This is a genomic window from Pragia fontium DSM 5563 = ATCC 49100 (assembly GCF_900112475.1).
In the GTDB taxonomy this organism is placed as follows: domain Bacteria; phylum Pseudomonadota; class Gammaproteobacteria; order Enterobacterales; family Enterobacteriaceae; genus Pragia; species Pragia fontium.
In genome coordinates this window covers 331,420-389,090 of sequence record NZ_FOLW01000003.1, presented here as the reverse complement: position 1 = coordinate 389,090, position 57,671 = coordinate 331,420, and the positions used below count along the sequence as shown (strand labels likewise).

The window sequence follows — 57,671 nt, the reverse complement described above, 5'->3', positions numbered from 1 at the left end:
TTAAAAAATTTTAGATCGTAATAATTCTGGGGAAAGCGCCCAGAAAGGGTTAGCGCTCTTCATGTTATCGCGGGAGTGTTAGCAGTACATTGACGCTAAGCTAAAAAGTTATCCCAAAACGCAATTGCTTTTGGCTGTTCAGGAACCTGAAAGATCGTTGGCAATATAAAGCCAAATTCACGAGAGAAATAGTCAGCTAAATCATAGCCATAATAGATAATATCTGTCTGATACACCGATAATATCGGGTTCCCCTCTTCATAAGGTGTGGAGGGTATATAGCGATGGGAATAAACAGGAATGAGTTTAGGCCAGTGCTGATAATGCTGTTCAACTATCACTTTCTGCTGTGCAAAACTTTCCGGCCTTTCACCCCACTCGTCCAGCCAAAAACCATTAGCATCAATATCAAACAGCATCCCTTCTAATGGCCAGTTAAGACGTTTTTGGATCTCATCCTCTTTAGACTTAGAGTTTAACCCCTCACGCCAGTTAACAAATTTATTTGATATTGGTAAAGCCGTTTGCAGGAACAACCGAAGATCCGCTGGAAACAATATCTTAAAATCACACTGAATGGCGATCACTTCTTCATCGGATAACCCTTTAGCAAAGTGAACGCCTTTCGCCGCTAACAGCTTAACCAATACGCTTGCCTGTTCTCTGTTCATGCGTGTTTCGATAGCCCCCGATGCAATTGACCTTCTCTATCAACATGGAAATGTACGTTTTCAATTTTCAGTGAATCGGCATACTCTTCTGCCAACCACGTCATAGCAGATCGTATAATCCCGGCCACTTGCTTAGGCATCAAAGCATTAAGCTGAAAATGGCTTTGCCGCTCCGACTCAGGCATAGTGATGATCTCACCATAAAAAAACCATGGGTTATGATATTGATAATGAACAGTAATCCACGGCTTCACCTTATGCCCGGCAATCCATACTCGTAAAAATAGAAAATCTCCGTTGGCTGCATCCTGATCCCACAGTACCCGCCAGAAGAAAGAGATGTCGTCTACCTGAATTTTACGCAGCTTGTTTTTCATTTCTGTCCCTTGTTAATCACAATCAAAATATAACCGATATTTTCCAATCCTGTGTTTTATCATTCCCGTCAGCCCTATCAGCATATTGTCTCCCAGGTTTCTCCTGCCCTGCCTATCAACTGCTATAATGACTAACTAATCATTATATCTATAATGAATAAACTGCATCTTATGGTGCTCAATAAAGTAAGACAATCATGGTGATCTCTTAACCGCCAGTTTATTGTTTTTTCACCTTAACGGCTTAATCAATCAGGAAGGTATTGTTATGTACGATAACCTCACAAGTCTGGGCATTACTAATCCAAAACAGATTGATCGCTATAGTCTGCGTCAGGAAGCCAGTAACGACATACTGAAAATCTATTTTCGTAAGGAAAAAGGCGAGTTTTTTGCCAAAAGCGTTAAATTCAAATATCCACGCCAGCGTAAAACCATTTTAGCCAATCCAGGCGCTGAAAAGTCCTATAAAGAAGTTCATGAAATTAGCCCAAACCTTCGCTATGTTATCGAAGAGCTGGATCTGATTTGCCATGGTGAACGGATTGAAGTCGATCTGAAAAAGAAAATTCTTTCTGACCTGCGCCACCTTGAGCAGGTAGTCACTCATAAAATCTCAGAGATCGAAGCCGATCTGGAAAAACTGACCGCAAAGAATAAATAGTTCAATACCGGTGATGCCTTACCTATCCCCCTAATCCCATGGTCTGGGGGATAAATATCTCAACTTAATCATGCCATTATCGTCGACTTTCTATCGCTCACCTTTTACCGTATGAACTGTTAACTTTGTCACAAAGTTAACGTCCGGTATTTACATGCCCTTTAACATTCACAGCCAGAATGTTAGTCTGCCATGGTTGTAGCACGCCCTAGGATTGTTACTGCAAGTCACGCAGGCAAAACCTAAACCTCTGATGTTTTATCGCATTTGCGACCAAAACGCTCAGAGGTTTAGGTTTTTTTTTGTCCATAAAAAGCCGCTCGCCGCCGAAACATCGCGTACCGATCGGCTTCCAGCAGGTAACGACGTTCTTTGTCGACGACAAAGGTAAAGGATAGCCCAATGAAATACGAACAACTGGCCAAAGACATAATCAAAGGCGTTGGTGGAAAAAATAACGTAGCCAGTCTGGTCCACTGCGCAACCAGACTACGTTTTAAGCTTAATGACCATAAACGTGCTGACGCGGAATTCCTTAAACAGCACCCAGATATCATTATGGTGGTAGAAAGTGGCGGCCAGTTTCAGGTGGTCGTTGGCAATAACGTAGCCGATATTTTTAAAGCAATTAATCAGGTCGCTGGATTTACCGATGAATCCACCTCATCAGATAACTCAGAAAACGACAATAAAAAGGCCAACCTGCTTAATGCCTTTATTGATATTGTCTCCGGGATCTTTACCCCGGTACTTGGTGCCATGGCTGCCGCAGGTATTTTAAAAGGTTTGCTGGCACTGTTGGTTGCCCTGAAAATCATGTCGACAACTGAAGGCAGCTATAAAATTTTATATGCCGCCGGCGATGCATTGTTCTACTTTTTACCCATCGTATTAGGTTATACCGCCGGTAAAAAATTTGGCACCAACCCTTTCATCACCATGGTCATCGGTGGGGCACTGATCCATCCGACAATTTTACAGGCCCTCTCTGGCGCTCAACAGCCGGGAGCGGTTTCTCTCGACTTCTTCGGTATCCCTATCATGCTAATTAACTATAGCAATTCAGTGATACCGATTATTTTTGCCGCTTGGATATGCAGCATTCTGGAGCGCCAGTTCAACAAAATATTTCACAGCTCGTTTCGCAATCTGGTCACCCCATTTTTCTGTCTGGCAATTACCGTTCCGCTAACTTTTTTGCTTATTGGCCCGGTTGCCACTTGGGTGAGCCAGTTGCTTGCTGATGGCTATCTCACTATCTATACCCTTAATCCGATAATTGCTGGCGCGTTTATTGGTGCACTGTGGCAGGTCTTGGTGATATTTGGCCTGCATTGGGGTTTTATTCCACTGATGCTCAATAATCTGGCTACTCACCATAAAGACACTATGATGCCTTTGCTAATTCCGGCGGTATTTGGTCAAGTTGGTGCCAGCCTCGGTGTGATGCTACGCACCAAAGATATGAAAATGAAAACGCTGGCCGGTTCAGCGGTCACCGCAGGTATGTTTGGTATCACTGAACCCGCAGTCTATGGGGTCACCTTACCCAATAAGCGTCCCTTTATTTTTGGCTGTATCGGTGGTGCCATTGGCGGAGCCATCATTGGTTCGTTTAACACGGCAGTATATTCGTTTGGTCTGGTGAGCATATTCAGTTTTGCCCAAATTATTCCTGATACTGGTATTAACAACACGGTTTGGGGAGCGATTATTGGTACCTTAACTTCGGTGACTTTTGCCGCTGTCGCGACCTACTTCTTTGGCGTTAAAAATAACAAAGCGCAGGAAAATAGCGTCGAGACCACGGTGTCCGTATTGCCAGAGAAAACACCGGCATCCACTTCATCGCATAAAAACATGATAATTTTCAGCCCAATGAGCGGCAGTGTGATGCCATTGACCAGCGTTAACGATCCAACCTTTGCCAGCGAATTGATGGGAAAAGGCGTCGCCATTCTTCCTAACGTAGGACAAGTCATTTCCCCGGTTGACGGTACGGTAGAATCATTATTTAGAACCAAACATGCCATCGGGATTGTTTCAAACGAAGGAACGGAAATACTGATCCATGTGGGCATTGATACGGTCAAATTGGACGGAAAATTCTTTTATGCCCATGTGGATAGCGGTTCAACGGTTAAAAAAGGCGACCTGTTACTCACGTTTGATATGGACGAAATTCGTCAGGCCGGGTTCGATTTAACCACCCCGATTATTATTACCAACAGCGATGACTACATTGCCGTTATTGAATCACAGCAAACCAACATCAATGCGCAAGAGCCATTAATCACGCTCCTGAGCTAATGCAGACAGATTTCAATCAATATCGCGATAATACGATAAGGAGAACGAACATGAACCAAGCATTTCCCGATACGTTTTTATGGGGTGGCGCAACGGCAGCCAATCAGGTCGAAGGGGCTTATCTAACGGATAATAAGGGGCTATCCAGCTCCGACTTACAGCCTCAAGGGATCTTTGGCCCTACCGTTGAACGTAACAGCGATAATGAAAACGTCTACATTAAAGATATGGCCATCGACTTTTATCATCGTTATCCGGAAGATATCGCGCTGTTTGCTGAAATGGGCTTTAAATGTTTAAGAACCTCAATTGCCTGGACGCGTATCTTTCCCAACGGCGATGAACAACAGCCGAATGAAAGCGGTCTGGCATTTTACGATCGACTGTTTGATGAAATGAAAAAATATAACATCGAACCGCTGATTACCCTTTCTCATTATGAAATGCCCTATGGACTGATCAAAAACTACGGCGGCTGGGGAAATCGTCAGCTAATCGACTTTTTTGAAAACTACGCCAAAACCGTATTTACCCGTTATAAAGACAAGGTAAAACATTGGCTGACCTTCAATGAAATCAATATGTCATTACACGCGCCTTTCACCGGCGTTGGGCTTCCACCAGACAGCAGTAAAAGTGAAATCTATCAGGCCATTCATCATCAGCTAGTTGCCAGCGCCAAAGCAGTGAAAGCCTGTCGGGACATTATTCCTGATGCCAAAATCGGCAATATGCTGCTCGGTGGTATTGTCTACCCATTAACCTGCAAACCTGAGGACGTACTAAAAGCCCATCATGAAAATAACAGTTGGCTATTCTTTGGCGATGTTCAGGTCAGAGGGCGCTATCCAGGCTATATGCAACGCTATTTTCAGGAAAATAATATCAGCATCACTATTACCGATGAAGATAAGCAGTGGCTACAAAACACCGTCGATTTTATCTCCTTTAGCTACTACATGAGTGGATGCGCCACCACCGATGAAACGCTAAGCACCGCCAAAGGAAATATTCTCAGTATGGTTCCAAACCCTTATCTACCAAGCTCTGAATGGGGATGGCAGGTTGATCCGCAGGGTTTACGCTATTTACTCAACGTTCTATATGACCGCTATCAGAAACCATTATTTATTGTTGAAAACGGTCTCGGTGCCAAAGACTTGCCTGATACCGAAGGAAATATCAATGACGATTACCGGATTCAATACTTAAACGATCATTTAGTTCAGGTTGGGGAAGCAATTAAAGATGGCGTTGACGTCATGGGCTATACCAGTTGGGGGCCGATCGATTTAGTCAGCGCATCCAGTGCTGAAATGTCAAAACGCTACGGTTTTATTTACGTTGACCGTAATGATAACGGTGAGGGTAGTTTAGAAAGACGACGTAAGAAAAGCTTCCACTGGTATCAATCGGTGATTAGCAGTAATGGAAAAGCCTTGAAAAAGTGAGCCTAGCTATAAACAGACAAGCTGTTTAAAACAGCTACCCTGAATAAGGCTCGCCCTAACGGTTCAAGTTGGCCCTCGGCCAACTTGTCCAGCGTCACTAATATGACAACGATGCACAATCGGCAGACCTTCAGTACACAGTAATAGAAATACAGATTTGTGATCTGCCGCCAAGCCCGACATAAAACAGTTTGATGATATTGATTCAATACGTATCATAATGACCATCACAGGATTGTTACTGCGAAATGCAGGCAAAACCTGACAACCGTTTTATCTGCGGTGGTCAGGTTTTTTTATTTTCAGGGTTTTTATGAATATTGATAAAATATTAAACAATAATGTTGTGATCGTTTCTGATGAGAACGGCGATGAGCTCGTTGTCATGGGGCGTGGGCTGGGCTTTAAAAAGAAGGCCGGTGATGCATTAGATAAAACGCTGATAGAAAAGGTTTTCTCAGTTAAAAACCAAGAAATCACCTCTCATCTTGAGAAGCTACTGGCTGAAATCCCTGCGGAGATTATGACCACCAGCGAGAAAATTATCCGCTATGCTCAACAAAACCTGCCCACTGAATTGCATTCCAGTATTTATATCTCCCTGACCGATCACATCAATTTTGCGATTGAGCGCCACAAAAAAGGGTTGGATATCAAAAATGGTCTGCTGTGGGAAACCAAACACCTGTATCCTAAAGAGTTTGCTATTGGTCTGGAAGCATTAAATATCATAGAAAAACGGCTTAACGTAAAACTGCCCGAAGATGAAGCCGGCTTTATCACCCTGCATATCATTAATGCTCAGTTAAATGATGATATCTCTAATGTGATTAACATGACCAAAATAATGCAGGAAATCATGCAAATCGTTAAGTACCATTTTAATTTGGACTATAACGAGCAGGCACTCAGCTATCACCGATTTGTCACACATTTGAAATTTTTTGCTCAACGTATGATGAATAACAATTATGTCAGCAGTGAAGATGAATCATTGCATGATGTCATTAAGGATAAATATGTTAAGTCCTATATCTGCACGCAAAAAATTAGCCAACATTTGAAAAAACATTACCAGCATGAATTAACTAAGGAAGAGATGCTATTTCTGACTATCCATATTGAGAGAGTTCGGAGCGAAGCCAATAGTTAACATGGTAATTAGATTTCCCAGCTATATTTAATATTTTTCAGCCATAAGAAATATCGACCTAATTAATATGCAACCACCGTCACAAAAGCCATATAAAAATGTAACACCATATTGACTGAAATACGCCGTATGCTAGTCTGAACCTCGAATTTAGGATTGTTACTGTCTTCAGGCAAAACCTAAACCACTGATCGAATTTATTTATCTTTATGATGAATTGGTCAGTGGTTTAGGTTTTTTTTTGCTTGAAAAAAGGGTGGTTAATATGAAAACAACAAGTCCGAACTTCATTAATCATCCAAATAATTTTTGTAATACAGACATATTTTCCACTCATTGAAAGCAAATGAACAATTATTCTGATAAATGGAGAACATCATGAAACATCGCTTAATCTTCAGTGCACTGGCACTCTCCCTGAGTGCATCAGCCATGGCCGCTCAATCACCTCGCATACTTATCGTCAACGATGATGGCTGTGAATCCGAAGGAACCGTTTCTCTACAGCATAAACTGGCGGCCAAAGGCTACGACGTCTGGATTGTCGCCCCAAGTACCAACCAGAGCGGTATTGGTTCCGCTATTACTTTCAAGCCAAACAAAATATTTGATGTTAAGAAGCTCGGTGATAAACACTACTGTTTCCCAGGAACGCCGGCTGATGCTCTGGACTTCGGGGTACTTGGCGTACTCAAAGATACCCCACCGGATCTGGTTATCTCCGGTGTTAACGATGGCCCCAATACCGGCGTTGCCCAGCTTAACTCGGGGACAGTGGGTGCCGCCGTTCGTGCGGTACGCTATGGCTACCCTGCTCTGGCAGTAAGCATTGGCTATATTCTGAACGATGAAGAAATGAAAAACGGCTGGCCAAGCACCCATAAATATTGGCCAGACTCGGTAGATTATGTGGTTGATATGGTCGATACCCTAAGTAAACAGTGGAAACCTGGCACACCAATTCTGCCAAAAGGTTCTGGCCTAAGCATTAACTATCCTGCTCAGCCTAAAGATAAAATCGCCGGCGTAAAATACATTCCGAACGAATATAATCCAATTCCTCAACACTACTACAAGCTCTTACCGGATGGTAAAGCTCAACAGATTATGAGTGCCGACGTCTTAAAACCAAGCTCGGCTGATACCGATACAGGTTGGTTAAATAAAGACTATATTACCTACACCATTTTTGATGGTGACTGGAACGCCTTTAAATTTCAACCCGACTATGAGCAGCTATTAAATACACCAAACCTACAACACCCGGGTAAAGGTAATAAATAAAAGGGCTCACGATGGATTAATAAGCCTCATATTACCAGGGGCTTTTTAAACTAAAGCTGAATGAGTCTGCCTATAAAATTTAATTATTCAAGTTATTACTCTTTATTAACAGGGAAGTTAATCTTTCGGGTATTTTTATTATTTTCTAAAGAATCAGGTTTATATTTTGGTGATAAAAATGAAAAAAATCATAGGACCATGCCTAATAGCCAGCTTAATATCATTAACGGCAAACGCGACTAGCAGTGATAAAAATAATACAGCTAGTCCTCTGGCGAATAATCCGTTCTTTCAGGATGCAAAATTAGATATATCAACACGAAACTATTGGAAATACTTAAAAGAAGATGAGTCCCAGCCTAAAGAAGTACATTCGGCTTGGGGACAAAATGTTATTTTAAAATTTGAATCAGGCTATTTTGCTGACTTTATTGGCTTTGATGCTACCTACACCAGTGTCATCAAACTCGCAGCCAGTGATTATTTTTCAACTCGATCACTCCTTTATAATGATGGCCCCGGATTTGATAAAAGTAACGCCGCCGGATTCAATAAAATGGGCGAACGTTATGTCAAAATAAAATATGTTTTGGACGATCTAAAATTCAATGCAAAAGGTGGCTGGCAAATTATAAAAAATACGGGGATCCTCACCGCCTCCAATCGTCTATCGCAAAATAGTTATCTGGGCTACAGCGGCCAAGTTAGCTATGAGAATTTGTCATTAGATGCGGTCTATGTGACCAGTTCGATCAACCGCGATGCTCCGGATAAAGTCCACTTCCTCACTAAAGACAACCGTGTTATTGATAACATTATTTCTACTGGCTTAAACTATAAAGATAAAGATTTATCAGCCGCTTATTTCTATGGTGAAGCAGATAACTATCTCAGACGTCATGGAATGGAACTCTCCTACCGTGCCAATCAACACCTCACCCTTGGCAGCCAGATTTATGGTACTTATGCCTTAGATGATTATAAATCTATGTCCGCCAGTAGAAAGGAATTTGATAATCACGCGTGGCACTATGCCTTCGATGCCAAGTGGCAGCAGCAGAAATGGGGCAATAAGCTAGGGATTGCCTATACTCGTGCAGAAAAAAATAACGCTATTGGTTATTACGCTCGCCACGTATCGAAGAACATGCGCGGACGCTTTAATGCGATGACCTCAGCAGGTTCCGACTACATGCGAGACGGTGAACTGGCCCTGTCAACGGCAACTGACTATCTGGTCACCCCCGATCTCAAGATGGGATTATTAATGAACTATGGACAGTTTGATTATAAAAGTAATACCGTCAGAACTGGAGAAGTGAACGTATTTGGCCACTGGATACCCAAAGATAATACCTTCAAAAACCTCTCTATTTTTGCCATGTTTGGCCCGGGCTGGTCATATAAACATAAAAACAGAACACCCACTTTATATAACGGAGACGTAGGCCGAGCCCACAACCTGGCTGGTGAAATCATTATCGATTATAAATTTAACCTATTCTAAACCAAATAAATTAAAGCAATAAATAAAGGAATGATGATATGAGATTATTACTAAAACCATTAACGATTTTTATACTGTTTATCTTATCGATATCCAACGTTTTTGCCACGGAAGTCACGATATATCTGACTCGCCATGGAAAGACCATGTTTAACACGGTACATCGCGCCCAAGGCTGGTCCGACACACCGCTAACTCAGGCCGGTATTGATGTCGCACAACAGCTAGGCCGTGGCTTAAAAGGGACACCGTTTATCGCGGTTTACTCAAGCGACTTAGGTAGAGCGAGACAAACCGCCAGAGTGATATTAAATGCGCAAGGTGACACAACCAATCCAGTTATCGAAATGCCCGGATTACGTGAAAGCTGTTTTGGAATCTATGAGGGCGACTTGGATCCTAACATGTGGAATCCGGCGGCCAAGCACCTTGGATACGCATCATCTGACGCGTTAATGGCCGAATTTTCTGCCGGTAAAGTGAATATTTCAAAAATGATCGATGCGATTGCCGCTGTCGATACCATCAATATGGCTGAGAATTACGTTACCGTCAGGGATCGTATGAAAACCTCATTAAAAACCATCGCTGAATCAGCACAAAAGCAAGGGGGTGGAGATGTGCTCATCGTTTCTCATGGTGTCGCCATTTCAGCACTGCTTAACGAAATGACCGATAAACCAATCAACACACCACCGGCCAATGCCAGCGTAAGCAAAATTCGTTATACCAGCGACGACAAATTTATTGTCGAAAGCATTAATGACATGAGCTACGTAGAGAAAGGAAAATGACCATAACGCTGTAATGGTAAAGGAAGCATCAAATAAAAGGTCGGATTTAATGCATAATGCCGAACAGTTAAAAAAAGGTGAGCAGTTTATCTTTAGCCCTTTATATTGAGCGCTGGAATTCATCCGACAACTGAGTGAGGAAACACGTCCAGCAGGGATGCTGGGCGAAGCGCAGGAAAGGGCTGAGGAATCCCCGCAAATTTTTTCTTTAGGGATTCAAAGGATTAAAGTAGGCGTTTTGTGAGCGATATGTTCCATCTTATTAGTAACTCAGTCAGAATATGATCACAAATGTCTCTTCCCTCTCCGTCATTCCGGTGAAAACCGGAATCCAGGTTTTAGCTTAATATCCACACTCGGCTTAAGAACGAGATCCCCGCTTTCGCAGGGATGACGGTATAAATAATAGTCAGAATTCAAGCTTATTTTTCTGGGGAGCCTTCAATGCAGAGGGCGTTCGCCCTAACGCCCTTTGCTCGGCCACGTCCACTAACGTTAATTTATTCTCTGTACTGATAATGGACGAAACTTTCACCGTTATTAAGTTTAACTGGCAAGTATTGCAAATTTAATTCGACCTTTTTATCCATCAATAAGCCGCCCCAACAGATTTTCAGCACCATCGAGACGATACCCTTACAGCTTCAGATAACCATTATTTAACCAACATTCCCCACTGGCGAACCCAGTCGGCAGCAAAGACTTCAGGTTCAGGCACTTCTGTCGCATCAATCATCAACACATCACCAAGGCGAGTTGCGCCTTGCTCCTGCAATAGCGCATCAAACTGTTTGCCCGCGCCGCAGAAGCTATCATAGCTACTATCTCCTAGCGCAATAACGCCATAGCGTAGCTTCGGCTGATGACCAACAGAATCTTTAATATCATAAAACAGCGATTCAATAGAGTCCGGGAAATCCCCCTGTCCGGTGGTTGAGGTGACAACCAATACCGTGTCCTGCAGATAAACCGTCCAGTCCTCCAACGTTCCTTCATCAAACACAGCAACGTCATGCCCTTGTTCCTGTAACAGGGTTTGCGCTTGTTCCGCAACAAGCTGGGCATTACCATAAACGGTACCCACAAAAATACCTATTTTTGCCATGCTTTTATTCTCTCTATTTTTTAACCAATTAACGCTTCAAGCTATCCTGAGTTATTGATGGATTAATTTCAACCCCATTATATTCAGGGCATTGCTCAGTCCATCCAAACGCGGTCATCAGATCTTGCCAACGCTGTTCCCACGGTGCCGAAATCAGCAACGGTTCACCCGTAACTGGATGAGTTAAGGATAGATGACTGGCATGTAGCATCAATCGCTGACAGCCAAAATGCTCGGCAATCGCACGGTTATGTCGTAAGTCACCGTGAGCGCTATCACCAATAATGGGATGAAAAATATGCTTCATATGGCGACGTAACTGATGTTTGCGCCCGGTTTGTGGCATCAGTTCGACCAAGCTATAGCGGGCTGTATCATAACGCCCTACCGCCATTGGCACCTCCACCTGCGAAAGCGCCCGATAGTGGCTAACAGCAGGCTGAGCCTCTTTATTCTCTTGAGCAAACTTATCCGCGATTTTATCCAGCTGTTCAACTAATGCATGGTCGATGGTACCGGAATCGGTCACGTAGCCACGAACCACTGCATGATAAACTTTCTGAATCTGATGCTGTTCAAACTGCTGTGACAGTTGCCTGGCTACATCGCTGGACAGCGCCATCAACAATACGCCGGAAGTAGGCCGATCCAACCGATGGACGGTAAATACATGCTGGCCAATTTGATCGCGAACCGTCTGCATGACGACCACTTTTTCATGGCGATCTAACCAACTGCGATGAACTAACCAGCCAGATGGCTTATTAACCGCCACCAGATGTTCATCCTGATACAAAATCATCATAAAAGCCTACTTTTATATATTTATCATACAGATAACCAACTTAGTTTATTATATTATAACCGTCAGCACTCACTGAAGCCCCATAAATTTTCATCGAGTCATCAGCCTTGGTGTATAGGGGATACCTGAAACGGCGGGGGATAAATTGGCGAGTATCAATCACCTTGTCACTCAAGCAACGATGTTTTATGAGTATCCAATATCTCAGAGCGCCTTATATACATCGCAACGCCCATTTAATATCAGTGATGAAAACTTATCGAGCATAGATCTATCAACAACAATAGACTAAGTTAATTATACCGGTAGACGATCTTATATTGCGATCGAGCTACCGGTCATACCCGTTATCAGAAGCTATAGCGATAACCAATGCCCACACCCAAGGCATTGCTGAACTTATCACCACTGCCCGTATTCACTTCCGTAAAGACAGAATTGTTTTTATTCATCTGCCAGTTCACACCAAGATTAGACTGAAAATGATAGCCATCTAAATCACTCTTCATCGTGGTACCACTGGACTTCACGTCCCCACCACTAACGTTTTGCTTTAATACTGTCAGAGCTAAATACGGCTGAACAAACGCATCAGAAGCGCTCGTAGTGATAGTTTTACCTATATTTAGTCCTAAACCATACTGAAACACATCAGAAGACTCTTTCTTCACCTTAATCTGACTGATTCCTCGCGTATTAAACTTAGCACTGCCACTGCGTAAATAAGCTAGTTTAATCGATGGTTCCACATAGAAGCTGTCCTGAAGGGCATAACGTTGACCAATATCCAATCCTAAACTCACGGCATTGCTGTTCATATCGTAAGACGTTTTAGTCCCTTGCTCAGTATAAGCATCATCATGAGTCTTAAGGCGATACCCTTGTGCCACCACATCCGCAAATAAACCGGAGCTATGGACATACATGCCGTAAATACCGGTCGTGTAGATATCTGAATCACCGTGACTATTATTAACACGATACTTATTCTTAGCAGTCCCTACACCGGTAAAGATGCCTGAAATCAGAGTATTGTTATCGCTAATATCCCAGGATTTATCTACTCCAATATAGGTCACGTTGGTGTTAATCTTGAACTTATGCCCCACTACATCAGAACTAACTTCGGTGTTTGTATAGAAGTTATTAATCCACAACGTAGCATCATGGTCGCCTTTAATGCCCATCAGACGTAAGCCGTCGATATGCTGCGCCACGTTACGAGATTGATTTAATAAATCGAGGGTCTGAGCGACAGAAGCGCTCTGTATTGTGCGAGCCAGGTCACTTACCTGATTAATCTTTTGCGGGTTTGGTGTGAAACTATCCTCAGGTATAAACTTATTAAAAGAGCCATCGGGGTTATAAGCATTACCGCTCTTCATGGTGTCGTCATCACCGCCACCGTGGGATACACCAGTACCATCACCATTAACTAACCAATAGCCGGTACCTGAATTATCCGCAGTTAAGTGATAGCGATACATACCCGCATCCCGATACTGACTACCCGTTAAAGCCACCTCCGTGCTGCTGCCTACGCCACCTTGAATAATCCGCAACGATTCGTTTGGTGCTGAGGGTCCCACACCGTAGTTAGTGACATCAACCAAATAACGCCCCGTCATAGCACCATTAACCGAGACTAAATCACCTTTACCCTGCCCTAAATCTGTCGACATTCGAATATTAGCGAGCCCCCCATCAGTTTGTGTCATATCACTAATCGATAAGAAGGTTTTAAATGGAGAAGAGGGGATTTTCCGAGCAAAGGTGACCATCGTCATATCAGGCCGTCCAAAGTCAAGGATACTATTATTGTCCATCTTGACCCTGGTAAAACTGGAGGAAGCATTTGCCATTTGGTAGATGGCGTTATTTTTTAACCACAAATTGACGTTGCGGCCATTACCATTCCAGATCCCCCCCTCATTGATGGACAGATTGATATTTCCTTTGCCATTTTTAATTACGTCACCGCGTAAAGTACCGCCATTGTTGATACCAAAATCAATTCGACCATTACCATTATTAGTCAGTCCACCGTCAACAATACCACCACCACCGATGCTACCGCTGATATTACCATCACCGTTGTTGATTATATTGCCTTGTAAACTGGAGCCGTGATCAACATTAATATTCAAGCCACCAGTACCATTGTTGATTGCCCCACCACCAATGACCGTGCCGTAGTCAACATTAATCATTGTATTACCGGCAAAATGGTCAACAATGATGCCATCGGTAACTTGCGAAGCATCTACATTTTTGAGATTCAATTCAAAAAATAAATTCACCGCATTTGGATCTGAATCTATGTAGTGCATGTAGAGCAGTTGCGATGATGAAATAACGGTATTGACTATGTTAATGATATCCTTACCATAAATATTCTCTGAATTTGGTGCTGGTGGTGTTGCAGAGCTATGACTGTACCTTATAGCAAGGCCAGTATTGATTTCTCCGCCTCTCATATTAATGGTAGCGCCGAAAGGCCCACTTCCTCCGCCCGCGATATTTGCGATTTGAAGGCCTGCTATTTGATCAGAGTTCGGAGCACTAATGACAACATTATCTAAGTTCATAACAGTACCTTCTCCCCGAACGCCAGCAACAGCAACCGTATTTGGAGCACCCGTTAATTCAGATGTTAAGTGCGTTAGCGTTGCATCTTTTAGACTCGTGTTGGCACCACTGACAGCATAAAAAACGCCTCCCTGTAGGCCATTATTTCCAATTATTGTTGCCCCTTCACCTATCGTGAAAACACCTTTACCTATAGCACCAACTCCACCACCCGTGATATACGCATTTTTACCGATGGTGACATGATAAGAATCACTATCAATGTTGGCCGTATAAATATCAATTGCAGGAGCATTAAGGGCTGTACTATTGATTATTAAGCCATCTCCAATATTCGCTATTATATTGCTATTACTACTAGCAGACAGCTTAAGTCCTTTACCATCGAGTGTGGCACGTTCACCCAGAGTCAGGGAACCGTTAGAAACAGCAAGGAGATGCAATATTTGGTTGAGATGATTATTTGCCTGAAAATCACTACCTATCGTTAAATGACTATCAGTAAGAGAAGTCCGAAAATTATCAAAAATAACGTTATTGCCTAAAGTAATTTTACTTCCGCCCGTTGCTACAACACCATGTATTCCAGATAAACCCGTATATTTAAGATGTAGGCTTGATAGTGCACGCCCATCAATAGTTCCCGCACTTGCCGCTGAAAGAAATTCATCAGACGAACTGCTGCTGTGGGTATTGGAAGTGACATATTGAGTTGTTCCGATGGCATTCACCCATGGTGCTGCTACCGACGTACCACTCAAAGTTGCTAAAGCTGTAATTAACAAAAATTTTATTGGATTGGTCAGCTCTAAAGCTGGCTCGATCCTGTCAGTAGCTATTGAGAACGATTTCATTACCGTATTAGACTTCTTCTTCCCTTTTGCTAATTCAGACGCAACTACACATAGCCCCGTAGAATGGCTGTAAATCGATGTGAATATCTTATTCATTATTTTTTCATTCCCTTTAGCGACAAATAACTTATGCAAATAAATAACAGTAATTGTGCGTACTAACGTTATTGAACTGAAATCAATTCTTTTCATATAAGAAAGAACCGCCACAATAGATGGGGTATATAGACCTACATCGCAGGCAAAATAAAATCGAATTAAAAAATCATCAAATTGTTAATAACGATCGATAACAAAATACTGATAACCAAAAGCTATCAACTTAATAAAACTGATCGTCAATACCTATAAATTAAGTTACTTAAAGCTAATATAATCAATATAATATGTAATCAACAACAAACAGCACTAGCGTTATTAAGCATAAGCAAATCACGTAACGAGCACTCAAAAAAACAAATAAAAAAACATTTTAATGAATTATCCACCCCCTCATAAATATAATCACGCCATTAATTAATGACATTTAAATAATGTCAGTGTAAATAGTTATTGGTAATTGCAGAATAAAATAAATATTTAATTTAATATTAAAATTAATTAACAATAAAGATGTCTACTCATTATTAAGAATATTGTTGATTTTATGATTCATAATAATATTACAAGTAGTGTTTCTGCTGCCCGTAATTAATAGGATAAAAATAAGCACGATAATAGGTCATGTTTTATCAGATAAAAACACCTTACAACTATCGCATCATGTCAGACCTGATAATAAATGACCGCCTCTACATTATTCTCTTCTTCTCGAAGGGCTGAATTCTTTATTCAACAGAGCATCAATGCTCTTAAGGGTATCAATCAGTTCCTGATGATCTTCCGGACGCGGATTAAACGCTTCCTCAAAATAGGGTGCGATCGCAATACGTGCGGGTAACGGTTGATGCGCCTCAATCACCGCTCTCATACGAGGAACAAACACCCACTGTAACCACTCTTCCGGCGACATGGTGTCAATACTAAATGGTTCCTGGCTGTCGAAGGCGCTAAGTTCAGGGGGAGTCAAACTCCATAAATCCTGTTGATGCATCAATTGCTCTACTTTCGTCAGCAATATCCATACCTGATTCTCTAAGTTCATGCTCTCTCGTTTAATTAGGCGCACAAGCCATGCAGTAGCTATCGGGAAAAGTCGCCCATCATACCATTTTGATTAATTGGCGTAAAAACAGGAAAAATGTCCCACGGCGAAAAACCGTAGAGAATGGGTATATCAATACATTGGCGAATCACAGGATTCGCCACAAAGAAAAAGGCCCACTGCATATACAGTGGGCCCAGTCCGTTTTATAGCAATCCAGCTACTCTTGTTGCTTCCCTGCTCAATCCCTGAAAACTTTATCCATGTTGGTTATCCTAACCACACTATCCTTAGCAGCGTCCTACTTTCTTCCTGACGAGTCATCCTGCATCATCCTGATGCCTGTCCCTGTTAGTCTTCCTGACCCCCTACACTCCGGTAGGTATTCGTTCTCCATCCTGGAGGTGTCCGCTAGTTTTATCCTTAAACTGTCCTACCATCTTCCTGATGGTTTCAATCCTTGTTGTCTTCCTGACGCCCTACCATCCTGATAGGTAAAATCTTCATCCTGAAGTTGTCCGTTAGTTCAATCCTAAACTATTCCCGTCATCTTCCTGATGAACATCCTAAGCTCTTCCTAAGCTAATCCTTTTGCTTTATCCTTGCCCGTACCTTCCTGATACGTCGCTCTTCCTGAGCTCCCTTTCGTTGGACATAGAATCGCTTAATTTCGCGTGTCTCACAATACACAATAGAGACTTACATCCTATTAGTCCCCTTTTTATCTGACCTAAAAGACAGTAACAAAATGATATATAATGAATTTATTAAATACCGGATGAAAAAACTAAACGAGATGTCTCACAGTGCTTGTAGGATATGTCTCACAAGGTTATTGTCATTCTGCGTAACCTTCTCGAATAAATAGAATGACCAACTGCCGATAAAAGCTATAAATGTACTTGAGGAACCAATTTTTGCAGGAATAGATCCAGCGATGCCGACAACGTTTCACGTTTACTGGTACCAAAATGTTCCAGCACGACTTCCCCTGTTAGATTACACAGAGACACCATCTCCATTTCTGAGTCTGTCGTGGCAATAAACAGGGTTGGAGATAGCTTTAGTCTGCGTTGAGTCACCAGATGACCGATCAGATTTTCCTGTAGCCGGACAAAATCCTCTTCGCTCCATACCTGTATCAGCGATAAATCAAGTTCACCAAAACGTGCAGCCATATCTCCGGCATACTGTGTAGTAAAATAGTGAACCCCCTCTTCTCTCAATGAGAGATTCACCCCACGCTCAACGTTTGCTAAAGAAGCAGAGGCACTAAACGGCTGAGGGAGCCAAAGAACCGACTCTTCCAAAGTCCTGACGATGCAGGGTGAAGCGACGCCATACAGCTGTTCACTGGCGGGTTCATGTCCGGTTTGTTGCTGCCAACCTTCAACAAAAGCAGAGGTAAATTGAGTTAGGGCGGAGATTACTGGATATGTCATATTTCTCTCAAAGATTGCGTTACACTATAGCCAATTTTCAACAATTATATCGTGATACCACATCGGGGTAATAGCATGACTTCCCATTATGACAATCATCAGGCGCTATCAAACCTAACTCTGGGCAAAGAAACTGCCTATGTTGATCGGTATGACGCCTCTCTGTTGCAGCCGGTTCCACGCAGTTTAAACCGCGATCCACTGGGTCTTAAAGCGGATAATCTTCCGTTTCATGGTGCCGATATCTGGACGCTGTATGAACTTTCATGGCTGAATTCACGTGGATTGCCGCAGGTAGCCATTGGTGAAGTCGCTATTCCGGCCAGCAGCAGCAACCTGATTGAATCGAAAAGTTTCAAGCTGTACCTGAACAGTTTCAACCAAACATGTTTTGCAGACTGGCAAACCGTACAACAGACCCTTGCCCGTGATTTATCACAGTGTGCTCAAGGAGACGTGAGCGTAAAACTCTTTCACTTAAGCCAGCCCGAGATCGGAACCATCACTGATTTTGCCGGTGAATGCATCGACGATCAGCCCATCACTATTGATAGTTACCATTTCGACGACAAGCTGTTGGAACAGGCGATTACTGAACAAAATACAGCGCCTGTAGAAGAAATATTGGTGAGTCATCTGTTAAAGTCTAACTGTCTGATCACTCATCAACCGGACTGGGGCTCAGTGCAAATCCACTATCGTGGGCCGAAAATTGATCGCGAAGCCCTGCTGCGTTATATCGTCTCTTTCCGCCACCATAATGAATTTCACGAACAGTGTGTGGAACGCATTTTCAGCGATATTCAACGCTACTGTCACCCTACCGCCTTAACCGTGTATGCGCGCTATACCCGACGGGGAGGGTTGGATATCAATCCGTACCGCACCAATACGACATTCGTACCCACAACTCAACGTCTGTCCAGACAATAGACGGTCTGAGTCTCTGACATGATTTGGGCTAAAAACTAGCGATACCTCGCATTATTGAGGGTAAGTTTAAGAAAATACATAATTTTACTGTGAATGGTTTCCATCATCTTAGTAAAGTAGTACAACTTGAGTAGAAACCATCGCTACAATGAGTCATAGCCAAGATAAACAGTCATAGCATCAATAATGTTGTTTCAACCAACAAGACATGTTGCTAAATAACCTAAATATTAGGGAGTTAGTTTGATTACACATATTAGCCCACCACTTGGTTCAATGGACCTGTTATCACAACTTGAGGTGGATACCCTTAAAAGTACAGCCAGCAGTAATCTCTATCACTTATTTCGTAACTGTTCACTGGCTGCATTAAATGCAGGTAGCCAAACCGATAACAGCAAAGAGCTGCTTGAACGCTATAAATCTTTTGATATTAATATATTACGTCGCGAACGCGGCATAAAATTGGAATTAATCAATCCGCCGGAAGATGCTTTCGTAGACGGCCGATTAATCCACTCAATTCAGGCCAACTTATTTGCCGTACTGAGAGATATTCTGTTCGTTAATGGGCAGCTCACACAAGCATTTAGAGATCATCGAATGGATCCCGATGACTCGGTTCATCTGACTAATCTGGTGTTCTCTATTTTACGCAATGCCCGCGCCCTACATGTGGGCGAAGCACCAAACATGGTCGTTTGCTGGGGTGGTCACTCGATTAACGAAACCGAGTATCTCTATGCCCGTAAAGTCGGCAATCAACTCGGATTACGTAAACTCAATATTTGTACTGGCTGTGGTCCCGGTGCCATGGAGGCTCCAATGAAAGGAGCCGCCGTGGGGCATGCCCAACAGGCTTACAAAGAGAGCCGCTTTATTGGTTTGACCGAACCCTCAATCATTGCCGCAGAACCACCAAATCCGCTGGTCAATGAATTGATTATCATGCCTGACATTGAAAAACGTCTGGAAGCCTTTGTGCGCATCGCCCACGGTATTATCATTTTCCCAGGCGGGGTCGGTACCGCAGAAGAACTCCTCTACCTGCTGGGGATTCTGATGAATCCTGAAAACAAAGATCAGAAATTACCGCTAATTCTGACCGGTCCAAAAGAGAGTGCTGACTATTTCCATGTACTGGATACCTTTATTCTTAGCACATTAGGCGAACAGGCTCGCCAACACTACACCATCGTGATTGACGATCCTGAAGAGGTGGCTCGTCAAATGAAACACGGTATGTCTAAGGTAAAAGAGAGCCGTCAGGAAACCGGTGATGCCTATAGCTTTAACTGGTCAATGAAAATCGCAGCAGACTTACAGCATCCTTTTGAACCAACCCACGAAAATATGGCCAACCTGAATCTTCACCCAAATCAACCACCAGAAAAACTGGCGGCCGCATTACGTCGGGCATTCTCAGGCATCGTTGCCGGTAACGTTAAAGACGTCGGCATTCAGGCAATCGAACAGCATGGCCGCTATAAGATTCACGGCGACCCACAAATGATGAAACACATGGATAGCCTGTTACAAGGATTTGTGGCTCAGCATCGTATGAAACTGCCGGGTACCGCCTATACGCCTTGTTATGAGATCTGTTCTTGATGACATTGTGATAACCCTGCCGGAGTTCATCACTCCGGCAGCTTACGGATAAGACAACGCCTATGCCCATCCATCTATTGATCGTTGATGCTCTAAACCTGATACGCCGTATTCATGCGGTACAGGGCTCCCCTTGCGCAACGGCCTGCCTGCGTGCATTAGACCAGCTTATTCAGCACAGCCAGCCCACTCATATTGTTGCCGTTTTTGATGATGAAAATCGCAGCAGCAGTTGGCGTCATCAGCGCTACCCTGACTATAAAGCGGGTCGTTCGCCAATGCCGGAGTCGCTGGAACTCGAACTCCCTCAGTTAAAAGTGGCGTTTGAACAAGCCGGGGTAACCAGTTGGCAATCCATTGGAGATGAAGCGGATGATTTAACGGCAACGTTAGCACATCGAGTCAGCCAACTTGGCTATCAAGTCACTATCGTCTCAACGGATAAAGGCTATTGTCAGTTATTAGCACCAACTTTGCGCATCCGCGATTATTTTCAAAAACGCTGGTTGGATGTTCCTTTTATTGAACAGGAATTTGGCGTAAAACCGGCACAGCTCACCGACTTCTGGGGATTAGCAGGTATTAGCAGCAGTAAACTGCCGGGTATTAGCGGTATTGGCCCAAAAGCGGCAACCAGCTTGTTAACGCAATACGGCTCACTGGATGAAATTTACCGCCAGATAGAAAACGTCCCGGTAAAATGGCGTAGCAAATTGATTGAACAGCGGGAGATGGCTTATCTATGTCGTGATATTGCTACTCTGAAGCAGGATGTACAATTAGCAGGTAATCTGCAACAACTGCGTTATTCCCATACCGAACAAGATACCAACCATTGATATGATGTTGGCACTATTGCCATAGGCTCAAAAATTAACTGATAACGGACAGCCCTATGAATAAAGAAAGCCGTCCGTTTTTCATTTCTACCAGTCCATACCTATAGCTTATCTGTCGCGTTCATCCCGACGGCCTGGAACTGCACTCCAAATACGGCGAACGTGTACCGTCACTTCTTCTCTATCGTGATAAAGCTGCTTAGCATTAATCTGAGCATTAATGCCGTTCTCTTTCAGCTTATCGTCAATCGCTTTTAGATTCTGACAAACCTCTTCGTAACGCTTTTTCATCGGCAGTTTCAGGTTGAAAATCGCTTCCCGACACCAACCCTTTATCAGCCAGTCCGCCATCAGATTAGCCACGCGCCATGGTTTTTCTACCATATCGCAGACGACCCAATAGTTGGTTGAATTTTTCGGCTCATAACGAAAACCATCTTCACGATGGTGCGTTACCTGCCCGGTATCCATCAGACTTTGCGCCATTGGCCCATTATCAACGGCATCCACCATCATACTGCGCTGAACTAACTGATAGGTCCATCCTCCCGGACAAGCGCCAAGATCGACGGCGCGCATGCCACTGGCTAAACGCTCCTCCCACTCATCGGCAGGAATAAACACGTGAAATGCTTCTTCCAGCTTGAGGGTCGAACGGCTGGGTGCGTCAGACGGAAACTTCAGGCGCGGTATTCCCATAAAGAAAGGGGAATTATTGCTACTGTATGAATAGCCCACATAGCAACACCCACTGGCAATAAAGAAAACGTGGATCACTGGACGGCGAAGGTTCTCTTTAGCCAGCAACACGCCTCGTTCGCGCATCGCTTGACGAAGCGGAACCGTCAGTTTACGACAGAATTTAAGTAACTCTTTGCCTTCATTGGTATCCGGCACTTCAACCCGTAAATCACCGGCATTTTCCACCGCACCTTGAATCATACCGACAATCGGAGAAACCCGATCTTCAACAGGTAAATCCTTTAGTAAATCACCCACAACCAACATCTGGCGGGCAAAAATCAGTGAATTGAAAGAAAGCTCTTTTACCAAACGATCGGCATCCTCGTGCTGATAACATTCAAACAGCACATAGCCGCTGTTATCTTTCACTCGTGGAAAACCGTAGACTTCCAACTTGGCGGCCTTCTCTGCAATTTCTGCCGCGCACTCTTTCTCAAAGCCCGGGCGACAATACAACGCTACTTTATTCACTCTTAAACCTTTTTATTCCGCTGCAATGCACCAACTAACAGCAGAGCCCAGCCAATTAAAAAACAAAATCCGCCCAGCGGGGTAATATACGGCCATATTGTCATTGAGGTCAGCGCCAGCCAATACAGACTACCGCTAAATAACAGCATACCCACTGCTAAAAAAGCCGCGCTACGGCGAAACCATGGATTATCCATAAACTGAACGGCAATACCCAACGCCAGAAGCGCCAACGTATGTAAGCCCTGATAATCCAGCCCGGTACGCAGCCACGCCATCTGTTTCATATCCAGAATATTACTCAAACCATGGGCGCCAAATGCCCCAAGGGCAACAAAAATAAAACCGCTTATTGCAGCAAACGCCAGAATCCAACGACTTTTCATTGTTATTCACGCCTTTTTTGTCAGTCTTTCTACAATCTGCCGCAATTCTACCGGTAAATTGCCGTTTATATCACTAATGTTTTTACTTCCACCGAGATCTATTCATCATAGCGTAAATAAACGCTTTCCTGCTCGCTGGTCGCCAACGCTAAAATCCACTCACGAAATGACGCGATTTTCCCCAGTTCTGCCTGACTTTCATGGCAAACTAAATAGAAGGCATTCTTACTGGCAAGGGCGTGGTTAAACGGACAAACCAGACGTCCGGACTCAATCTCCGCCAGCGCCAACACGTTATTCACCAGCGCAACCCCCTGACCATGAACCGCCGCCTGAACCACCATCGCCGTATGACTAAATATCGGCCCTTGCTGGACGTTAATCTGCTGCACACCCAGTTGGCGAATATAGGCCTGCCAATCACGCCTTGATGCATCGTGCAACAGTGTATGATGGCCCAGCGCTGCCGGTGAGGTGAGTGGATGAGCCCCCATCATTAGGGAGGGGGAACATACCGGAATCATATACTCCGCATACAACGGCTCAACCCGAAGTCCCGACCAGTTCCCTCTGCCATAAAAAATGGCCACATCCACATCATCGGAAATCTTCCACTCATCGCGGTCAATGGCCTGAATACGCACATCGATACCCGGATGACGAGCATGAAATCCAGACAGCCTAGGCACCAACCACTGAATAGCGAAACTGGTTGGTAAACTAACGGTTAACGCGCCCTTGGCGCTACGAGCCTGTAGCTTGCGGGTCGCTTCATTCAGGGAAGCAAAAATTTCCTTGATGTCTAAATAGTAACTTTGTCCCTCTTCCGTCAATAAAAGAGAGCGATTACGCCGTCGAAAAAGTTTAAGGCCGAGAAAATCTTCTAATGATTTAATTTGATGGCTAACTGCGGCCTGCGTCACAAATAATTCTTCAGAAGCCTTAGTAAAGCTAAGGTGGCGAGCGGCGGAATCAAACACCCGCAGAGCATTCAGTGGAGGTAATCGTTTCATAAGATTGATAATACTTCCTGACGTCTGGACGACATAGCGAATCGGTGGGGCATTATCGCTATCTATGCATTAGTTTTTCTAATGCGATACATTATAAATTGTCCGTTGTACATAAGCCAGCAAATACCTATAGTGAGCGCACTTCCTAAGCCGGAACGAAAAATGTGTTTTTGAATAAAGGGCGCATTTTGGCTTTGTGGTTGTGATGTTGTGTTTGCTAATTTGCCTGGCGTTTGTTGGGTGTCATCATTAAGCCTTTGGATTAATGATTATTTATTTTTCTGAACATTTACCCTGTCTGTCCATAGTGATTACAGTAGCACCGCAAATTGCGGTGCTTTTTTTTATCATTATTTTGGGGAAGTTTCTGGTGAGATGAGTACGGCTAGTACGGTTGTTTAACGTAGTCTTTTACTTCGCTTTGTGGAATCTGCTGTTCCCCATTAAAACGGGTTTCATAGGTCACAATCCCGGTGTTCGCATCAGCAGAAGGTTCACCGACCGTGATAATCCTTGCCCCATTTTGCATCGTCATTTCATAATGACTTGAACAACCGGCCAAACCTAGCGTCAATAACAGTGCGGCGGATGCCAGAACAAAACGTTTCATAAATTCTTCCTTACGGTTAAACAGGTTACAACTCTCAATAAAATGATAATAATCTTTCATTGCCTTGGTTAACTATCTTCTGAAACGCCGCCAACTGCAAATAAAATTAAGTAGCAATTAATGCTGTGCTTTGGCTTTGCGACTAGTACAATTCCGGTCATATGCAGCGAGCACAACCGACTACTGATATCCGTGATAAAATATTGCTTATGAAATCCTTTAATCCCGATCTATTTCGTCAACAGTTTCCCGCGCTAAAACAGACGGGCTGCTATCTTGATAGTGCGGCAACCGCCCTAAAACCGTTGGCCGTGATCAAGGCGACTGAACAGTATTACGCCCACAACGGCGCAACCGTTCACCGCAGCGCACATAGCGCAGCTCAACAGGCAACCGAACTGTTTGAAAATGCTCGCCAGTTGGTTGCTGAGCTATTGAACGCTGACAGCCATCGGCAAATTGTCTGGACCAAAGGCACCACTGAGGCAATTAATCTGGTGGCGCAGAGCTATGCTCGTCCGCGCCTACAGGCCGACGATGAAATTATCGTGGCAGAATCGGAACATCACTCAAACCTGATCCCTTGGCTGATTGTTGCCCAACAAACCGGCGCTCGTGTGGTTAAATTACCGATCAACAAGTTCTTTATGCCGGATCTTAACCAGCTCCCTGCACTATTAACTAAAAAAACGCGAATTCTGGCCATTGGCCATATGTCGAACGTCACCGGCGGTTGCCCGGATCTCCAGTTGGCTATCAAATTAGCGCATAGCAATGGCACGGTGGTGGTGGTCGACGGTGCTCAAGGTGCCGTCCACTCTCCCCCGGATGTACAACAGCTGGATATCGACTTCTACGCGTTCTCCGCCCATAAATTATATGGCCCTACCGGCATTGGTGCACTATATGGCAAAGCCGCCCTACTGGCAGAAATGACGCCATGGCAAGGCGGCGGGAAAATGCTAACGCAGGCCAGCTTCAGCGGATTTCAGCCACAATCAGTACCAGAATGCTTTGAGGCTGGCACACCAAATATTGCTGGCGTTATTGGGCTTGGCGCGGCCCTGTCGTGGTTAAAAACTCAAGACATGGTTGAAGCCGAACGTTACGCCTGTGCTCTGGCTCAAGCCGCTTACGATCAGTTATCCTCTATTCGCGGCTTTATCAGCTATCGTGCACCGGGTAGCAGCCTGTTAGCCTTTAATATCGATGGATATCACCATAGTGATATCGCTGCTCTGCTATCAGAACAGGGGGTCGCTATCCGTTCTGGTCAACATTGTACGCAGCCGCTGCTGGATGCCATGGGCGTCAGCGGTACGCTACGCGCCTCTTTTGCGCCTTATAACCAGTTGGCCGATGTCGATCGACTGTATGAATCTTTAACCTACGCCTTGTCATTGCTGGAGTGATTATGCTTGCCCCCCATCCTTTCGGTACAGAGATCACTGTGCAGCAATTGCTGGCACTGTTTAGTGATAAATCTCAATGGGAAGATCGCTACCGTCAGCTCATTCAACTGGCTAAACAGCTGCCACCACTGCCTGAAGAACTGAAACAGCAGCAGTTGGAACTAAAAGGTTGTGAAAACCGGGTCTGGCTTGGTCATCAGCTTAATGAGGATGGCACTCTACATTTTTACGGCGACAGTGAAGGAAGAATCGTTAAAGGTATTCTGGCTATTCTGCTAACGCAGATTGAAGGGAAAACGCCACAGCAGGTAATAGAAATCGAACTGATGGCGTTATTTGACCAGCTAGGTATTCACCAGCAGTTAAGCACATCCCGCTCCCAGGGATTGGATTCATTAGTCAGCGCTATTCGCCAGACTGCTGAATCCTGCCTCTAATCAGGCGGCTCTTGCCGCCCGAGCCAGCATTTTCTTCAAGGCATGGGAAACGGCAATAAAACCAAACGAAGCCGTCACCATGGTAATTGCACCAAACCCAGAGGCGCAGTCCATTCTTTTTGGGCCATCGGCGCTGCTTTTGGCGGCGCACACGCTCCCATCGGCCTGAGGATAAACCAACTGCTCAGTAGAAAAAACACAGTCAATACCCAACTTACCTTTGCCGTTTTTAACCACGCCAAAATCATTTTTCAGACGCTCGCGCAGTTTGGCCGCCAGCGGATCCTGAATAGTTTTCGCTAAATCGGTGACTTGAATCTGGGTTGGATCGATTTGCCCACCGGCACCGCCCGTTGTGACCACTGGAATTTTAAAACGGCGGCAGTAGGACAACAGCGCCGCTTTCGGACGTACGCTGTCAATGGCATCAATCACATAGTCAAATTTATCACTAATATAATCCGCTATATTTTCTGGAGTAATAAAGTCATCAATGCAGGTGACTTCACATTCCGGATTAATTTGCGCAATACGTTGAGCCATCACCTCACATTTTGGCTGACCGACAGTCTGACGCAACGCATGGATCTGTCGATTGGTATTGGTCACACAGACATCGTCCATATCAATCAAAGTGATTCGACCAATACCGCTTCTGGCTAAGGCTTCCGCCGCCCATGACCCCACGCCACCAATACCGATAACGCAAACGTGCGCCTGAGCAAATACGCTCAGCGCCTGCTGACCATAAAGACGGGCCACGCCGCTGAAACGCTGTGAATAGGCCTCGGAATAGGCGGCAGTCATAAGGAACCTCGGTGATGTAAAAAATTAAAGCAATATATCGGCTCAGTATCCGGTTAATCACCAATCAAACTGCATGATTAACCATTAGATACCAAACCATTCAAACGTATTATTTAGCGGCTACTGGCGCGTCCGGCGGTGTACTTAGCACCCACACCCGACCATAGTGATTATAAAAACCTGCCGCATGTCCAGCGTCATCGCCGATTCCCTGATAAATATCAAAGTGATGACCTTTAATCGCACCGCCAACGTCCAGTGAAATCATCAGACGCATTTCATATTTACCAGTAAATTTACCCTGATTATCCAGTAACGGCACTTCTGCTAAAATAGTGGTGCCCGCAGGGATCAAGGTTTTATCTGATGCTACTGACGCCTTAGCAATGAGTGGAACCGCACTCGCGCCTTTGACCGGTGCAGAATGCTTAGGTTTAAAAAACACAAATGATGGGTTTTGTTCCAGCAACTCTCTGACTTCATCTTCGCTATGCTGTTCCGTCCAGCGTTTAATTGCCTGCATCGACATCTCTTCACGCGGCACTTCATTCCGATCGATCAGCACTTTACCGACGCTGTTATAGGCACGGCCATTTTTACCCGCATAGGCAAAAAACACCAGCGGAGTACCATCGCCAAAATCGACGTAAGCACTACCCTGGACTTCCATCATAAAGTTATCCACCAACGAATTACTGTAGGCCAACTCCAGATTCAGGCCATCCAACCCACCGGCATAAATTCCAGCACGGTCAGGTAGACGACGCATCTTTTTAGTTTTCTTTGGCATCGCATACAGCGGGTATTTAAATTCGCCCTGCTTGGTATGTCTGGCATGAATCACTGGGGTGTAATAACCGGTAAATTGCACGTTACCGTAATTATCAACGCCTTCCATCTGATAAGTGTCAATATTGAACTCAGCTAACTGAGATCCGCTGGCACCGGCGACCATCCATTGGAAGATTGCCTGATAAGTTTCACGATGCTTATTATACAGCGAGGGGGAAACCTGACTGATTTCATAAACCTGCTGAGCAAAATCTTTACCGTTTACCGGTTTATTTTTTGCATTAGGATTATTAACCAGTTCAAACGGATGGGTTAATTTGCCGTCTATATACTGTTGCCCACGATCGGTTGGTCGAGATTCGCACCCTGCAAGCAACGCAATGATGACACCACCGAGTAAAAATTTAGCCCAACGTCCTTTCATTTCATCACTCACTTTTTTAACCGCTGTTTTATCGCTGCCAAACAATAGCAAAGCCTCCAGTATAAAGAAAAGGCCGGATAAAAAAAGTTACGTTTTAAAACGGCGAAAAGTTACACAACAGTGAACAATAAACGTAGTTTTTTGTTACTTCAAAGAAAAAACACTTGCAACCTGTGCCACAGAGAGTATTATGCGCCTCCTACAGTCGCGGGGTGGAGCAGCCCGGTAGCTCGTCGGGCTCATAACCCGAAGGTCGTCAGTTCAAATCTGGCCCCCGCAACCAATTAATACCCCTTGCTACGGTATTAAGGCAGAAAACACCCTGTCATTCAAATAGCTATAAGTTTTTCGGACGCGGGGTGGAGCAGCCCGGTAGCTCGTCGGGCTCATAACCCGAAGGTCGTCAGTTCAAATCTGGCCCCCGCAACCAAAAAACTTCCTTTCTTGCACTAATACCCGTTTCCTGATAATCATAATTCCTAAGTATTGTTTCGTTTAGCAACTGACTGACAACCTGTTCAATCAGCCTATGCTAAAAAATCGACACTGCTAAACCCATACCGAAAAACAATACTGACCACTGCCGTCAGGGAAAATATCCCTGCTATGCTTAATTACAACGCATTGAAATTAAGATTATTCAGGTAACTCTATGAAAATGACACCTTTTCCCTTTAGCCTCACCGACTGGCAAGATGTAGAAAAAACCGAACATAGCGGTGAAACCGGCATGGCCTACTGGCAAACTCGATTTTTTGGCGACCCGCAAAATCCTATCCGGGTGCGGATGGTTGAATATACTGCGGGTTATCTTGCCGATCACTGGTGTAAAAAGGGCCATGTCTTATTTTGTATCGAGGGCGAGTTGGAAACCACGCTGGAAGATGGCCGTATATTTGTCCTCAAACCCGGTATGAGCTATCAGGTTGGTGATAATGCAGAAGAGCACCAATCCTATACTGAGACAGGCGCACGTCTGTTTATTGTTGATTAGCGTTTAATCCTGTCAATCCTGATAAAGGCTGATTCAGCAATCTATGGTTGAATCAGCTTTTGCCTATCTGGCCTAAACACTACCGCTGAATAAAAAATCAATATCGTTTCTCAGTTAATGATATCTCCAGCAGTGTCCCTCATGGTAATACTCACTACTCATTCCCCTTTAAACTGCCCATATCGATGCTCAGACATACCGCGATTAAACAACATGTCAGCTTATTTGCTTTATAATGCGGAACCAGTCTCAGGAGATCACTATGAAATTTATTTTAGCATCGCTGCAATGGATGCTTTATATACTGATGGGCAGCGTTGTTATCCCAGTATCCATTGCCAGTACATTTGGCTTAACGCCCGATGCCATCATTGAATTTGTCTCACGCACGCTATTTATTTTAGGTGTCGCGGGTATATTACAAGCGCTATTTGGGCATAAATTGCCGATCATAGAAGGGCCAGCAGGGATTTGGTGGGGCGTTTTCGCCCTTTATGCCGGTATTGGTTCCGTCTTGTTTGGCTCACATAATGAAACCCTGCGCGTTATGGAATTCAGCTTTATTTTAAGCGGCTGTATTTTTATACTGCTTTCTCTTTTAGGCGTAGTGAATAAAATCGCCAAACTATTTACCCCGACGGTGATGGGCGTTTACCTGATTCTTTTGGTAGTCCAGCTCTCCGGTACCTTCTTAAAAGGCATGATGGGTATTAGTAAAGAGTCCACCGCCATTAATCCAACGATAACCTTACTCTCTATCGCCACCGTTGCTATTGCCTATATCTGTATCAAAATCAAACAAATTAGCACTTACGCGACGCTGGTTTCCATCATTAGCGGCTGGATTCTGTTTTACCTGTTTGGTTATGCCAACCCGATTACACCGGTAACCAGCGCCATTAAGCTACCGGCGATCTTCCCCTTTGGCACTCCTCGCCTTGAGCATGGCATGATAGTTAACGTATTCCTGCTGACAATTCTGTTACTCACTAACTTAATGGCCAGTGTTAAAGTCGTGCAAACGGTTTTCCAGAAGTTTGAACTGCCGGTTGAAGACCGCTTAAATAAAACCAGCATTGTTTCCGGTATTATTCACCTGCTTTCAGGCACCTTCGGTGCTATTGGCCCAGTGCCGATTTCCGGTTCCGCTGCTTTTATCGCGCAAACGCGTTTTACTCAGTTGCTGCCTTTTATCTGCGGAAACTTACTCATAATATTAATCAGCCTATCCCCTATCGTTACTTCATTCTTCGCGGCCTTACCACCCGCGGTAGGCTATGCTGCGCTTATCCCGTCCTTTGGCTTAGGTATCATTATGATTGCACTGACGCAGTTTGATAGCGTAGAAGATAAAGGCATACGTAACCATAGTGTCGCGGCTGGATGGTTTGTGGGTATTAGCGCCATGTTTTTACCCGCCACCGCCTTTGCTGGTTTATCACCTTTAGTCACTTCACTACTGAGTAATGGGCTGATTTTAGGTACCCTAGTGGCCGTCACGCTGGAAAGGTTAATGTTGTATCGTCAAAAACAACAGTTAAGCAGCCAAGGCAGAAAAAGTCGCTGATATACCGTAAATTGATCGTTAAACGCCATCCCAGCCGACTTGTCAGAACAAGTAAACTGGGATGTTTTCTAGATAGAACAGGGAAACCCGCTTCATTTAAATGATTTGCGCCTAATAACGTTAAACGCGCCAATAATGGCTACGGGGTGACACTCGTTAGCTAAAACTTGATGGTCGAGAAATACGCTTTGATCCCGGCAAAAACGGATTCAGCTATTTGCTGCTGGAACCTTGCCGTTCTCAACTTACGCTCTTCTTCCAGATTAGAAATAAAGGCGGTTTCAATCAAAATAGAGGGGATATCTGGCGCTTTTAACACTGCGAATCCCGCTTGCTCAACCTTATTCTTATGTAATTTATTCACCCGCCCCATACGACCGAGCACTTCTTTACCAAATTTAAGGCTGCTGCTAATCGTCGCGGTTTGTACTAAATCAAAAATTGTATGGTCAAGATAGCGATCGCCGCTCTTACTGACGCCGCCAATTTTATCCGCTTCGTTCTGGGTTTGGGCTAAAAACTGTGCTGCGCTACTGGTCGCCTTTTTAGTCGACAGCGCAAAAATAGATGAACCATGAGCTGATCGATTGCTGAACGCATCCGCATGAATAGAAATAAACAGATCGGCGCGCTGTTTGCGCGCCTTAGCAACTCGTACCTTTAACGGAATAAATACGTCTTCATTACGCGTCATATAGGCTTTCATACCGGGTTCTTTCTGGATTAAGGTGCGCAACCGACGAGCAATTTGCAGCACAATATCTTTTTCCCGAGTTCCCCTTTTACCAATCGCCCCAGGATCTTCCCCACCATGACCAGGATCCAACATAATCACCAGTGGACGATCGCGGCCAACTTTGCCGGTTTGGGGTACATCTGCCCGCTGATCCTGCTCCAGCGCGCCCTGATTATACTCTTTTAACAACGCCAACAGCGGATCGTCTGGCTCAGAAGAACCGCCGTTAGCCGGATACAGATCGACCACCAGACGGTTTTTGAATTCCGCAATCGGTTTCAGAGTGAATAGGTTCGGATTAATATTCTGCTTAAGCTCTAACACTAAACGCACAGTATTCTTATCAAACTGCCCGATGCGCGCCAGCTTCAAATAAGGGTCACTGTTTTGCACCTGACCAGCAATGCTCTTTAACACACTGTTTAAATGAACATTTTCAATATCGATAACAATTCGATTGGGATTAGTTAAAGCAAACTGTTTATATTTCAAAGGGGCACTGGATTCCAGCGTTACCCGAGTATAGGTCGAAGAGGGCCACACACGCACCGCAATAACACTTGTTAATGACGCCGCCATGCCAACACCACTCACGCTCAATAACCAGGTTGCAGCAGCACCCTGTAATAAACGACGGCGTAAGTAATTAGGTTTAGAGCTAGACATGATTCTCCGACATAAAACGAACTACAAAATATAAACAAAATAAAGCTGGCGTAAAACTCTACCGAAGAGAGACCGTTCTGTCACGCTTAACCTGTATATTATCTGCTTTTTTGCCTAGATCTGAGGCGAAAAAATCAGAAAACTGACATTTCCCCCCCAAATTAGCGACAAACGCTCAAAACAATCCAGAGCATTATGATCATCAACCAATAAAAAACCGAGTTTGTTTAAATATTCTGCTTGCCAGATGACACTAAATAGAATAAAAATACAAAAAATACGAATTTTTATGCAACGAGGTTTTATCATGAAGGAACGTACTACTGAGCTGGTGGAAGGCATCCGCCATTCAGTTCCTTATATTAATGCTCATCGGGGCAAAACGTTTGTCATCATGCTGGGTGGTGAAGCCATCGAGCATGAAAACTTTGGTAATATCATCAGTGATATCGGCCTGCTGCACAGTCTGGGCATTCAGCTCGTGGTGGTTTATGGTGCCAGACCACAAATTGATGCCAATCTGGCATTGCATAACAAGCCGCCGATCTACCATAAACATACTCGCGTTACCGATGCGGAATCGCTGGAGTTGGTAAAACAAGCCGCCGGTCTGCTTCAGTTGGATATTACCGCTCGCCTGTCCATGAGCCTGAATAATACGCCACTGCAAGGGGCGCATATTAATGTGGTCAGCGGCAACTTTGTGATTTCGCAACCGCTGGGTATCGATGACGGCATTGATTACTGTCATAGCGGTCGCATTCGGCGCATCGATGAAGACGCCATCCATCATCAGTTAAACAGCGGTGCCATTGTTTTGTTGGGGCCCGTTGCGGTTTCGGTCACTGGTGAAAGCTTTAATTTAACCTCAGAAGAACTCGCCACACAGTTAGCGATTAAACTTAAGGCTGAGAAAATTATCGGTTTCTGTTCCTCTCAGGGAGTCGAAGACGAAAAGGGCAAGATCCTGCCTGAGCTATTCCCTAACGACGCGCAAAAATACCTAGAGTATTATGAGGCCAGTGGCGACTATAACTCCGGTACCGTGCGCTTTCTGCGCGGTGCGGTCAAAGCTTGCCGCAGCGGTGTTCGCCGTTGTCATCTCATTAGCTATCAAGACAGTGGCGCATTACTACAGGAGCTGTTCTCCCGCGATGGTATTGGCACCCAGATAGTCATGGAAAGTGCCGAGCAGGTTCGCCGAGCCACCATTCATGACATTGGCGGTATTCTGGAGCTCATTCGCCCGCTGGAACAACAAGGAATTTTAGTGCGCCGTTCCCGTGAACAATTGGAAATGGAAATTGATAAATTCACTATTATCGAACGCGATAATATGACCATTGCCTGCGCAGCCCTCTACCCCTTTACCGAAGAGAGAATTGGTGAAATGGCCTGCGTCGCCGTCCATCCGGAGTATCGCAGTTCACTGCGCGGTGAAATTCTGCTGGAGAAAATCAGTACTCAAGCCCGTCTGATGGGACTAGAGAAACTGTTTGTATTAACCACCCACAGTATTCATTGGTTTCAGGAACGCGGCTTTATGCCCGCGGATATTGATGATCTGCCGCTGAAAAAGCAGGCAATGTATAACTATCAGCGCCGTTCAAAAATTCTGGTCTCACAAGTTTAATCAGAATACGCCGCACACACTGAAGCCGTAGCCAACATTAGTTGGCTACGGCTTCAGAACAAATCCAGCAAACGCTTATTTTTCTATTATGAGTTGGCTAAAGCCGCCTCTCCGGTTGTGCTATTTTTAGCATCTTTCGCCGGATCCTTAATTAAGGTCCAGAGAACAATCGCACCAATAATATCAAACAGACTCAACGCGATGAAAAACGGGCCGTAACCAATAACCGTCACTAATGCCCCCATAAATAGGTTAAAGGTCAATTGCCCTAACCATGCAGCAGAACCAGCCAGTCCGGCGACGGTCGCCACTTCATTCTTCTTGAATAAGTCAGCCGACATCGTAATTACTACGGTAGACAGCGTTTGGTGGGCAAACCCGCCCAGGCTCATTAACGCGATCGCGATATACGGATTCGACACCATGCTGACAAAACCAATGGAAATCATCAAAACCGCACCGATGGTAAAGCTAGCTCGGCGAGCATTGATGGTGGTCATCTTCAGTTTTTCCATGAAGAACTTGGCAAGAAAACCGCCGGCAACGCAACCAAAGTCGGCCGCCAGAAACGGTAACCAGGCAAACATTGCGATCTCTTTCAATGGTAAATGCATCACGTTGATCAGATATAATGGCATCCAGAAACTTAATGTTCCCCAAGCCGGATCCGCCAGAAAACGAGCGATCGCTAATCCCCAAAAGTTACGCTGTTTGATAATCTCTTTTACCGAAGGCTTTTTATTATCATCCTGTAGATAACTTTCCTGCCCATCTTCAATATAGCGCAGCTCTTTTTGGGTAATCCACGGATGTTTATTCGGCGAGTTATAAATAAGGAACCAGGTAATAGCGAACAAGATACCGATACCGCCGGTGATGATAAACGCCATCTCGGTGCCAAGCCCTTGGTCTGCAAACGTCAGCATCGCCCACACAACCAGAGGTGGTGCTAACATTGCACCAATCGAGGTACCGATATTAAATAAACCGCCGGCAATACCGCGTTCTTTAGTTGGGAACCACTCAGCACTGGCTTTGATACCGGCCGGAATCGCAGAGGCCTCAGTCAGCCCCATTAAACCACGCAGAAACGCCAGACTGACCCAGCCACCGGCCAAAGCATGGGCCATATTAATCAGCGACCATAGCAGTGCAAAAATGAAGAAACCTATTTTTAGACCAATAACATCCAGCAAATAACCGACAATCGGTTGAGCAACGGTATAACAAAGTTGGAATGCACTCACGACCCAAGAATATTGTTGTTCATTAAAGTTTAATTCTTGCATCATTGCCGGAGCGGCAACGCTCAATGAGCTACGTGAAAGATAGTTTACAATTGTGCCCATACAAACCAGGCCAATAATCCACCATCTTAATCTTGTCATTTTCATGAAAAAGCCTCTGTTCATCACTATACCTATCGCTTAAGCCTAATTGCTTAGAACAAGAAGTATCGGAAACATCATCAAATAGGTTGACCAAAAAAAATAAATGGCCTTCCAATGGTTATCTGCGCTCAATGGTCTTGGTGATGTAATTCATTAATAAATGCCCCATTGCGCCAAGTTGACATGGTGAATGAGTAAAATCAGGAAAAAATTGATCGCGATCACGCAAATCAATTAGGTAAACCAAAGGCATGATCAATCTGTGATCTGGTTAACCAATTTACAAGTATGGTTGACAGTTCATAAGGATTGGTTGGGTTAAAATGCACAATGAAAGCGAATACTGTGTCGCTTTATCAAGTAAACGGGTTATAACCGCGATCAGCCAGACCAAATAGCTTGGTCTTCGGCACTAAATTAGAATAATCAGCCAATTTCCTGTCTTAGTCTGAAGAGGACATTTTATGCCCGTGGCTGTTTTCAGATATAGTTGGCTGACCAGTTATGTTATAATTTGGCATAATAGTTATGTTTTTCGGTTTTATACCAGTCAATCGATGAGAACTGACACACCATCATGAAACAACAATCTTCTCAACAACGGCCCTATCAAGAAGTTGGACTGATGCTACGTCGCATGATTGCTCAGAAGCAGTATGCGATTGGTAAACGTCTTCCTCCTGAGCGTGAAATAGCTGAAATGCTGAACGTCTCCCGTACAGTTGTACGTGAGGCATTGATCATGCTGGAAATTGAAAAGTTAGTTGAGGTGAGGCGCGGTTCAGGTATTTTTGTCATTAATACTCCTCAGGATTCCGCCAGCGACGCATCAGCAACCAATCAATGTAATGATGCTGGCCCCTTTGAGCTGCTTCAGGCTCGTCAACTGCTGGAAAGTAACATTGCCGAGTTCGCTGCTCTTCAGGTCACGCGAGAAGATATTGTAAAAATGCGCCAGGCGCTACAAGTTGAAGAGCAAGAACTGGTATCCGATGATAAAGAAAGCGGTGATATGCTATTCCACCTTGCCATCGCTGAAGCGACCCACAATAGTATGTTGGTCGAGCTATTTAAACAGTCCTGGCAGTGGCGTGAAAATAATCCGATGTGGATCCAGCTGCATAGCCGTCTGGAAAATACTCACTATCGTAAAGACTGGCTCTCTGACCATAAACAAATTCTGGCCACGCTGATTAAAAGAGATGCTAAAGCTGCCAAACTGGCCATGTGGCAACATCTGGAAAATGTGAAGCTCCGTTTACTGGAGTTTTCTGATGTCGATGATATTAATTTTGATGGCTATCTATTTGAATCATGGCCACTGAGTGAAGCCGACGCCTGACACCCGGCTTTTCCCACTCATACTAATTAACAACAGCGCCTCAATCACTATAAGGCGCTGTTGTTTTCTCACCGAACATCACTTCTTATAAACATCATTCGCCCCCTTTAACCGCATTCCGTCTGGGTAAATCCGCCCAATATGGCAAACACACCAAGATAAAACTCTGCGATCACCAACCCAATCAATGATAACAATAATCATTTACATTGAAGAGGTGAATTAACTCAAGTAAACTTCGCTAATAAAATCAATCACCCACTCTACTCATCAAAAGGCGATGCCATGAAACATATCTTATCTATTCTGGCCGTAACAACACTGGCAACGGCATTAGCGGGCTGCGATCAGAAAACCTCTGACACGGCAACCGCCGTACCTGAAACCACCCAAGTGACGGCCGCTCCGGCTGCTAAAACGTCACCCAAAACCGTATCAGTCCACCATACTCAAGGCACCACCGAGGTCAATCAAAACCCAACTAACCCGGTTATCTTCGACTTTGGCACGTTGGATACGATGCATGCGCTGGGTATCACCACCGTAGCCGGGTTACCTAAGAAAAATATCCCCAGTTATTTATCCCAATATAACAACGATAAGGTCGCCAATGCCGGCAATATGAAGCAGCCGGACATGCAGGCCATCCGTGATTTAAAGCCAGAATTAATCGTTATTACCGGTCGTCAGGGAAAATCCTATGATGAACTTGCCACCATTGCGCCAACCATTAACCTCAGTATTAACAATGGTGTTTATCTGGATTCCTTTAAGAAAAATGTCCTGACCATCGGCCAGATTTTCGATAAAACAGCCGAGGCCGACAACGGATTAGCCGTATTAGATAAAAAAATTACTGAACTGAGAAAACAAGCGGAAGCATCCGGGCAAAAAGCCATGGTACTAGTGCATTACAATGGAAAATTCTCCGCCTCGACGTCTAACGGCTACGCTTCTATCATTCACCAAGTGCTCGGCGTTAAAAAAGCCGATGAAAACTTAGCCGATGGCCGTCAGGCCGGTACGCCTGACTATATTGCTGAAAAGAATCCTGACATTATCTTTATTGTCGACCGGAACGAAGCCATTGGTGAAGGAAAAGTCGATCGTAGCCTGATGGAAGATGACAAAATCAAACAAACCAATGCCTTCCGCAAGGGAAAAATTGTCTATCTGCAACCAGATTTATGGTATCTGTCCGGCGGCGGTCTGGAAAGCCTGAGCTTACAGATTGATGAAGTGAATGCGGCTATTCAGTAAGCCGACTCCTCCTCCGTCACCCCGGTAAAAACCGGGGTGACGAAATTGATAACTTATAGTTCAACACCATCAGTCTCAACTAACCGAGCCGCTAATCCACTGTGGCGCTCCGTTGGCGTCAGAATAGCTGACAGCAGGATATTTTCATTAGCAAATAGCGTAAGCTTTTGGCGCGCACGAGTAATGGCGGTATACACTAGCTCTCGACTCAGCAAAGGTGAAAACGTATCCGGTAATACCAGCACCGTATGCTCAAACTCCGAGCCCTGAGATTTATGCACCGTCATCACATAAGCCGTTTCACAAGCGGGTAAACGACTGGGCTGTACTGCCTTAATCGAACCATCCGGCAGCTGAAAACAGACGCGCATTTCCCCTTCATCGTTACGCAGAGCGATACCGATATCACCGTTGTATAGCCCCAAGGCGCTATCATTTCGGCTAACCATCACAGGCCGTCCCGGATACCATAACCCGCCGCTTTCCGTCGATTTCTCAATTAACCGCTTACTTAACAGCATCTGTTCGATGCGCGTATTGAGTCCATCAATACCAAAAGGTCCGCTGCGCAACGCACACAGCAAACGAAAACGGTTAAACGATGCCAGAATTTGCTGTGGATCGCCGCCCTTTACCTGAGCTAAATAATCGCGATAACCTTCAACACAGGTTTCCAACAGTTGTAAATAATCATCCACGCTGCTCACCGGCAACCAAGCTAAATCCGCATAGTTCTGAGCAAAGCATTGCATTGCACCCTGCCCATCCCCTCGGTTAACCGCAAATGCCAATTGACCAATACCAGAGTGTTGATGGAACCGATAACTTTTCTTCAACAGGCACAAATTGTCCCTTATCGCCACGGCCTGAGGGAATGTGCTGGCTGCAATATCATATCCAGTCAACCGCGACAGTTCTTCCGCCCTCTGCTGGCTGTAGCCCTGTTCAGCAAAGCGACAAATATCCCCTAAAACCGCCCCGGCTTCTACCGATGCCAGTTGATCGCGATCGCCCAATAAAATAAACCGGGCCTGTTCAGGTAAAGCAGCTATCAGACGTGCCATCATCGGTAAATCCACCATCGACGCTTCATCAACAATTAGCACATCAAGATGTAACGGATTATCTTTATGATGTCGCAGGTGACGGCTATTCGGTTGCACCCCAAGTAAACGGTGTAACGTTGACGCTTCAACCGGCATCTGTTGGCGCTGGCTAGGCGTTAACGGCAAACTCTGAATCGCCTGCCCTAAAGATTCCGTTAAACGCGCTGCCGCTTTACCGGTGGGTGCCGCTAATGCAATACGCAGTCTGGATTCACCGGCAAGCTGAAGTAATACCGCCAATAAACGCGCTACCGTGGTAGTTTTACCGGTTCCTGGTCCACCAGAAATCACCGATAATTGCCGGGTAGCCGCAACCGCCGCCGCCACTTTTTGCCAGTCGGTCTCTGTGGGATCAAATGGAAAGAGCTGGTCCAACGCCTGCTTTAGCCCTTCTGGATAACTCACCGCAGCGTCATTACTCTGCCGCAGAAAGAAAGCGGCAATTTGCCCTTCATCACGCCACATACGCTGTAAATATAGGCGTTCCCCCTGTAATACCAGCGGGGTTGGCTGATAGCCATCGCTAACGGCGGATGAACGTTCAAGGGTGGAGATAAGATCGGTCAATCGCGGATTACCCGCCTTAAGCCAAATCTCCGCCGCCAGCTCCCCGTGGCGTCCATCAAATAAACTTCGCTCATCAAGGGTGCTCAACGACAAACAAACGTGCCCTGCCCCGGCTTGTGCGCTGAGTTTAGCCACTAACAGCGCCAGACAAGGATCATCCGTCGCTAACAAACGAGCAAGCTGAATATCCAGCGGACGAAAAACGGCAAGCTCAACCGCTTTCTGTAACAGGCTAAACATCAGGCTCTCCTTCTCCGGCAAACAGGCGATCGAGTCCATCAACCAGTTCCCACTCCGGACGACAGTGAAAAACACCCTGTCCGGGCTTATTCGGTTCAACACCGCGTAAAAACAGATAAAACACCCCGCCAAAATGGCGTTGGTAATCATAATTCGCAATGCGATGACGTAAGTAGCGGTGCAGCGCCAGCGAATACAGTTGATACTGTAGATCGTAACGATGTTCACACATCGCATTAGCCATAGCCTGCTGAGTATAAAACTCGCCGCTCTCTCCCAACCAATTGGATTTGTAATCCAGCAAGTAATAGCGCCCTTGCCAGCAAAAAACCAGGTCGATAAATCCTTTCAACATGCCCCGAACCTGACGGAAGTTCAATGCAGGGCAGTTGGCTGACAGCGGGTCATACCGTTTCACTAACGTATCCAAACTCTCAGCCTGCAACATAGGGCCAATGGGTAAGTAAAACTGTAACTCGGCTTGACGAGCATTGGCCTCAATAGCCTTCAGGCAGATCCCCTGTTCATCCAGCGGCGTACTGACAATGGTTTCCAGCCACTGCTGTAACACCGGCGTCCATCGTTCATCCAGCCCTTGCAACAATACTTGCTCGCTCAGCTTTAGCTCATCAATCGGCTGAGAAAAATCGGTTTCTTCTAATAAATCATGCAGGAAAGTACCCGGAGCCGCACCTTTAGGAAAAGAGTGAGGCGTCATGGTATCTAGCTGAGCGTTACCCTTCTCACCCGCTGCATCAGTATCAAAGCGCGGTAATAGCTCATAATGATGGGAGGAACCTTGCTGCTGCAAGCCTGAATAGCTGGTAACGCGCCAGCTATTCTGTCGCTGCCCACTAAAGGTACGAGCCGCCAATGTCTCTGGCAGCATAATACTATCCTGCCACTGGGCGGTATCATCTATCTCGGCGGGGTAAACCTTAATGCCGTGGTTTTGCACCAGTTCACGTAACGACTCTGATAATAAAGTGGCATCGCCAGCCTGACCTTTTTGCAGCAGATAGCCGATAGCACTATGATGCAAATCAGAATTGCCCAAGCGTCGATTACCGGAATAAATTGGCGTTACGCCAATACTGCAATGATAAACCGAGCGCGTCAGTGCCACATACAGTAGACGTAAATCTTCCGCTAACCGCTCTTCTTCAGCCAGCGTCTGCGACTCTTCACTCTCACTCAGATCCAAGACCGCAGAGAATGTCTCTCGGTCGTGATACAACCCCTGACTTTGCTTGCGAAAACCGCAGATAAACGGTAGCCAGACCAGCGGATACTCCAATCCTTTCGATTTATGTATGGTGACAACCTTGACCAGATTACGATCGCTTTCCAAACGCAGTTGCTGGCTATCCGCCCGATCGTTAGGTTGAGTAATCTGCTGCGCCAACCAACGAACCAGTGAGTGCTCGCTTTCCAGCTTTAATGACGCTTCCTGCAACAGCTCACCAATGTGCATAATATCGGTTAACCGGCGCTCACCACCCAAGGTGACCAACAGATTTTCTGCCAGCTTACGCTTAGACATCAGCTCACGCAGCATCGGCAGTACGCCGCGTTTTAACCACAGCTGGCGGTAAGCACTAAACTCCTCCACCAGCACATCCCACTGGCGCTCATCCTGATTAATGGCATCAATCTGCCGAGCATCCATCCCCAGTAAGCTACTGGCTAACGCACTGCGTAACGCTCGCTCTTTTTCCGGCGTTAGCACCGCCTGTAGCAACCACAAAATCTCTCTGGCTTCTGGCGTGGTGAAAACGCTTTCGCGATTGGATAAATAAACCGACGGTATCGCCAACGCACTCAGTGCATCACGAACTATCGCCGCTTCTTTCCCGGTACGCACCAGAATAGCAATATCAGCGGCAGTTACCGGGCGACGTTCCTTAGCACTCACTAACCAGCCGCGCTGCTGCTGACCGGCCGTTAGCCAATCGCGGATTTGCGCCGCACAACGACGCGCCATAACCTGCTGATATTCGCTTTGCCCCGAGCCTTCTCCCGACTGCAACCAAAGCGACATTGCCGGTTGATTTACGCCGTCAAACTCAAAACTCAAGGAACGATTTTTCTCCGCCGGTTTTACCGTCAGAAAAGGAATTTGTTCAAAAATAAATGGCGCGGATAGGCGCTGAAACAGACAATTAACCGTATCCACCATCTGAGCAGAAGAACGCCAGTTGGTCTCCATCGTGTAGTGACTGCTCACCTGATTACGCGCCTGCATATAGGTAAAAATATCCGCACCGCGAAACGCATAGATGGCCTGTTTGGGGTCACCAATCAGTAATAAACCGGTATCCTGACGACCGCCGTATAACTTATGAAAAATACGGTACTGCTGTGGATCGGTATCCTGAAACTCATCAATCATTGCCACCGGATAGCGTTGGCGTATGGCATTAGCCAGCGCTTCTGCCTCCGGGCGCTGTAATGCCATATCCAACCGGCTGAGTAAGTCATCGAACCCCATTTCCGCCCGCTGACGTTTCTCTTGTTGAACCGACTGACGCACTTCGCTTAAGGCCTTCGCCAGAATCAGATCCCGTAAGGTGAGTGGCTCGGAATACAGCAGGTCTATCGCAGTAAATAACGGATGAACCGGGACTTCACCTTTCTTGGTCTTTTGCTCGAGAATCGACTGACGAAAGTTATTTAACTCTTTCGGCAGTTTATAATCCTGAATCTCTTCCTCTACCCACACGCCCACTTTCTGTAGCCAGTTAGGCAAGTTTTTGGAACTATAGCTGCGTTTATCCACCCCGGAGCCGCTAATTAGCGCTTCCAGATCCGCCGCATGCTCTCGCCAAAGCTGTTTCAACGCTTCAATGCGCTCAATAATTTGCTGATGGCGTTGCAGAATATCATCCTGCGAAGGGGGCTGGCGCAGTTTAGGCGCCTCACCGTGTAGGTAAGGCGTAATATCCGCCAACAAACGTTCCGGGCCAGTCCATTCTGCACTAATCACCTGAGCAACGGGCAAAGGTAATGGATAACAATGTCGCCGCCAGAAATCAGCCACCGCCTGACGCCGTAAGGGAAGCTCATCTTCAATCAGTGACTGCTCAAACAGTACGCCAGACTCAAAAGCATTATGGCTCAACATACGCTGACAAAAGCCATGAATGGTAAAAATAGCCGCTTCATCCATCTGGCGTTCTGCCGCCAATAACAGAGCCGTCGCCGTGGCTTTGTTGGGTAATTCAGCTAATAGTTGATTCAGCAATGGATCGTGGCTTTCATTGCGGATACAGGCAATACGCAGCTGATGGATGTTATCCCGAATACGATTACGCAATTCTTCCGTTGCCGCTTCAGTAAACGTCACCACCAAAATTTCTTCAACCGATAACGGCCTTGGGTAAGCAGCCTCTTGCCCTAATCCCAATAGCAAACGCAAATAGAGCGCCGCCAGAGTATAGGTTTTTCCCGTACCTGCCGACGCTTCAATCAAACGCTCCCCAAACAGCGGGAGCGATAGCGGATCTAAAGCCAAAGGCTGCTGAGACATTACTTCTGAACCTGTACCGGCAGAGTTTTCTGTAGCGATGAAGCGTCTTTATACACGGTCCAGCCTTCAGGTTTAGCATAGTCAGTTTTCAGTTCGCTCTGCCCCATAATTTGGGAAAGAACCGATAAACCTTTACGCTCCATCACCGCCTGTTTGAAGAATAACTGGATATCGCTGCGGGTCAGGGCTTTCACCTGTTCCAATACCTTCTTACGGGTATCAAACCGGTCGTTGCCACGATTAAAATCATTCGTGTAGTAGCCCGCTTCTTCATCCAGCGTTTGTGGTCGCTGTTCCAATTGATTGATCAGCGCCTGACGATACTGATTAAAATCCTCATCCTTCAGCTCAGATAGCTTCTTGTCCGCCATCTGATAGAAGTTCTGATAGCGTTTTTCCAAATAAGCCGGCGTCTGATTATTACTTTGCAGCAAGAAACCAACGCCCCACTGGCGACCCACGGTCATCGGGAAGGCAAAAACCGCATAACCCAGTTGTTCCTCGGTTCTCAGCTGATTATAGAACCATGGTTGAATAATTTGGCTCAGCAGATTACTGCGTGCCATACCCTGAACTTCATCATATCCGGTCGGAATATAGATGGCGCCTAAAGCAGAGTCCGTACTACTCCCCGGCTTCATCAGGTTTGCCTGCTGTGTTTTCTCAACCACAACATTCTGACCGTGCCACCAGCCTGGACCACGACAGCCCAGCTGTTTACTAATATTTAGCGCCAGCTCTTTTACCTGCTCTGGAGTCATATTGCCAATCGCAAACATCTCTGGCGAACTGTTTTCCAGCAGTTGATTACGGTATTGAATAATATCCTGAACGGAAATTCCCGCCATCAGTTGACGTCGTTCTGCCCGCTCACTGTAGGGAACCTGAGAGATAGCCCGCACTGGCTGTAGAGCCAGCTCAAAAGCTTTACCCTTTTCCGCCGCATCCATCTGCTGCTGATACCAAGATTTAGCCTGCTTAAGCTGGTCGTCCGTCACGGTAAAGCCACGGTATTGTTCTAAAAACGCTTGGGTTAACTGCGGTATCCGCTGGGTAAAACCGCTCACGGTAAACTGCAATCCGTTATTAGAAGAAGAGGAGAAACTCAGTCCGCCCACCGACGCTTGATAGCTGATTTGCGCTAAAGCCTGCCCCGCTAAATAATCGGTTAAGGCAAACATCACCTGATTACGCGCCGAGTCTTGAGCCTTAGCGTTACGCAAAGCCAGTATAATATTGGCCTTCGGTTCATCAGCAAAATACTGGCTAGGCACATACCAGGCGCGCACGTTGTGTTCATTCAACACCAGAGCAGGTACGACGTCCGAGGCTTTATTTTCGGCGATCTGTTTAAAATCATCAGGAATATACGGGTTCAGCTTTGGTAAACTCAGATCCAAACCTTTCTCTTCCGATACCCAATCCGCGATTTGTTTTTCACTAATACGATCGACCTGATAAGGCGCATCAACAAAATAGGCGGTTTTATTGTGGGGCTCATTCGGGCTGATAAACCAAATACGTGCGGCCTGCGGCGTCATTTGATCCAAACGGGCAGCAATCGCTTTGGGATCGTAGCGATCCGCCAGATAATCCGAATCCAGAATATTCTGTACCGGGATATTGAGCATGGTATCGGATAACCACTCGACATAATCCATATCCCGCGTCATGGATGGATAACGGAAATCCAGATTCAACACATGGGCAATTTCATCAAAATACTCTTGGCGAATGCCTTCATGACGAATCATTTTCAGGTAGTCAAAAATCGCAGCAATCACTTTATCGCGATTAGCCAATCCCTTATCGGTCAGCGAAACGCCAATGCTCAATACGCCACCATTGCGATCGATGACCGGGTTTACGCCAGCACCGATGCTATCGGCCAAACCTTGTTTACGCAGCCAATCTGACAGCGTATTTTCACTACGGTTACCAATCAGATAGCTGATATAGGTGTCGGTTTTACTGCGAAATTCGGCAATATTATTGTCAATGCGAAACTCAATACGCAGTTGTTTGGTTGGCTGAGCAGGGACATAGTGAATAATTAATCCTTTCTCTTTGTCCGTTGCCGCAGGAACAGTAATCGGTGGTACGCTGGCATGGTTATTACCAATACGACCAAACGTCTCCGCCGCCAGTTTAGCCAAATCGTTAATCGACTGATTACCATATAGCACGCCAACCATCAGGTTGGCCGAATAATAACGATGATAAAACGCCGTCAGTTCATCATGTAATTTACTGCCGGGCTTATCTTTTAGCGTTTCCAGATTACCGCCAGAAAAACGAGAGGTCGGGTGAGCCGGATTTAACGTTTCCGAACCCACTTGCCCCATACGCATACCATCACGAGAACGCGCCATTGTCAGTTCGGCATTGACTGCATTACGTTCACGATCGGCATAGACCGGATCCAACAGCGGTTGTGCAATGGCATCCGCCAAGCGATCAACCGCTGGAGCCAGCGCATCGTTCTCGACTTCAAGATAAAACGCGGTGCGATAAGACGCGGTACTGGCATTATGGCTACCGCCATGCTTTTTCAGAAATTCAGAAATGCTGTCCGGTTCGGGATAACGTTTTGATCCCATTAACACCATGTGTTCCAGATAGTGCGCCAAACCAAGCTGGCTATCCGGATCTTCAAGGGAGCCAACTGGCAATGCTAACGCCGCCAAAGATTTACTGGCCAGATTATCTGACACCAGCAATACGGTCATGCCGTTATCCAACTTAATCGCCTGATATTCGCGAGTATCTTTTTCACTTTTTTGAATTTTCTCAGGTAGCGGCTGCCATCCCTGACTGGCAAACGCTGTCGTCGTCCAACAAGACAGAATAAATATGGCGCCAATGGCATTGGCAAACAGCTTACGCATTGAATTTCCTTCTGGAATAACTGAATAACATCACTGATTAATAATAACGAATACACACCACGTTATAGCGGTTGCCTCACATGATGAGACACAACTTTTCTTAATCGACTGTCCATCTAACCCACTGTTGGACAGTCCTGCTGTCTGGGGTTCACTTTTTTAAGCAGATTTTTCCAACCGCCGCTGCATCAGAACCAATAAATAAGGTTCACTATCGGTAATAATTTGCTGATAACGCGAGTCGTCCATCAGCCGAAAGAGCCGCATAAGATAAGGGTCATCACCCTCTCCACGGAGCTGAGGACTCCCTTGCCATGCCTGAATTAGCTTTTGTCTGGCTTTCTGTTGGCTGGCTTCATCCCAACAAATTTGGGCTGTCGTCGCATCATAGCAACTTTCCAGCCAGGCCCATGCGCTTTTTGGTAATAGTAGCAATGGTGAGCTTAAACCGTGAATATATCCCTGTAGCCAAAATGAAAAATGTTTCTTGGCTTCATCAACAGGTAACCAGGCAAAACGCCATTCAGAACCGTCTCGCCCATACATTCGACTTTCACCCTGACCTCCGCTGATACAATAGATCAAATGATCCAACCATAAACTGATGCCATCAAGCACGGTTAATTTAGCCGGACGCCAGCGCAGCAGGCCATCTGGCTGAACCTGATGCAGCCAGCCGCTCACGTCGATATCATCAATCGATATTTCAACCTCAACGCTTTGAGAAGGCAGTTTATGTTGTTTCACTCGCTCAGCTAACTGAGTCATTTCCTCGGTTTGCCCTTGCCAAAACAGTTCGCCAAAAGCACCAAACGGTAGTTCACCCGCTGCGCGAGATCGGCTATAGAGCTCAAGCGGGTCCTGATCTTCAATCAAACGATTAAGCAACAGCATATTCAGTTGATAACGCTGCAGATTTTCCACCAGAAACGGTTCTTCATCTGGTAGTTCAGTTTCATCCATGGAGAAACTAACGTTTAAACGCTGCTGGAAAAACGCCCGCACCGGATGGCGATAAAAACGTCGAATGTCATCCAGTTCAATTCGGTTCAGCGTCAGCGGTTCCAACATGGCGCTAAACTCTCCATGGGCGATCCCTTGACGCCCTGCTGCCGGCAACCATTCGCTGGCATAACTCTGCTGTTCACTGCCGTTAACAAAATTCTGCTCACTGAAGGGTACCCGAGGGTGATAACACAATAATTGTTGATACACGGCGGCAGCGCTTTGCTCCAAATCACTGGATTCATCACCGGGTAACACGTGACTTTGTGCAATGTACTCCAGCAATTCCGTCACCAATACCGACGGATATCGCTGGCTATTGTCCTGAATCGACTGACCAATAAAGCTGATGTATAACTTCTGCTGTGCTGATAACAGGGCTTCCAGAAACAGGTAACGGTCATCATCCCGCCGGCTGCGATCGCCTTTTACTGGCTTAGCGGCCATCAAGTCAAAGCCGAGCGGCGGCAGTGTACGAGGATAAATACCGTCATTCATGCCCAGCAGGCACACCACTTTAAACGGAATTGAACGCATGGGCATCAGCGTACAAAAATTGATTGAACCCGCTAAAAAACGCTGACTGATTCGTTCACTATCCAGTCGGGCAGCCAGTTCATCTTTCAGCACCGTTAGCGGCACTTCATCAATATAATTGGCGTTAAGACCGAAGCCAATTTGCTTCTGCCACTGCTGCTCGATTAGCGCCAGCACCGGTTCAGTCTCCAAATCGGTGACAAAGAAGGCGTCGATTAACTCACGACAAAACGGTAACCACTCGGTCAGGGTGTGAGACTCCATCAGGCGTTGACGCCAAATGGAGAGTTGCATTAACAGCTCAGACAGTTGACCGGCCAATACCGCAATCAACCCGCTGGATTCATCATAAGGCAGTATTCCCTGATAATCACCGCTCTGGCTATCCATGGCATAGCCCAACAACATACGAGTCAGGCCAAACCGCCAGGTATGCTGGCCGGTAGGCGGTAGCCCAAGATCGCTGACCATATCATCATCTAATCCCCAGCGAACGCCGGCATCTTCAACCCACTGCCGCAAAATACGTAGTCCATCCTCATCGATCTGAAAACGCATGGCTAAAGCCGGCACTTCCAATAGCGTCAGGATATCCTCCGCGGTGAAGCGGCTTTCCGGTAAATCTAACAGGGATAAAAATGCGGTTAAAACCGGGTGAGCCTGACTGGCGCTACGGTCAGAAATAGCATAGGGCAAATAGCGCTCTGGCGGAGCATTACCAAATACCGCTTCAATATAGGGAGTATAGTTGTCGATATCTGCCACCATGACAATAATATCGCGCAGGGTTAAGGTAGGATCATCATCCAACATCGCCAATAGCCGATCGTAAAGCACTTCAACTTCACGCTGGGCGCTATGGCAAACATGAGTACTGATGGAACGATCCTGAGGATCCAGCGGCTGCTTATCCCGGCTGTCTAACGGTGAGTCAGGGCTGTTCACAATCAGCGCGCGATCATCAAGCTGTAGGATATCGTGTTGAATACGATGGAGCAGGCTATCTTGTTCCATATCAACAAAAGCATCCACTTCCTGCATTTTATCCAGCTGAGCCAGCAAATACAGGTTGTCCCGCCCCAGCTTTCCCCAACTAGCCAGCAGCGGGTTACTTAGCTGCTGATTACCCAACTCATCAAACAGCTTATCGGCACCCTCAGGCTGACGAAATAGCGCAACGTCATGGCCGTTTTCTACCTGACGACGTTTACGCGCCTGAAGCTTAGCCAGAAAAGCGTAATCCTGAATATCTCCCCAATAGTAACGACAAGGATTGGTAAACATCAGGTGAATATCAATATGCTGCCCTAACGCCTGTAGCGCCTGCAAATAGACTGGCGGTAGCGCCGATATGCCACAGATAAATACCCGGGAAGGAAGCTCAGCAGGCGAGAAATCAGGCCGATTCAATGCATCAATAAAACGCTGGTAAAGGTTTGCCCGGTGCCAGCCCAGCTGTTGTAGTTCTTCAGTATAATCAATCAGTGCACGCCAGAGCGGTGCTTGCCAAACCTGAGATTCATCCAACCCATCGACTAATTCATGCTGCTCCCAGCGTCGCAGCCATTCTGGTCGATACACCAAATACTGGTCAAACAGGTCAGCAATCCGTCCGGCCAGCTGATGGCGCTTGCGCATGTTCTCATCATCACTCAAATAGCCTGACAGCGCAGCGAACTCAGGTAACCCTAGCATAGGAGGCAGCAGCCACATTAGCTTCCAGGTCATGGCATCTTTGCTAAAGGCGCTTTCCTGTGGAATCCCCGGCAGCACTTTGGTAAACATCTGCCAGATAAACGAAGCCGGCAATGGAAACTCAATATTGGCTGCGATACCCAACTCAGAGGCGAGTTCAATCTGTAGCCATTGCGCCATGCCGTGGCTTTGCACCAAAATAATTTCTGCTTCAAAAGGATTGGCTAACGGTTTACCCGCAATCAACGCGGTGGTCAGCGTTTTCAGCAGATCAAGCTGATTGGAATGGTAAACCGTAAACATTCAGACTCCTGAGGTGAGATAATCGTCAACATTAGCTAACAGCGGTGCTAATAATATGACCGTAAGTAATTTTCAATCTTCTTACCAGTACTGTAAAGCAAATAGGCCACATCGGTTTGCATTATAGCGTCTGGCAGCTTAATGATAACTAAACCATAGCACGAACGATGACTTTTCCATGAATGACACCTGTTACATTAATCTGGTACATCTTCGCACTATGTTATTTGCAGCCCTTAACGACCAGATGAGATTCAAATAACTTCGATCGCTGTCGAATAATTTAATGTCCAATCACTGTTTATTTCTCTCGCTAAGAGGTATCAAACATGAGCCAACTATTTACCCCGATAAATCTGGGCCCAGTCACTTTACCCAACCGTATTATTATTGCCCCCATGTGCCAATACTCGGCCATTGATGGTCAGGCAACGGAATGGCATACCATTCATCTTGGGCAGTTAGCTTTTTCTGGAGCCGGACTGTTAATTGTTGAGGCAACAGCGGTCGAACCCGAGGGGCGCATTTCGCCAAACGATCTTGGCTTATGGGATGATAAAACCGAACAGGCGCTGGCAACCACAATTCAGGCAGTAAAAAAATATTCAACCATGCCCCTTGCCATTCAACTAGCCCATGCCGGTCGTAAAGCCTCCATGCCCGCGCCGTGGCAACCCGGCCCGGCGGTCACGCCAGAGCATGGCGGTTGGCAACCAGTAGCGCCATCGGCCATTCCATATGATAACAATTCCGCCCAGCCTCTGGAGCTAACCACAGAAAGAATTGAGTCGATTATTGCGTCATTTGCCCACTCGGCCAAACGGGCAGATAAATTGGGTTTTGATGTGATAGAAGTCCATGCCGCCCATGGCTATTTGCTGCACGAGTTTTTATCGCCAATCTCTAATCATCGCCAGGACATGTACGGTGGCTCACTGGACAACCGCATGCGCCTAACGCTGGCGGTTTTCTCTGCGATACGTAAAGTATTCCCTGCTCATAAATCCGTTGGCGTTCGCATCTCCGCCAGTGATTGGGTAGAAAATGGCTGGGACTTGGCGCAATCCCTTGAGCTTTGCCATCAATTGAAAAAGCTGGGATGCGATTACATTCACGTCTCCAGCGGCGGATTGTCCGCTCAACAACATATTCCTGTCAGCCCTAATTATCAGGTGCCTTTTGCTCGCCGTATTAAAGAAGAGGTTGGGATGCCAACCATTGCCGTAGGTTTGATCACTGAACCCGAACAGGCAGAAGCCATCGTAGCCACCGGAGAGGCTGATATGGTCGCTCTGGCGCGAGGTATTCTGTATAACCCACGCTGGCCATGGCATGCAGCGGCAGAACTGGGTGCCCAGGTTAGCGCGCCTAAACAGTACTGGCGTTCTCAGCCACACCGGATTAAAAACCTCTTTCTTCCGGATTAATGCCATCATCTACCATTAATGTCCAAAGGTAGGCCATATCGCTATGGTTTACCTTTAACGCAGCCCTAATCACAAAACCATCTATCCAGTACCGCCTCTATTTTGCCCGGAGCAGTCACCCGCACCGTCACTTTATTACAGCCGTTCACCATCGGGGTGATCTGGGTATTTAATTGCCAATGCCCCTTATCCAGTCGGGAATCATTTTCAATCTTAGCCGGATAAATATCCAAAGCCTGCGCCACCAACCGCCATGCAGACTGGCTATCAGCATAGTGGCTGAATTGTGCCGTCAGCACTTGCTGGTATTTTAATAACCCCAGAATAGTGATAGAAAACAGCACCATGGCAACCAGCACTTCAATTAGACTAAAGCCCGCCTGCGATGAGAATAAGGTCGGCCTTAAGGTTGGCATTCTACGGCCGTTTTCAGCGGACAAAAATCGATGCGCCCATAGGGCAACGGCTTAAGCTTGATTTCAAGCGAGGTAATATTGCCCGGCTTCACCTCCGCTAACTGAAACAGCGTCAGCGGTAACGGATGCGCTCCTCCACTGCCCTCACCTCGCAACAAAACCTGGCTATCACTAAGCTGTTTGGCACAGGAAGTTAGCCCAATGTTTTCCGAACGACGACACTGCCAATTAGCATTTAAACCGATCCAGGGTTGAGCCAGCCCCCAAGACAAGGAGGAAACAGCCTGATAGTAAGCCCGAAAATAACGTCGTTCGTCAGCATAAATTCTGACCTGAGTGGTCAGTTGTCCATTCAATCCTTTCAACATTAGCGTGCCAAAAAGCATTAAGAGCATCACCATCACAATGGTGCTGTAGCCCTGTTGCCGTTTCAAATCCTCTTGCCTGTGTTTCGACATATCAATGCCTCTCCCTGACACGCGATGTCAAACGACGCGTTAACGCAGGCCAGCGCTTCCAATGCCCCGCTAACGTAATGATAAAATACCCCGATGCATCCGCAGGAGAAGCGTCAGGCAAACGATCTTGTGCCACTCGCTCGATCAAAAATTGCGTAATAACTATCTCAGCCGGATCCAATAGCTTTTCCCAACCGCTACCGTGACAGTTCTCCGTTCCCCGAGCCTGTTCAACGGTGCCATTAAGCCAGCGATAGGCAAACTGCTCTGCCATAGCGGATTCTGGCGGATCAATAACGCCGTTATGGTTAAGATCGTATTGAACAATCATGCAGGAGTTCGGCTCAGACTGGGTATGGGCACTCAACCGGATTCCATTACTCTCCTTCCCGTTCCCATCCCCCAGCAGAAAACCGGCTCGACGCATATCTTTTTCCACCATCAACAACACCTGCCGCATTGACTGTTCCAGTCGATATAACCGATACAGACTCATGCTCTGGCGCTGTAACTCCGGGTACATCGCTGCCACACTAACCATCATCATGCTGCTAAACAGCATCGCCAGCAGCATTTCCGGCAGAGAAAAACCGCCCTGTTGATCGTTACAACGCGCTTGAATCAACATGGAACAATTCCCGGTAGATAGGGCTGATGCCCATCAATACTCTCACTACAGCGCCTTAAACGCCCTTTAGCCGAGAGTACCAAACGGACTCGGCCTGCCGCATTGGATAACACAATATGGCCGGCACCGGCGGTATTGCGCAGGCCATAAAACCCCAGACCAATCTCGGATTGATTAAGCGCTATCTCAAACGAATTATTCGGCAGCAGAAAGATCAGGCCAATATCAGAAGCGCATTCTGAACCAGATGCAGATTGGCCGGCACGGAGACAATAGCGATTCCCCTGCCTTCCCAGCGTTAACAGATAGGTTTGATTGTGCCAGTTAGCGGCGGACTGAGTTCGGGATAAAAAAGCCAGCAACCCGGCGCTGGTCTGTTCCAAGAGAATCCGTTGCCGATAGCCTTGCCAGCTATTAATACCGCTGGTGGAGAGGATCGCCATAATGGCGATCACAAAAAGTATTTCCATTATGGTCATGCCACGCTGTCCGTCAGAGAGATTTGATTTCATACTCAAACCCTAACCAAAGAACCAACCAATAGGCAGACCAGAAAAAATGTTATGAGGCGAATTACCCGCTGATTTTATGTAACGCGATCTTTGTTACATCACTTTGCGGGCAGAGAGGCAAAAATCAACCCATTGCAGCCGCTTCAACGGGGTTTAAAGGGTGCCAGCGGCTTACCCTGCTTATCAATATATCCCCACAGGCCGCCAACCATGGCGGTGTGCTCGCCATCGGGCTGAGGCTGACACCCGGAACATACCAGCGCCCGGCCATTTTCAAACGACCAGCCAAAATCATAGTCGGCGGGAATAACCTGTTCAAAGCGACGGTTAAAGTAGCCTATCTTACCGTTAACTCTGGAACGAACTAGCCCTTCAGCAAACCCATCAGGGCCATTATCGAAAATAATCACTTCCAAAGCCCGGCCATCAGGTTTGACATAATAGGCTGACTTATCCATATAGATATCCGTCATACCTTCGCTGTAATCCGCCTTCTTCAGCAACTGCGGAGAAAAATGTAGCTTACCCTTTTCATCTCGCTGGGCGCAGTTGACCAACGTCGTCAGCTCCATTGTTTGCCGCTCCCGGTAGTAACACTTGAGCATATTCTCCTGTTGCGCCACTTGCGCTACGGCAGCGTCTGTTATTAGGCTTCCAGCCAAAAACAACAGAATATTCATTAATCGTTTTTTCATCTCAGCACTTAACACTTAAGCTAAAAAAATCCCCGACTGACTTAGTCAAATCGGGGATTGAATTGTTGATTGAAGCGGTTGAAGATTAAATAGCAACCGGGGCTTTAATGCCCGGGTGAGGGTCATAACCTTCAATATCAAAATCATCAAACTGGTAGTCAAAAATTGACTCAGGCTTACGCTTGATAATCAACTTAGGTAAAGCGCGCGGTTCGCGACTAAGCTGTAAAGCGGTCTGTTCCATATGGTTCATATACAAATGCGTATCGCCACCGGTCCAGACGAAATCGCCCACTTCCAGATTACACTGCTGAGCCATCATATGAACCAGTAAAGCATAGCTGGCAATATTAAACGGCAGGCCAAGGAACACATCACACGAACGCTGATACAGCTGACATGAGAGTTTTCCATCCGCCACATAAAACTGGAAAAATGCATGGCAAGGCGCCAGTGCCATCTGATCCAGCTCACCCACGTTCCACGCAGAAACGATAATGCGGCGAGAGTCAGGATCCTGCTTCAGTTGCTCAACCACTTTAGTGATCTGATCGATCTGGCGACCGTCGGCGGCACCCCAGGCGCGCCATTGCTTACCATAAACTGGCCCTAAATCACCATTATCATCTGCCCACTCATCCCATATAGAGACATTGTTTTCATGCAGATAGGCAATATTGGTTTCGCCCTTTAGAAACCATAGCAATTCATGAATAATCGAGCGCAGATGGCAACGTTTCGTGGTGACCAGCGGGAAACCTTCCTGCAAATTGAAACGCATCTGATGACCAAAGATCGACAGCGTACCGGTACCGGTACGGTCAGATTTATTTGCTCCCTCATCGAGGATTTTTTGCATTAATTCCAGATACTGTTTCATTGTAATCCTATGCCTGTTGTTTTGACGTCTGCGGGCGACGATAGGCCCAAACCATCATTAAAACACCGATAATAATCATTGGTAAAGAGAGCAGTTGCCCCATACTGAATAAACCAAATAGACCCAGCTGAGCATCCGGCTGACGGAAGAATTCAATAATGAAACGGAATGAACCATAACCAATCAGGAATAACCCAGAAACGCTGCCAGCAGGGCGCGGCTTACGGATAAACAGGTTTAAGATCAGGAATAAAACGATTCCTTCCAGACACATCTCATATAGCTGGGACATATGACGAGGCAGCATGCCATCTTGCATATACGGCGCCCACTGAGGATTCTGTTCCACAAACTGTAGATCGGCAGCTCTGGATGTTGGGAAGCGCATTGCCCAAGAGAAATCCGTCACCCGGCCCCACAGTTCACCGTTAATAAAGTTACCTAAACGCCCAACGCCAAGTCCAAACGGAATTAACGGTGCCATAAAGTCCGACACCTGAAAAAAAGTACGTTTAGTTCGACGGGCAAACCACAGCATTACCGCAATAACACCTAACAAACCGCCGTGGAAAGACATCCCGCCTTCCCATACCTTGAACAGATAAAGCGGGTTAGCCAGAAAACTTGAGAAATCATAAAACAGCACGTAGCCCAAACGACCACCGATGAACACGCCGAGGAAACCGGTATACAACAGGCTTTCAACTTCGTCTTTCGTCCAGCCACTATTCGGCTGCTTAGCGCGGTAATTTGCCAACCACAGGGCAAAAATAAAGCCGATCAGGTACATCATGCCATACCAGCGGAGTGATAACGGCAATGTGGGTTCTAAAGAGAAGATAACCGGATCAAATTTGGGAAATTCGAGAAAGCTAGAGTTCATCACTCACCATAATATGATTTAAATGTTGAATTGGGGATTAAACTGGCTCAATGCTCACGCAATGATGAAGCACGAATGATGCAATCATACCATAGCAATACAAACGTTGATCGGCATAAGTAGATGTATTCACACTCCTTTACCTTTTCAGACATCTGTTGACAAACGGCCGAGTTCCCTACTACATCGCTAAAATTATTTAACCTCACCGTAGTGAGGTTAATATTTTAGACTATTTTTCATTCTCGCCACTCAAGTACCATCCCTTTTTACGCCGATAAGGCGAATGGACTTTCTGTGACTTCACTTCCTGCAAAAGCATGACGATAGGTGAAAACTCTTTCATTACGCGTCGATAAACATCGCGTTTAAAAGAGACAACCTGACGAACCGGATACCAGTAGCTAACCCAGCGCCAACCATCAAACTCCGGCGTACCGCTGCGCTGCATATTAATATCTGCTTCACTGCTCAACAGTTGTAACAAAAACCATTTTTGCTTTTGACCAATACAAACGGGCTTGGTATCCCAACGCACCAAACGTTTAGGTAACTTATATCGTAACCAGTTTCTGGTATAACCAAGGATGCGCACATCTTTCCGGCTCAATCCGACTTCTTCGAAAAGTTCACGGTACATTGCTTGCTCTGGCGTCTCTCCGGGGTTGATCCCCCCTTGAGGAAACTGCCATGAATGCTGACCAAAACGTCTGGCCCACAACACTTGCCCCTGCTTATTACAAATTACGATACCAACATTCGGGCGGTAGCCATCATCATCGATCACTGGACTACCTCAAGTAAGCATAAATCTTTTAGATAGGCTGATTGTTTCATACAACTTACAAGCGGTAAACCTCCGCGTCACTTCTCTGCAATAAGAATTACGCTGAGAATAACTTGACTTAAAAACAAAAGTTATAAACATTTTTTTACCACAATAACGATCTTATGCACTTTAACTGTGGATATCCATGTGAAGAACCCGATAACAATATGGGTAGAACCCTAAATAACTTTTATTTCCGCCTGATTCAAAAATCAATATTAATTCATTATAATCAATATATTAAATAAAAACACTTGAATAACTCGTCACTTTTTATGTGAGTTGGATCTCTTTATGGATCCTTCGTGAACAAAAAGTGTTCACCGTTGATTTTATCCACAGGCAATGATAAAAAGTTGACCAGATCGTTGACCAGAGCGCAAAAAAAGGGTTTCGTCAAGGCTGTAAATTGAACCAGTGATCGCTATTTTTTAAGTTATCCAAGAAATCTGTGGATAACCTAGTGTAAGATCCTGTTCACTGTCGGTGGCTTATCGTATATAAAGATCTATACCGCGGTGAACGGCAATGAATAAAATAAGTAAATAACGTGTTAAATCATGATATTAAATAACTTATCCTCATCTTTCTTCCTACTGATAAGTAGGTCGAATAATATTGTCTAAATTTAGAACAGTTAATAATGGATCCCATCATGTATAACCAGCCACTACCTCTTAACATTCCAAACAGCGAGCAAGAGCTTTATCAACGCGCTCTGGCACTGGCTGGCTATACCATGAAAGAATTGGCTGATGCTGCCGCTATGCCCATCCCAAACGATCTAAAACGGGATAAAGGCTGGGTAGGTATGCTGTTGGAGCGTTATCTCGGTGCCAGTGCCGGTAGTAAACC

General features: G+C 45.8%; 46 protein-coding genes and 2 tRNA genes (1 of these 48 running past the window's edge). 21 read left to right on the top strand and 27 right to left on the bottom strand.

What is annotated here, in order from left to right; all coding sequences use genetic code 11:
- Window positions 1-95: 95 nt before the first annotated feature.
- Entirely contained in the window at window positions 96-671 is a 576-nt protein-coding gene (locus BMZ28_RS07390) for a hypothetical protein (protein ID WP_083399651.1), read from the bottom strand.
- On the bottom strand, window positions 668-1,048 hold the full coding sequence (locus BMZ28_RS07385; protein ID WP_074821983.1) for a hypothetical protein: 381 nt from the start codon (window positions 1,046-1,048) through the stop codon (window positions 668-670). Before BMZ28_RS07385 ends, BMZ28_RS07390 begins: the two co-directional genes overlap by 4 nt.
- Before the next feature lie 268 nt (window positions 1,049-1,316).
- Here BMZ28_RS07385 and BMZ28_RS07380 point away from each other — a divergent pair, with 268 nt between their 5' ends.
- The 7 genes from BMZ28_RS07380 to BMZ28_RS07350 all read left to right on the top strand — a co-directional run bounded on the left by BMZ28_RS07380 (window position 1,317) and on the right by BMZ28_RS07350 (window position 10,211).
- Window positions 1,317-1,712, top strand: a complete 396-nt coding sequence (locus BMZ28_RS07380; protein WP_047781789.1) for a DUF3461 family protein — start codon at window positions 1,317-1,319, stop codon at window positions 1,710-1,712.
- A gap of 402 nt (window positions 1,713-2,114) precedes the next feature.
- Window positions 2,115-4,022: a PTS beta-glucoside transporter subunit IIABC gene (gene bglF / locus BMZ28_RS07375; RefSeq protein ID WP_074821980.1), complete on the top strand. Its 1,908-nt coding sequence runs from the start codon at window positions 2,115-2,117 to the stop codon at window positions 4,020-4,022.
- 50 nt (window positions 4,023-4,072) lie between these two features.
- Entirely contained in the window at window positions 4,073-5,473 is a 1,401-nt protein-coding gene (locus tag BMZ28_RS07370) for a glycoside hydrolase family 1 protein (protein WP_074821977.1), read from the top strand.
- Between the two features lie 313 nt (window positions 5,474-5,786).
- On the top strand, window positions 5,787-6,626 hold the full coding sequence (licT, locus tag BMZ28_RS07365; RefSeq protein WP_074821975.1) for a BglG family transcription antiterminator LicT: 840 nt from the start codon (window positions 5,787-5,789) through the stop codon (window positions 6,624-6,626).
- Between the two features lie 378 nt (window positions 6,627-7,004).
- Window positions 7,005-7,910: a 5'/3'-nucleotidase SurE gene (gene surE, locus BMZ28_RS07360; RefSeq protein ID WP_074821972.1), complete on the top strand. Its 906-nt coding sequence runs from the start codon at window positions 7,005-7,007 to the stop codon at window positions 7,908-7,910.
- A gap of 178 nt (window positions 7,911-8,088) precedes the next feature.
- Window positions 8,089-9,417, top strand: coding sequence for an OprD family outer membrane porin (locus BMZ28_RS07355; protein WP_074821970.1), 1,329 nt, complete (start codon window positions 8,089-8,091; stop codon window positions 9,415-9,417).
- Between the two features lie 38 nt (window positions 9,418-9,455).
- The gene (locus BMZ28_RS07350) at window positions 9,456-10,211 is read left to right on the top strand and encodes a histidine phosphatase family protein (RefSeq protein ID WP_074821967.1); all 756 of its coding nucleotides are present in this window, start codon (window positions 9,456-9,458) and stop codon (window positions 10,209-10,211) included.
- Window positions 10,212-10,866: 655 nt separating this feature from the next.
- Here the strand turns inward: BMZ28_RS07350 and BMZ28_RS07345 are convergent.
- From BMZ28_RS07345 to syd, 5 genes are all read right to left on the bottom strand, one after another.
- Window positions 10,867-11,316 carry a flavodoxin gene (locus BMZ28_RS07345; protein ID WP_074821964.1) on the bottom strand — a complete coding sequence of 150 codons (450 nt, stop codon included), beginning with the start codon at window positions 11,314-11,316 and terminating at the stop codon, window positions 10,867-10,869.
- Between the two features lie 28 nt (window positions 11,317-11,344).
- A complete protein-coding gene (gene truC, locus BMZ28_RS07340) occupies window positions 11,345-12,121 on the bottom strand; it encodes a tRNA pseudouridine(65) synthase TruC (RefSeq protein WP_074821960.1) in 777 nt (258 codons plus the stop codon).
- A 350-nt stretch (window positions 12,122-12,471) separates the two neighbouring features.
- On the bottom strand, window positions 12,472-15,756 hold the full coding sequence (locus BMZ28_RS07335) for an autotransporter outer membrane beta-barrel domain-containing protein (protein ID WP_083399650.1): 3,285 nt from the start codon (window positions 15,754-15,756) through the stop codon (window positions 12,472-12,474).
- Between the two features lie 604 nt (window positions 15,757-16,360).
- A complete protein-coding gene (locus tag BMZ28_RS07330; protein WP_074821954.1) occupies window positions 16,361-16,708 on the bottom strand; it encodes a YqcC family protein in 348 nt (115 codons plus the stop codon).
- Window positions 16,709-17,598: 890 nt separating this feature from the next.
- Window positions 17,599-18,150, bottom strand: a complete 552-nt coding sequence (syd, locus tag BMZ28_RS07325; protein ID WP_074821951.1) for a SecY-interacting protein — start codon at window positions 18,148-18,150, stop codon at window positions 17,599-17,601.
- Between the two features lie 75 nt (window positions 18,151-18,225).
- On the opposite strand from syd, the gene queF reads away from it, so the two are divergent.
- The 3 genes from queF (at window position 18,226) to xni (ending at window position 21,533) form a co-directional block, all read left to right on the top strand.
- On the top strand, window positions 18,226-19,083 hold the full coding sequence (queF, locus tag BMZ28_RS07320; RefSeq protein WP_074821948.1) for an NADPH-dependent 7-cyano-7-deazaguanine reductase QueF: 858 nt from the start codon (window positions 18,226-18,228) through the stop codon (window positions 19,081-19,083).
- Between the two features lie 243 nt (window positions 19,084-19,326).
- Window positions 19,327-20,694, top strand: coding sequence for a nucleotide 5'-monophosphate nucleosidase PpnN (ppnN, locus tag BMZ28_RS07315; protein WP_047781795.1), 1,368 nt, complete (start codon window positions 19,327-19,329; stop codon window positions 20,692-20,694).
- A gap of 62 nt (window positions 20,695-20,756) precedes the next feature.
- The gene (gene xni / locus BMZ28_RS07310; protein ID WP_074821945.1) at window positions 20,757-21,533 is read left to right on the top strand and encodes a flap endonuclease Xni; all 777 of its coding nucleotides are present in this window, start codon (window positions 20,757-20,759) and stop codon (window positions 21,531-21,533) included.
- Between the two features lie 108 nt (window positions 21,534-21,641).
- Here xni and rlmM read toward each other — a convergent pair whose 3' ends face one another.
- The 4 genes from rlmM to BMZ28_RS07290 form a co-directional block, all read right to left on the bottom strand.
- Window positions 21,642-22,748: a 23S rRNA (cytidine(2498)-2'-O)-methyltransferase RlmM gene (gene rlmM / locus BMZ28_RS07305; protein ID WP_047781797.1), complete on the bottom strand. Its 1,107-nt coding sequence runs from the start codon at window positions 22,746-22,748 to the stop codon at window positions 21,642-21,644.
- 2 nt (window positions 22,749-22,750) lie between these two features.
- The gene (locus BMZ28_RS07300; protein WP_047781798.1) at window positions 22,751-23,134 is read right to left on the bottom strand and encodes a DUF423 domain-containing protein; all 384 of its coding nucleotides are present in this window, start codon (window positions 23,132-23,134) and stop codon (window positions 22,751-22,753) included.
- 98 nt (window positions 23,135-23,232) lie between these two features.
- Window positions 23,233-24,147, bottom strand: a complete 915-nt coding sequence (locus BMZ28_RS07295) for a transcriptional regulator GcvA (RefSeq protein ID WP_047781799.1) — start codon at window positions 24,145-24,147, stop codon at window positions 23,233-23,235.
- Window positions 24,148-24,532: 385 nt separating this feature from the next.
- Window positions 24,533-24,757, bottom strand: a complete 225-nt coding sequence (locus BMZ28_RS07290; protein ID WP_047782745.1) for a YgdI/YgdR family lipoprotein — start codon at window positions 24,755-24,757, stop codon at window positions 24,533-24,535.
- Window positions 24,758-24,966: 209 nt separating this feature from the next.
- Between BMZ28_RS07290 and csdA the strand changes: the two genes are divergently transcribed.
- Together csdA and csdE are read left to right on the top strand one after the other, a co-directional pair.
- Window positions 24,967-26,169, top strand: coding sequence for a cysteine desulfurase CsdA (gene csdA, locus BMZ28_RS07285; protein ID WP_047782746.1), 1,203 nt, complete (start codon window positions 24,967-24,969; stop codon window positions 26,167-26,169).
- 2 nt (window positions 26,170-26,171) lie between these two features.
- On the top strand, window positions 26,172-26,606 hold the full coding sequence (gene csdE, locus BMZ28_RS07280; protein WP_047781800.1) for a cysteine desulfurase sulfur acceptor subunit CsdE: 435 nt from the start codon (window positions 26,172-26,174) through the stop codon (window positions 26,604-26,606).
- Here the strand turns inward: csdE and tcdA are convergent, their stop codons facing one another.
- Window positions 26,607-27,413, bottom strand: a complete 807-nt coding sequence (gene tcdA / locus BMZ28_RS07275; RefSeq protein ID WP_074821942.1) for a tRNA cyclic N6-threonylcarbamoyladenosine(37) synthase TcdA — start codon at window positions 27,411-27,413, stop codon at window positions 26,607-26,609. It lies immediately after the preceding gene.
- A 109-nt stretch (window positions 27,414-27,522) separates the two neighbouring features.
- Window positions 27,523-28,629 carry a murein transglycosylase A gene (gene mltA / locus BMZ28_RS07270; protein ID WP_047782747.1) on the bottom strand — a complete coding sequence of 369 codons (1,107 nt, stop codon included), beginning with the start codon at window positions 28,627-28,629 and terminating at the stop codon, window positions 27,523-27,525.
- Between the two features lie 206 nt (window positions 28,630-28,835).
- Between mltA and BMZ28_RS07265 the strand changes: the two genes are divergently transcribed.
- From BMZ28_RS07265 to BMZ28_RS07250, 4 genes are all read left to right on the top strand, one after another.
- Window positions 28,836-28,912: transfer RNA gene (locus BMZ28_RS07265), tRNA-Met, on the top strand.
- A 70-nt stretch (window positions 28,913-28,982) separates the two neighbouring features.
- Window positions 28,983-29,059, top strand: a tRNA-Met gene (locus BMZ28_RS07260).
- 222 nt (window positions 29,060-29,281) lie between these two features.
- Window positions 29,282-29,623: a DHCW motif cupin fold protein gene (locus tag BMZ28_RS07255; RefSeq protein WP_047781802.1), complete on the top strand. Its 342-nt coding sequence runs from the start codon at window positions 29,282-29,284 to the stop codon at window positions 29,621-29,623.
- Window positions 29,624-29,885: 262 nt separating this feature from the next.
- Entirely contained in the window at window positions 29,886-31,190 is a 1,305-nt protein-coding gene (locus BMZ28_RS07250; protein ID WP_074821940.1) for a purine/pyrimidine permease, read from the top strand.
- A 160-nt stretch (window positions 31,191-31,350) separates the two neighbouring features.
- Here BMZ28_RS07250 and amiC read toward each other — a convergent pair whose 3' ends face one another.
- Window positions 31,351-32,592: an N-acetylmuramoyl-L-alanine amidase AmiC gene (gene amiC / locus BMZ28_RS07245; RefSeq protein WP_047781804.1), complete on the bottom strand. Its 1,242-nt coding sequence runs from the start codon at window positions 32,590-32,592 to the stop codon at window positions 31,351-31,353.
- Window positions 32,593-32,896: 304 nt separating this feature from the next.
- Between amiC and argA the strand changes: the two genes are divergently transcribed.
- Window positions 32,897-34,225, top strand: coding sequence for an amino-acid N-acetyltransferase (argA, locus tag BMZ28_RS07235; protein ID WP_164720483.1), 1,329 nt, complete (start codon window positions 32,897-32,899; stop codon window positions 34,223-34,225).
- 86 nt (window positions 34,226-34,311) lie between these two features.
- On the opposite strand, the gene BMZ28_RS07230 is transcribed toward argA, so the two are convergent.
- Window positions 34,312-35,619, bottom strand: coding sequence for an MFS transporter (locus tag BMZ28_RS07230; RefSeq protein ID WP_047781807.1), 1,308 nt, complete (start codon window positions 35,617-35,619; stop codon window positions 34,312-34,314).
- Between the two features lie 574 nt (window positions 35,620-36,193).
- Here BMZ28_RS07230 and uxuR point away from each other — a divergent pair.
- Together uxuR and BMZ28_RS07220 are read left to right on the top strand one after the other, a co-directional pair.
- Complete coding sequence (uxuR, locus tag BMZ28_RS07225) at window positions 36,194-36,958, top strand: Uxu operon transcriptional regulator (protein ID WP_047781808.1); 765 nt, start codon at window positions 36,194-36,196, stop codon at window positions 36,956-36,958.
- Between the two features lie 285 nt (window positions 36,959-37,243).
- A complete protein-coding gene (locus BMZ28_RS07220) occupies window positions 37,244-38,218 on the top strand; it encodes a siderophore ABC transporter substrate-binding protein (protein ID WP_074821931.1) in 975 nt (324 codons plus the stop codon).
- 53 nt (window positions 38,219-38,271) lie between these two features.
- Here the strand turns inward: BMZ28_RS07220 and recD are convergent, their stop codons facing one another.
- From recD to recC, 4 genes are all read right to left on the bottom strand, one after another.
- Complete coding sequence (gene recD, locus BMZ28_RS07215) at window positions 38,272-40,131, bottom strand: exodeoxyribonuclease V subunit alpha (RefSeq protein WP_074821928.1); 1,860 nt, start codon at window positions 40,129-40,131, stop codon at window positions 38,272-38,274.
- Window positions 40,124-43,660 (bottom strand): exodeoxyribonuclease V subunit beta, encoded by a 3,537-nt coding sequence (gene recB / locus BMZ28_RS07210; protein ID WP_074821925.1) that lies wholly within the window; start codon window positions 43,658-43,660, stop codon window positions 40,124-40,126. The genes recD and recB overlap by 8 nt, the downstream gene beginning before the upstream one ends.
- Window positions 43,660-46,548: a pitrilysin gene (gene ptrA / locus BMZ28_RS07205; RefSeq protein WP_074821922.1), complete on the bottom strand. Its 2,889-nt coding sequence runs from the start codon at window positions 46,546-46,548 to the stop codon at window positions 43,660-43,662. Before ptrA ends, recB begins: the two co-directional genes overlap by 1 nt.
- A 159-nt stretch (window positions 46,549-46,707) precedes the next feature.
- Complete coding sequence (recC, locus tag BMZ28_RS07200) at window positions 46,708-50,088, bottom strand: exodeoxyribonuclease V subunit gamma (RefSeq protein WP_074821919.1); 3,381 nt, start codon at window positions 50,086-50,088, stop codon at window positions 46,708-46,710.
- Window positions 50,089-50,417: 329 nt separating this feature from the next.
- On the opposite strand from recC, the gene BMZ28_RS07195 reads away from it, so the two are divergent.
- On the top strand, window positions 50,418-51,515 hold the full coding sequence (locus BMZ28_RS07195; protein ID WP_074821916.1) for an NADH:flavin oxidoreductase/NADH oxidase: 1,098 nt from the start codon (window positions 50,418-50,420) through the stop codon (window positions 51,513-51,515).
- A 65-nt stretch (window positions 51,516-51,580) separates the two neighbouring features.
- On the opposite strand, the gene BMZ28_RS07190 is transcribed toward BMZ28_RS07195, so the two are convergent.
- The 8 genes from BMZ28_RS07190 to rppH form a co-directional block, all read right to left on the bottom strand.
- Window positions 51,581-51,931, bottom strand: a complete 351-nt coding sequence (locus BMZ28_RS07190) for a type IV pilus modification PilV family protein (RefSeq protein WP_074821912.1) — start codon at window positions 51,929-51,931, stop codon at window positions 51,581-51,583.
- On the bottom strand, window positions 51,919-52,389 hold the full coding sequence (locus BMZ28_RS07185) for a YgdB family protein (protein ID WP_053007645.1): 471 nt from the start codon (window positions 52,387-52,389) through the stop codon (window positions 51,919-51,921). Before BMZ28_RS07185 ends, BMZ28_RS07190 begins: the two co-directional genes overlap by 13 nt.
- 1 nt (window position 52,390) lies before the next feature.
- On the bottom strand, window positions 52,391-53,017 hold the full coding sequence (locus BMZ28_RS07180) for a prepilin peptidase-dependent protein (protein ID WP_074821909.1): 627 nt from the start codon (window positions 53,015-53,017) through the stop codon (window positions 52,391-52,393).
- Window positions 53,011-53,529, bottom strand: coding sequence for a prepilin-type N-terminal cleavage/methylation domain-containing protein (locus tag BMZ28_RS07175; RefSeq protein WP_074821906.1), 519 nt, complete (start codon window positions 53,527-53,529; stop codon window positions 53,011-53,013). Before BMZ28_RS07175 ends, BMZ28_RS07180 begins: the two co-directional genes overlap by 7 nt.
- A gap of 143 nt (window positions 53,530-53,672) precedes the next feature.
- Window positions 53,673-54,224 carry a WG repeat-containing protein gene (locus BMZ28_RS07170; RefSeq protein WP_074821903.1) on the bottom strand — a complete coding sequence of 184 codons (552 nt, stop codon included), beginning with the start codon at window positions 54,222-54,224 and terminating at the stop codon, window positions 53,673-53,675.
- Window positions 54,225-54,309: 85 nt separating this feature from the next.
- On the bottom strand, window positions 54,310-55,104 hold the full coding sequence (gene thyA, locus BMZ28_RS07165) for a thymidylate synthase (RefSeq protein WP_047781818.1): 795 nt from the start codon (window positions 55,102-55,104) through the stop codon (window positions 54,310-54,312).
- A gap of 7 nt (window positions 55,105-55,111) precedes the next feature.
- Window positions 55,112-55,987 (bottom strand): prolipoprotein diacylglyceryl transferase, encoded by an 876-nt coding sequence (gene lgt, locus BMZ28_RS07160; protein WP_047781819.1) that lies wholly within the window; start codon window positions 55,985-55,987, stop codon window positions 55,112-55,114.
- 232 nt (window positions 55,988-56,219) lie between these two features.
- Window positions 56,220-56,774: an RNA pyrophosphohydrolase gene (gene rppH, locus BMZ28_RS07155; RefSeq protein WP_047781820.1), complete on the bottom strand. Its 555-nt coding sequence runs from the start codon at window positions 56,772-56,774 to the stop codon at window positions 56,220-56,222.
- A 697-nt stretch (window positions 56,775-57,471) separates the two neighbouring features.
- Between rppH and mutH the strand changes: the two genes are divergently transcribed.
- On the top strand, window positions 57,472-57,671 hold the start of the coding sequence (mutH, locus tag BMZ28_RS07150) for a DNA mismatch repair endonuclease MutH (RefSeq protein ID WP_071845505.1). 487 nt of this gene lie beyond the right edge of the window; the window shows 200 of its 687 coding nt (coding positions 1-200); the start codon lies at window positions 57,472-57,474; its stop codon lies off the right edge, out of view.

Excerpts from the sequence above, each read along its gene's own strand:
- BMZ28_RS07195 (WP_074821916.1), top strand. The coding sequence starts at position 50,418 with ATGAGCCAACTATTTACCCCGATAAATCTGGGCCCAGTCACTTTACCC.
- BMZ28_RS07390 (WP_083399651.1), bottom strand. The coding sequence starts at position 671 with ATGAACAGAGAACAGGCAAGCGTATTGGTTAAGCTGTTAGCGGCGAAA.
- BMZ28_RS07295 (WP_047781799.1), bottom strand. The coding sequence starts at position 24,147 with ATGAAACGATTACCTCCACTGAATGCTCTGCGGGTGTTTGATTCCGCC.
- BMZ28_RS07300 (WP_047781798.1), bottom strand. The coding sequence starts at position 23,134 with ATGAAAAGTCGTTGGATTCTGGCGTTTGCTGCAATAAGCGGTTTTATT.
- BMZ28_RS07350 (WP_074821967.1), top strand. The coding sequence starts at position 9,456 with ATGAGATTATTACTAAAACCATTAACGATTTTTATACTGTTTATCTTA.
- BMZ28_RS07345 (WP_074821964.1), bottom strand. The coding sequence starts at position 11,316 with ATGGCAAAAATAGGTATTTTTGTGGGTACCGTTTATGGTAATGCCCAG.
- BMZ28_RS07180 (WP_074821909.1), bottom strand. The coding sequence starts at position 53,017 with ATGTTGATTCAAGCGCGTTGTAACGATCAACAGGGCGGTTTTTCTCTG.
- licT (WP_074821975.1), top strand. The coding sequence starts at position 5,787 with ATGAATATTGATAAAATATTAAACAATAATGTTGTGATCGTTTCTGAT.
- csdE (WP_047781800.1), top strand. The coding sequence starts at position 26,172 with ATGCTTGCCCCCCATCCTTTCGGTACAGAGATCACTGTGCAGCAATTG.
- csdA (WP_047782746.1), top strand. The coding sequence starts at position 24,967 with ATGAAATCCTTTAATCCCGATCTATTTCGTCAACAGTTTCCCGCGCTA.
- BMZ28_RS07175 (WP_074821906.1), bottom strand. The coding sequence starts at position 53,529 with ATGAAATCAAATCTCTCTGACGGACAGCGTGGCATGACCATAATGGAA.
- BMZ28_RS07255 (WP_047781802.1), top strand. The coding sequence starts at position 29,282 with ATGAAAATGACACCTTTTCCCTTTAGCCTCACCGACTGGCAAGATGTA.
- surE (WP_074821972.1), top strand. The coding sequence starts at position 7,005 with ATGAAACATCGCTTAATCTTCAGTGCACTGGCACTCTCCCTGAGTGCA.
- BMZ28_RS07330 (WP_074821954.1), bottom strand. The coding sequence starts at position 16,708 with ATGAACTTAGAGAATCAGGTATGGATATTGCTGACGAAAGTAGAGCAA.
- xni (WP_074821945.1), top strand. The coding sequence starts at position 20,757 with ATGCCCATCCATCTATTGATCGTTGATGCTCTAAACCTGATACGCCGT.
- queF (WP_074821948.1), top strand. The coding sequence starts at position 18,226 with ATGACTTCCCATTATGACAATCATCAGGCGCTATCAAACCTAACTCTG.
- amiC (WP_047781804.1), bottom strand. The coding sequence starts at position 32,592 with ATGTCTAGCTCTAAACCTAATTACTTACGCCGTCGTTTATTACAGGGT.
- BMZ28_RS07250 (WP_074821940.1), top strand. The coding sequence starts at position 29,886 with ATGAAATTTATTTTAGCATCGCTGCAATGGATGCTTTATATACTGATG.
- mltA (WP_047782747.1), bottom strand. The coding sequence starts at position 28,629 with ATGAAAGGACGTTGGGCTAAATTTTTACTCGGTGGTGTCATCATTGCG.
- BMZ28_RS07220 (WP_074821931.1), top strand. The coding sequence starts at position 37,244 with ATGAAACATATCTTATCTATTCTGGCCGTAACAACACTGGCAACGGCA.
- truC (WP_074821960.1), bottom strand. The coding sequence starts at position 12,121 with ATGATGATTTTGTATCAGGATGAACATCTGGTGGCGGTTAATAAGCCA.
- bglF (WP_074821980.1), top strand. The coding sequence starts at position 2,115 with ATGAAATACGAACAACTGGCCAAAGACATAATCAAAGGCGTTGGTGGA.
- ptrA (WP_074821922.1), bottom strand. The coding sequence starts at position 46,548 with ATGCGTAAGCTGTTTGCCAATGCCATTGGCGCCATATTTATTCTGTCT.
- BMZ28_RS07380 (WP_047781789.1), top strand. The coding sequence starts at position 1,317 with ATGTACGATAACCTCACAAGTCTGGGCATTACTAATCCAAAACAGATT.
- BMZ28_RS07170 (WP_074821903.1), bottom strand. The coding sequence starts at position 54,224 with ATGAAAAAACGATTAATGAATATTCTGTTGTTTTTGGCTGGAAGCCTA.
- BMZ28_RS07185 (WP_053007645.1), bottom strand. The coding sequence starts at position 52,389 with ATGTCGAAACACAGGCAAGAGGATTTGAAACGGCAACAGGGCTACAGC.
- BMZ28_RS07290 (WP_047782745.1), bottom strand. The coding sequence starts at position 24,757 with ATGAAACGTTTTGTTCTGGCATCCGCCGCACTGTTATTGACGCTAGGT.
- recB (WP_074821925.1), bottom strand. The coding sequence starts at position 43,660 with ATGTCTCAGCAGCCTTTGGCTTTAGATCCGCTATCGCTCCCGCTGTTT.
- BMZ28_RS07190 (WP_074821912.1), bottom strand. The coding sequence starts at position 51,931 with ATGCCAACCTTAAGGCCGACCTTATTCTCATCGCAGGCGGGCTTTAGT.
- BMZ28_RS07230 (WP_047781807.1), bottom strand. The coding sequence starts at position 35,619 with ATGAAAATGACAAGATTAAGATGGTGGATTATTGGCCTGGTTTGTATG.
- BMZ28_RS07385 (WP_074821983.1), bottom strand. The coding sequence starts at position 1,048 with ATGAAAAACAAGCTGCGTAAAATTCAGGTAGACGACATCTCTTTCTTC.
- tcdA (WP_074821942.1), bottom strand. The coding sequence starts at position 27,413 with ATGACTGCCGCCTATTCCGAGGCCTATTCACAGCGTTTCAGCGGCGTG.
- syd (WP_074821951.1), bottom strand. The coding sequence starts at position 18,150 with ATGACATATCCAGTAATCTCCGCCCTAACTCAATTTACCTCTGCTTTT.
- lgt (WP_047781819.1), bottom strand. The coding sequence starts at position 55,987 with ATGAACTCTAGCTTTCTCGAATTTCCCAAATTTGATCCGGTTATCTTC.
- recC (WP_074821919.1), bottom strand. The coding sequence starts at position 50,088 with ATGTTTACGGTTTACCATTCCAATCAGCTTGATCTGCTGAAAACGCTG.
- uxuR (WP_047781808.1), top strand. The coding sequence starts at position 36,194 with ATGAAACAACAATCTTCTCAACAACGGCCCTATCAAGAAGTTGGACTG.
- BMZ28_RS07370 (WP_074821977.1), top strand. The coding sequence starts at position 4,073 with ATGAACCAAGCATTTCCCGATACGTTTTTATGGGGTGGCGCAACGGCA.
- recD (WP_074821928.1), bottom strand. The coding sequence starts at position 40,131 with ATGTTTAGCCTGTTACAGAAAGCGGTTGAGCTTGCCGTTTTTCGTCCG.
- BMZ28_RS07335 (WP_083399650.1), bottom strand. The coding sequence starts at position 15,756 with ATGAAAAGAATTGATTTCAGTTCAATAACGTTAGTACGCACAATTACT.
- BMZ28_RS07355 (WP_074821970.1), top strand. The coding sequence starts at position 8,089 with ATGAAAAAAATCATAGGACCATGCCTAATAGCCAGCTTAATATCATTA.
- thyA (WP_047781818.1), bottom strand. The coding sequence starts at position 55,104 with ATGAAACAGTATCTGGAATTAATGCAAAAAATCCTCGATGAGGGAGCA.